Here is a 57,671-nt window from a genome sequence, read left to right on the forward strand (position 1 = left end):
GCAGACGAGTTTTCGCGATTAAGCGCCTGATTTCTATAGGGAAACCGACCAAACTGACGAATAATCCAACGATGCGCGATGGCGTGGCCCAGATTATCATCGCCTGTTTCAGGCATTGAATGGCGAAAACAATTCACCGATCGATCCTGATCCACGATGTTTTCCGAATGCATCAACGGCAGATAGAAAAATTGCCTATCGGGTTCTTTGGTCTGTTTATCCCAGCCCTGATCGATAGCCAATTTTGCAGTGGCGCGCGCATTTGCATCCATCAAAAACGCATCCGCCTCTCCACGAAACATGTTGCGCGGAAATTGATCGGTCAAAAGGATATAGGCCAACGCGCCACGGGCATCTGTCAACCAATGCCCGAATGCGCCGTCACGCGCCTCCGTCCATGTAGACAGAAACCGATCACGGATCAAAGTATCCAGCGCCTCGCCACCCGAATACCAGTCCTTTGGAGACAATTCGTCAAACCAGAAATCCCAGATACTTTGAATCCGATCTTGGGTCATTCATCACCCTCTTGTGCGTTTTCTTCGGCTTCGATGTAGACCTCTTGGGCGACCTCAAGCGCGACAGGTGTAGCTGATGCCAAAATAGGTGCGTAAGCAACAGTATCTTGGACTGGCGTGTCCGTGCTGCGCTGGGTCATACGATACAAAGCATAAAGCGCCATGCTGATCATCAGAATGGCCATGTACCCCCAATATCCTTGGGGTCCGACGGTATCCATTGAAAAACCAACGATCAATGGGCCCGAAATTGCGCCAACACCGTTAATGAACAAAAAACCACCAGACGCCGCAGCCATATCCTCGCGGTCAAGGTAATCATTGGCATAAGCCAGCAGCAGCGCGTACAGCGGGTTAGACGCCGCGCCGATCAATGCTGCCCCCAAAACAAAAGCGGGGAACGTTGTCACGAACGTTGGGATCAAAGCGCCAATCCCGCCCAAAACAGCCAGCCCGAGGATCAGGCGGCGACGATCCATACGGTCGGACAGCCAGCCGATTGGGAACTGCGCCAACAAAGCCGCTGTATAAATCGCCGATACCATGAATGAAATTTGCGGAACGGTAAGACCTGCACGAATGCCAAATACAGCGGACATGCCGAATTGGGCTGCAAAAATACCGCCCAGCAAAAACATCCCCATACACGCAAGCGGCGATACTTCGATCAAACGTTTGATGGACAAAGGCTTTGTCGTTTCAAAAGCTGGCGTCGGACGGATCGACAGCAAAATCGGTGCGAACGACATCGAAACCAAAACGGACGGGATGATAAACAGAACAAACCCGCTCACATCGCCCAGCACAACGATATATTGCGCCAATACTATGCCGGCCATTTGCGTGATCATATAAAGCGATAGAGCTTTACCGCGGTTCGCGTTGTCCGTGCTATCGTTCAGCCAGCTTTCTGCGGTGACGTAAACACCACAGAAACAAAACCCAATGCACAAACGGCCCAATGTCCACGCCCACGGCTCGGTCAGCGCGGGATACAGGATTAGGATTGCCGAAATCGTCGACCCTAAGGCCGCAAAGACGCGAACATGCCCCACGCGGCGGATCAGTTCAGGAACGGCACGGGACGCAAACAGGAACCCGACGAAATACGCGGACATGACAATGGACATCGATAGGGTGGAAAACCCTTCCAGCTCGCCGCGCAAACCTAACAGCGTGCCCTGCAAACCGTTGCCAATCATCAACATGAACACCCCGATCAAGAGTGCCCAAGAGCTGCCTAGTACCTGTATCAATTTTGGCTCCTTTGCGTTGCGTGCCACTCAACACTAGGTGGAAAAACAACAGCGTCCAATGGTCATGGGAAAAGATAGCGCATACGCTACAATTAGATGGCAGTTGTATGAAACTTATACGACTGCGCGCCCGCGTTTTACGGCATTAAAGCAATCATTTACGCCACAACAGGGATGCGTCACCGTAAGAAAAGAAACGGTAGCCTTGCAAAATTGCATGGGCATAGATGTCTTTGATTTCCTGAACGCCAGCTAGGGCGGACACCAACATCATCAATGTCGATTTGGGCAAATGGAAATTTGTCATCAAACCATCTGCAATCTGGAATTCAAAACCAGGGGTGATGAAAATATCCGTTGGCGCCGACCAAGGCGCGATCGCGCCGTCTTTAGCAGCGCTTTCAATTAGACGCAGCGCCGTTGTGCCAACCGGAACAACGCGTTTGCCAGCCGCCTTGGTTGCATTAATTTCAGCGGCAGCCTTTTCGCTCACATGGCCCCATTCTGAATGCATTTTATGATCGCTAATGTCGTCCACCTTTACTGGTAGAAACGTCCCCGCGCCCACGTGCAGCGTCACATAGGTAAACTCTACACCTTTGTCGCGCAGTGCCGCCAGCAGCGTATCATCGAAATGCAGCGATGCCGTAGGGGCCGCCACAGCGCCAGTGTTGCGGGCCCAAATGGTCTGGTAGTCCTCTTTATCCTGATCATCAGGTGCCCGCAGTGCGGCAATATACGGCGGCAATGGCATCGCACCCGCAGCTGCCAACGCTGCGTCAAAATCATCACCAGTCAGGTTAAATCGGATGTGGGCCTGACCTTCATCACGCCCTTCGACTTTTGCTGACAAATCATCAGAAAATACAATATCTTCGCCGTCTTTGACTTTCTTCAACGGCTTGATCAGCGCAGCCCATGTTCCATCCGCACGCGGCTCTAGCAGTGTCACTTCGATCTTTGCTGATACATCGCCCTGTGCGCTGACCCGATGGCGCAAACCTGTCAGCCGCGCGGGGATCACACGGGTATCGTTCAGAACCAACCGATCCCCCGCGCCTAGCTGGTCGACCAAATCCATGACCGTCAAATCAGAAATCTGTCCGCCCTGAGCCACCAACAAACGGGCAGAAGACCGCGGTTTTGCTGGGCGCGTCGCAATCAGGTTTTCGGGTAGATCAAAATCAAAATCGCTCAGTTTCACGGTCAGTCCTATTCGCTCAAATCAGGCGGTGGTCGGCGGAAAATTTCGCGGAACATGCCCGGTGTCAGCGCCGACAACGGATTCACGCCAACCTGCAATGCGTCTTTGGTCCCACTCAGCGTAAAATTAAACCCGATGAGCCCTTCGCCCTTTCGCGTTAACACCGAACCGATCCCGTTTAGCAAATACAGTGGCGACAGCACGCCTTGAAAATCCATCTCTTTGGTTGCCAGCGTGTAAATGCCGTCCAAAGAAATGCCAAGCCCCGGCCCTGCCGCACTGGACTGCGCCACGATGATTTGATCGGGCGTTAAACGAAATTCGGCCAAGACATCGACAAACATCAGCCCCTGCCCGCTAAGTTGTTGCAGCAATCCAACGACGCTGACGGCGTTTAATAGTTCGGCCAGCGCCGGCGCTTCGCGAACCTGTAGATTCTTAACCGTCAACGTGCCGTCATAGACACCCGCCTCACCCACCGGAGTCAGCGTCAGCTCGAAATCCTCGCCCGATGCGTTCGGCAGCAATCCCGCCGCCATGGCAACCGCGCCGCCATCGGATCCAATCAAACGTAGGCGGCTGCCGCCATTGTGGGGGTCCACGCGCCCGCGCACCGCGGCCTGCCCATTCAGGTAGCCGCTAAAATCGCCTGAAAATCCGCCTCGGCTATCAAATTCACCGTCAAACTGGGTCAGCTCGATACCTTGCGCGATAATGACCCGATCCAATGAAACGGACAAAGGCGCGCCGCCATCATTAGAACCTGACAAATCAATTTGCCGCAAATCAATTGTTCCGCTCGCAACCTCTATCGCGGCGGGCCTTCCTACACCGCGTCCCGTCAATGCAACTGAACCGTCCAGCCAACGGCCTGATTGCAACCGATCGAACGACGCCCGTTCTAACACGCCGCCCTCGCCGAGCGCGATAGACCCCGACAGGTTTAACCCAGGCGCAAGGAGTGAGATACGATCAATTTGCGGGATAGGCCCCAGACTGCCCGAAATTTCGAAATCTCCAGCGGTCTGCGGCGATTTTGACCAATTGAGTGCATCTATACGGATGCCGGCGCCTTGCAAATCAGAGGTCGCAATGAATTCTGGCGCTTCGCCGTTTTCTAAACGCAGCGAAATTTGCGCTTCGGTTTCCCCCGAAATCGAACCTGGCGGCAGGCCTATGTTAAATTCATCCAAAAACAACTCTGACACAACAGCAGTTCCGTTTAGGAAACTAACCGTTGGTGCATCAGGCCCGATAGCGCGCGACCATTGGACCGTCATAGGCACGGCGCCCAATTTGACAGGCCCGCTAATCGCGAGGGTTTCACGATCAAATTCCACGCTCACCTGCGCGGCTGTGATCGTTTTATTGGGTACAATCTGATCTGACCGCAAATCGCGCACAACAGCGCTGCCTTGGTATTCGACCGCTGACGGTTGCATCCCTTTCATAAACGGCATCGCAATCTGAAAATCACCAACAGCGCGACCGTCCGCCAATGTGACAGGCCGCCCCGCTTTGGTCAGGAATTGCCATTGCGGCAAATCTAGATAAGCCAAAGCAGCGGTTAATGTGCTTTGCGTTTTCAAACCGAATTCCGCACGTGGTTCGTGCATGGTGATATCCGGCATCACCATTGTTGACCCCGCTATGTCGATCACACCGCCCTGTGGTGATGCGGATTGCCCTTGATCCAGTTCAATTCCCAAACGGTTATTAAGTAAGCTCACGAAACCAGACACCTTATCGATGTAAGGCATTTGGGGGTTTGGCCGAAACTGAGAGTATTCGACCCAGGTCGATCCGCCAATGCGCATATCCTCGGCCCCACCCATCCGTAGCCCAAGCGTTAGATCCCGCACATCAAGCGCAGTCATATTGTCTGCAAACCAATTGCGTGCGGGCGTTTTCAAGGTTTCCGGCCAGAACGGCATCAGCGTCATCGCGTCAAACGCGTCCGAGGTCACATCCAGCGCAACACCCCAACCGTCTTGGTCAGCGGTAATGGTGCCATCCCCATTCAACACCTGTTCACCAGCCGCGATATTGAATTGGCCAATATCGATCTGGAACGGGGACAGGCGCAGACGCATATCAGCGGCTGCGCTGTCGATCACGCGCGGGGCATCATAAACGTCTTCGATCGCGATACCGATGTCGCGTGCTTCGAATTGCCCTTCAAAACTCTGTGGCCACCCCGCATCATTCCAATCACGCAGATAAGCCCGCCCTGTCGCCGTAAATCCGCCCCACGATGTATCCGCCGTGACGCGATCAAACCGAACTGTGCTGCTTTGTGGATCATATGACAAATAGCTACGGGCATTGCGGATCGGGATCGGACGGCTTTCGGGCGTTGGCTGAATAACACCATCCTGAATTTCAAAAGACGCAAACATCGGCCCTAGCTGCGCATCATCTTGGACGCTTGCACGGATCGACGCGTTGATCGGTGCGTCTACCACCGACATCCAACCCAATACTGGCACTTGCGCCGCCAAATCTGCTGCAATCCCGTTCGCAACGGTTAGACCTAACGTAGCCGCGCGGCGCCCTTTGGGGCTGTCATAGGACATGTCCACGGTCGTTACGAACGGACGACCAGACAATAACGCGAACTCCCCCCGCAGCGACACGACACCGCCACGTAGATCGAGGCTGATTGTTCCACCGTCAACGGTATAGCTGCGGGCCGATCGCAAATCAGAATAATTCACGATGACGCCTTCGGCGCGGACCGTCTCTAACGCTTCTAGTGCGGGTTCTTCTAGCAGCTGATCGACCATATCCAGTAAATCAACCCAGCTATCAGCGGCACCTGCGCGCGGCCCGTTCGACTGGAATGATACCTCGACCGAACCGTCCGCAGACCGCAACAAACCGATTTGAGCGCCGCGCAGCACAACCTCTTGAACCAAAACTTCTTGCTTCAACACCAATCCGCGCGGAGAAATAAGCGTTTCGGCAACGGGCAAAACAGCGATTGTCTGATGATCGCCATCCCTAATCTGGGCATTTTCAACTCGCGCCCGCAGATGCAAATCACGGCCTAACGTTAGCCAGACTTGACCGATTTCCACTGATCCGCCTGACATCATTTGACTGCCGGACTGCTCTAACCGTTGTTCAATCCAATGTGGCGCACTGATTTCACGATCTAAAATGGCAAGGACGGCAACAACAGCAACAATCAGCGGAGCTACGATTAGCGCAATCGACACGCGCAGCAGCCACCCTCTACCGATCCGGCGCCGACCTGATGTTTGGTCGGTATCACCTTGCCCCTGATCCATTTTCGCCCGATGGTCCCTTTATTCTTAGTGTGGCTGCCCTAAAACGGAACTGTGCCGCGTGCCAACCCATTTTTCAATTCGATAGAGGATAGAATGACAACCGCCCTACCCGAAGTTGGACAAACCGCCCCTGCCGTCAGCCTGCCACGCGATGGCGGAGAAATCGTTAACCTTGCTGATTATGCAGGCCAGCCCGTGGTTCTATATTTCTACCCAAAGGACGCAACACCTGGCTGTACCAAACAGGCAATTGGGTTCACCGATCTTGCGCACGAATTCGAAGAAGCAGGTGTTGCAATTCTGGGCGTGTCAAAGGACTCGGTTGCGAAGCATGAAAAGTTCATTGCCAAAAACAACCTGTCTTTCGCGCTGCTATCTGATGAAGACAACGATGTTTGCGAGCGCTATGGCGTTTGGAAAGAAAAATCCATGTACGGCAAAAAATTCATGGGGATCGAACGCACAACGTTCCTAATTGGTGCGGATGGTAAAATCGCGCAGATCTGGCCAAAGGTTAAAGTCCCCGGTCATGTCGAAGCCGTATTGGAAGCAGCAAAAAGCCTGTAGTCGGTTGACCCCTGCCGCATCACGCGGCAGGACACCGCGCAAAGACAGATGGGGATGCGCGATGAAAACGCTGGCAAAAATGGCATGCGAAGTTCTGGAAACGGCGGATGGCCGCGGCAAAGCTGCGCTATCGCGAAAATACGCCGCTGAATGGGTCGCATCGCGTCAGTCGGATACCCCAATTGAAATCGGAACAGCAAATCCGCCGATGCAACCATCGCGCCCCGACAAACCCGAATTGCTAGACCCGCGCGACGTGCCGCACCGCAAACCAGGCACGATCGAAGGCCGCATCGCGATCTTACACGCGGTTGCCCACATCGAATTGAATGCGGTCGATCTGCATTGGGATATTATCGCACGTTTTTCAGATACCCCTATGCCAATCGGTTTCTTTGATGACTGGGTGAAATCCGCAGACGAAGAATCCAAACATTTCAATCTGATATGTGACCGCCTCGAAGCATTGGGCAGCCACTACGGCGCTTTGCCGGCCCATGCGGGCATGTGGCGCGCCGCAGAAGACACCGCCGATGACCTGATGGGCCGTTTGGCAGTGGTGCCCATGGTCCTAGAGGCACGCGGATTGGACGTAACCCCTGGCATGATCAACATCTTTAAACAGGCAAAAGACAAAGAAACCGTCGAAGCGTTAAAGGTCATTTACGCCGAGGAAGTCCACCACGTGTCTTACGGATCGAAATGGTTCCATTTCCTTTGCGGTCGCCACGACATGGACCCAAAGGTCGCATTTCACGATCTGGTCAAACGCTATTTCTTTAGCCAACTGCGTCCGCCCTTTAACGAAGAAAAACGGGCCGAGGCTGGCATCCCGCCAGATTTCTATTGGCCCCTTGCAGAAGAAGCAGGCGCAAAACGCTAAAACTTTGCCTAGATGCCAAGTCGTTAGGCATAAATCCGCGCAGAAACCCGCCTAAATCCAGTGCATTGCAGCAAATTTGCGCAAAACTGTTGCGACCCTTCTATCAGGTAGTTAACACTTCGCGGCAAGAGTGGATGGGAACACTCGCAAGATTGGGACGGGACGAAGGAAAACGCACGTGCGAACACGGGTTATGGCTCGACTGCACGCCGTATTGGAACGATATTTTCCAGAAAAACGGCTGTATCTACGTTCAGACACCGAAACACGCTTTGTGCGACTTCGGTCAGAAACTCAAATGTTTGTTTGGGTCACGGGGTCCATTGTTGTTGCGTGGACCATTATCGCGACCGCTATTGTCCTGATGGATTCCATCGGCGCTGGAAATTTCCGCGCACAAGCGCAGCGCGAACAGATTGAATACGAAAGCCGACTGCAGGCACTGGCGACCGAACGCGATCGCCGCGCGGAAGAAGCCGCAGCAGCATCTGCGCGCTTTGGTTCGGCGTTGGAACAGATTTCTATGATGCAGTCTGAACTGCTGCATTCCGAAGACCGCCGCCGCGAATTAGAAACCGGCATCGAAGTCATCCAATCCACTCTGCGCCGCACCATGCAAGAACGCGAAGCACTGTCCGAACGCATGGACACCCTGCAAGCCGCGATCGCATCGGGCGAAGGCACAGCAGGCGTTGGCGCGGGTAGCTCGGACGAAACGCTGGATCTGTTGGCTGCCGCTTTGGCAGATACCGCCGCAGAACGCGACATTATCGAAGCTAACGCGCAAGACGCGATTGAGCGCGCTGAAGAACTAGAACTTGAACTGCGCCTGATGGAAGACAAGAACGACGAAATCTTTCGCCAGCTAGAAGAGGCGATGATGGTTTCGGTCGAACCACTGGACAATATGTTCCGCGCGGCAGGTCTGGATACTGACCGCCTGCTGGATCAGGTTCGTCAGGGTTATTCTGGCATGGGCGGCCCAATGATGCCGCTCCAAATGTCGACCCGTGGCAGCACCGAAATCGATCCAGACGCCGCCCGTGCGAACGGCATCCTGTCTGAAATGGACCGCATCAACCTGTACCGTATCGCCGCTGAACGCACGCCATTTGCGATGCCTGTGTTCGAAAACTTCCGCTTTACTTCGGGCTATGGAATGCGCTGGGGCCGAATGCACTATGGTACCGACTTTGCCGGCCCTATCGGCACACCTATCCATGCGACCGCAGATGGCGTTGTGACGCATGCAGGATGGTCGACGGGCTATGGTCGATTGATTAAAATCCAACACGAAGCTGGAATCGAAACGCGTTACGCACATTTGAACGCAATTCGCGTCGAAGTCGGCCAAAGAGTCTCGCGCGGGGACCGTATTGGTGATATGGGGAATTCCGGACGTTCCACGGGCCCTCATCTCCATTACGAGGTCCGCGTGGGCGGTGAAGCTGTGAACCCGATGATCTATATAAGAGCTGGACAAGATGTTTTCTAAGAGCAAAATCAACGAGCCGAGCGCAAAGCCAACCGAAGCAAAAGCGCCAGTGCCCGCCCCTGCCCCTGCACCGACCCCTGCTCCGGCAGATTTGAAAGTGTCTGCGCCCAAAGCAAAACCACCGGCGTCGATCCTGTCGTCTGACCTGCATATCAAGGGCAACCTGAAAACCACTGGCGATATCCAGATCGAAGGCGAAGTAGACGGCGACATCCGCGCCCACCTGCTGACCATCGGCGAATCCGCAACCGTACGCGGTGAAGTGGTCGCAGACGACGTTGTCATCAACGGCCGCATCATTGGCCGCGTACGTGGCCTAAAGGTCCGCCTGACATCGACCGCTCGCGTCGAAGGTGACATCATTCACAAAACCATCGCCATCGAATCCGGCGCACATTTCGAAGGTTCGGTTCAGCGTCAGGACGACCCACTGTCCGCCTCGGGTGCTGCGAAACCTAAAATGCCTGCGGCAAAAGAAGAATAATCATTTCAGAATTGGAATGACGAAAGGCGCTGAGTTTTCAGCGCCTTTTTTGTTGCCTAAACGGGATCGTATAAAACTCGCCGATACAAGTGCCAGGTTGCATGGCCCAAGATCGGCAAAACGATAAACAGACCCAGAAAAACAGGCACCAACGCCACGATGGACAAAACCGCAATAATCACGGCCCAGACCAACATTGTCGTCAGGTTTTCAAACACAGCGCGTAGCGACACCAACATCGCAGTCACAAAGTCGATTTCTTTTTCCAAAAGCAGGGGCAAGCTGACAACGGTCAGGCCAAACAGCAAAAACGCCAATATCGCACCAACGACCAATTCCACAGCAACCATCGTCATGCCTTGGGGGGTTAAAAAAATATCGAAACTGGTCGTCACGTTTTTCATGACACTTAGCCCCATAAACAAGGCGAAAATCATATGCGCCAAAAACGTCCAGAACAGCACATAGATAACGATGATCGCACCGATCCACGGCACCTGACGTGTGCGTTCCTTCCACACAACGCCTAATACCTCGGACCATTTCAGCGGCGTTCCATTTTCCAAACGGCGGCTGACTTCGTACAGACCGACCGCTGCAAATGGTGCGGCCAATGGAAAGGCCAATGAAATGGTCAAAACCCAGCTAACATGCCCTGCCCCGACCATGACCAACCCAAACCCAATCACGACGTAAACCGCGGAAAAAAACAGACCGAATTGCGGGGCTTGTCGAAAATCGTACCACCCCGCCGTCAATGAGACGAAAATATCGGCCAGCGTCAATTGGCCAACCAACGGTATTTGTGACGGCTGTGGATCAGTTAATTGTGTCATGCGCGGCCTTCTCCCCTTGACCATGATCAAAGGCTAGGCCGCTGTGTCCAAAACACAAAATAGTATTTTAGATATGGGATTTGCGAATGGCCGCAAAAGCAAAGGCCCCAACTATGGGGCCTTGGATCAGTCTTCGGCGTTCGCGTCTGCGCGAGATTTGCCCGATGCGCCATGCGCCAACGTCGCGGCCATCAGACCATCCAGATCACCGTCCAACACGCCTTGGGTGTCCGATGTTTCAAACCCTGTCCGCAGGTCTTTGACCATCTGATAGGGCTGTAGAACATAAGAACGGATCTGGTTGCCCCAACCTGCGTCGCCTTTCGCTTCGTGCGCGGCGTTGATGTCGGCGTTACGGCGATCCAGCTCCATCTGGTACAGGCGAGATTTCAGGGCCTTCATCGCGATATCGCGGTTCTGGTGCTGCGATTTTTCCGAACTGGTGGTCACGATACCCGTCGGGATGTGCGTAATCCGCACGGCCGAGTCGGTCGTGTTCACGTGCTGACCGCCAGCACCGGACGAACGGAACGTATCAATGCGGATGTCATTTGGTTGAACATCAATTTCGATGTTGTCATCAACCACGGGGTAAACCCAAACCGACGAAAACGACGTGTGACGGCGTGCAGCGGAATCATATGGTGAAATACGCACCAGACGGTGCACGCCCGACTCCGATTTCAGCCAGCCATAGGCGTTTGGACCGCTGATTTTGTAAGACGCGGATTTGATGCCCGCCTCTTCGCCCGCGCTTTCGGACTGAAGTTCGACTTTGTAACCCTTTTTCTCGGCCCAGCGGACGTACATACGCGCAAGGATCGACGCCCAGTCACAGCTTTCGGTGCCGCCCGCGCCAGAGTTAATCTCAAGGAAGGTGTCATTACCGTCCGCTTCGCCATCCAGCAGGGCTTCGATTTCTTTTTTGGCGGCGGTTTCTCTCAACGCTTTCAATGCGGCCTCGGCCTCTTTGATGACGTCGTCGTCGCCTTCCATTTCGCCCAGCTCGATCAACTCAATGTTGTCATCCAGCTCTTGTTTCAGCGATTTGTATCCGTCGATCGCATCCACAAGCATCTGGCGTTCGCGCATCAGTTTCTGTGCGCCTTCGGCATCGTTCCACAGATCAGGGTCTTCAACGCGGGCGTTGAATTCCTCTAGACGGTATTCCGCCGTTTCCCAATCCATACGCTGAGCCAGCAGCTCTAGCGATTTTTCGATGGCATTTACAACGTTCTGCGTTTCGGCGCGCATGTGACTACTCGCTTATTTCCTGCGGCAGAGAGCCGCGAATTTCATGGGGTCATACCGCTTGCCCGCCGTGCGAGCAAGCCGAGAGTACGCGCGTTAGTACAGACCGCCCGACGACAGCGTGCCAAAGGACGCATTCGGGCCAACAGTCGCAGTGTTACCATCAGATGTGGTGACGCTGCGGGTTTCTTGTTGAACCTCATCAAACAGCGGCAGGTCAGCCGACATAGCAAAGCCACCGTCGAACATGATGCCAAAAATTGGCTCCTCGCCAACGCGGAAACATTCCGAAATCACGTTCGGACCAGTCGATCCGTCAGGCATACGCGCGCCAGTAAAACGATCGATGTTAATGAACTGACAATCATCAGGCACGTTAAATGGGCCACCACCGTATTCGTTGATCGCTTCGGCCATGAAACGTTGGAACACAGGGCCACAGGTCGTGCCGCCATAAATGCCGCGTCCCAGCGGGTTTGGCGTATCATAACCGATGTAACAACCCGCCGCGATGTTGGACGAAAAACCAACGAACCACACGTCTTTGGCGTCGTTGGTCGTACCGGTTTTGCCTGCGATCGGAACAGGAAGGTTGATGACGCTGCTTGCTGTGCCGCGTTGAACCACACCTTCCATCATCGACGTCAGCTGATAAGCAGTTACCGCATTCATGATACGTTCGCGGTTCGACTGAATTGTCGGTGCGTCGCCCGCTGGTAGTGACGGGATCGAACAGTCTACGCAGGTACGCGTATCGTGTTGATACACAGTTTCGCCAAAGCGGTTCTGAACGCGGTCTACCAATGTTGGCTCTACAACCTCACCGCCGTTTGCGAACATTGAATAAGCCGCGACCAGACGGAACAAAGTGGTTTCTTCGGACCCCAATGAGTTCGACAGGAATTCGCCCATTTCACCGTCGCCGTAGACGCCAAACCGTTCGGCGTAATCCGCGATAACGTCCATACCGACCTCTTGGGCCAGACGGATGGTCATCAAGTTTCGGGACTGTTCGATACCAGTACGCAGAGGTGTCGGGCCGTAGAATTGGTTGGACGAGTTTTGCGGACGCCACAAACCTTGTGGTGTGTTGATTTCAATCGGCGCGTCAACGACGATGGTTGCGGGCGAATACCCACTGTCCAACGCCGCTGCATAAACGAAGGGTTTGAACGACGAGCCCGGTTGGCGGAAAGCCTGCGTCGCACGGTTCAGTTCGGTTGCCTGATAGCTGAAACCGCCCTGCATCGCGATGACGCGGCCGGTGTTCACATCCATCGCCATGAACGCACCCTGCACGGCAGGGACTTGACGCAATGACCAACGCACGAAAGCGTCGCCTTCGGTCAGGCGGCGTACATGCACGACATCGCCGATTTTAAAATTGTCAAAGAAATCGCCAACCAGCCAACGGATATCTTCACGCGGCACGGTTTGCGTGCCATCGACACCCTCAATACCGACGGTAAGTTGTTGATCTTCGACGTTCAGGACAACGGCAGGCAGCCAATCACCGTCAAGCGTAACATCGCGCGGGACCGACGTGGAAGACAACGCAGCCCGCCACAACTCTTCGGTTTCCAGCTGGTCGGTTTCGATCGTTTTGCCCGTTCCGCGCCATTGGCCCAGATTGCGGTCATACTCTTCTAGCGCTTGTTGCAGCGCATGTTCCGCAACAATCTGCATATCCGCGTCAATCGTTGCACGGATCGATAGGCCGCCTGTGAAAAACTCTTCTTCGCCAAAGTTGCGCGATAGCTGACGGCGGATTTCATCGGTGAAATAGTTGCGAGGCGGCAATTGCGAGCGGAAACTGTCATAGTCGCCCGATTGAACGGTTCGCAGTGGCATCGCTTTTTCCGCTTCGGCGACCTCTTCGGTGATGTAACCGTCGTCTGCCAAACGGCCCAACACATAGTTACGGCGCGCTACGGAATCTTCGTACTGGCGAACGGGATGCAGGTTACCGGGACGCTGCGCAAGAGCCGCGAGATATGCAGCCTCGCCCGGGGTTAGGCGTGACAGCGGTTTGTTAAAGTAAGACTGCGCCGCGGCCGTCACACCAGACGAGTTTTGTCCCAGAAAAATTTCGTTCAGATATAGTTCCAAAATCTGGCTTTTATCCATAACGCGTTCGATACGGACCGCCAAAATCAGTTCGCGGATTTTACGTTCAGCCGTACGTTCGGACGACAGAAGGAAATTCTTCATAACCTGCTGAGTAATCGTAGACGCACCGCGCACATCTTCGCCACGGGACATGATGGCCTCTAACGCAGCGGCTGCAATACCGCGGATGTCATAGCCAGGGTGAGTAAAGAAATTCTGATCCTCGGCCGACACAAAGGCGTATTGAACAATCTCGGGGATTTCTTCGATCGGTGTAAACAAACGGCGTTCGCGAGCGAATTCGTCGATAATTGCGCCTTCGCCGGAATACACGCGGCTGATCGTGGCAGGCTGGTAACGGGACAAGGTTTCCGTCGATGGCAAATCCTTTCCGTAGAACGAAAAGATGCCCCCGATGCCCAGCGCCACCATAACAAGACCAAGAGTGACCATCGTAAAGATAGCCCCGAAGAAGGACATGATAAAACGCAGCACTGGCGGATAACCCCTTTGGATAGTTGGGTTGCTTATACGGTTACTATTTGGGCAGGTCAAAACACCAAACAGCGATTTCGGCAAGGAAATGCCGCTTTGACCGCAGTGAACCGCAATCGTGTTGCCCTGCCTTCAAATCCCGATCAAATGCGCGTCATGAGCACGCCAGAAAATATCCTAGCTACCTACGACCGAGTCGGCCCCGCATGGGCCCAACGTCGGGATCGCCGCCTGCAAGAACGCAAATGGCTGGACAAAATGATTTCGGCTGCCCCGCATCATCAGGGCCGCCGTCGAGTGTTGGATTTAGGCTGTGGCGCAGGCCGCCCGATTGCTGAATATCTAGCGGATCGCGGCATCGCAGTGACCGGCGTTGATGGCGCACAAAGCATGATCGCGCTGTTCCGCAGCGTGTTGCCCCAGCAGACCGCCATCCACCGCGACATGCGCGGGTTGTCATTGGGTCAAACCTATGACGCGATTTTAGCGTGGGACAGTTTTTTCCACCTATCGCCAGCCGATCAGCGCGCCATGTTTCCAGTGTTTGCGGCCCACGCTGCCGACAATGCGGCCTTGATGTTCACCTCTGGCCCCTATGAAGGCGTCGAGATAGGTGAAGTCGAAGGCGAAGCCGTCTATCACGCATCCCTTTCGCCGGACGAATACCGCGCGCTTCTGTCTGAAAACGGGTTTACCGAATTGGCATTCGCCCCCGAAGACGCAGACTGTGGCGGACGCACGATCTGGTTAGCCCGCTACAAATCCACAGATCATTGACGCCTTAATTCGTCGCGGGCCGCAGCATCAGCGGCCCACCTTTGCAGGCCCAACACTATCCCCGCAACGACCCGTGCGCGGCGCTCTGGGTCTTGCAATGCTTCGCGATCCGCAGGGTTGGACAAAAAGCCCACCTCAACCAATACCGACGGAAAATCAGCCGCATTCAGCACGGCCAATAATGCCTCGCGTTCCGGAGAGGAATTTACACGCGCTTTGGTATCCATCAGCGCCGTAACCAATTCTTGCGCCAGTTTCTTGCTTTCCGGTGCGGTGTCCAAACGTGCAAGGTCCATCAAAATCGTCGCAACCGTATCGTCCTGCCCTGACAGATCTATACCTGCCAACAGGTCCCCACGTTCATGCCGTTCTGCCATCCGCTGTGATGCTATTTCCTGTGCGCCCTGCGATAGGGTGTAGACCGAAGCGCCTGACGTCACCTCGTCCCCCTCTAACGCATCCGCGTGCAGGGACAAAAACACATCTGCCCCTGCCGCCCGCGCGATGGTCATCCGTTCCTCTAGCGGTACGAAAATATCGCTCGTGCGGGTTAATACAGCGCGCATGCCGCCAATACGGTTGATCGTTTCTGCAACTTCGGACGATAGGCGTAGCATCAGATCAGCTTCTTTCACATCGCCGCGCACTGCACCGGGGTCGATGCCGCCATGGCCAGGGTCCAGAACGACGGTAAACACCCCATCATCATTGGCGGGAATATTCGCCGTCGTGGTTGGGTCAACCGCAGCCATCATATCCCACCCTGGATCAACAGGGGCACCCGATTTTTGCACGTATTCATCCAAACTGGCCCTGCGCAGGCGCACCAATAAATGCGCCGTCCCGTCTGTGGTATTCACCGACATTCCCGCCTCTTCGACGGTCATGGGTTCGGCCAAATCCAACACCATACGTGACCACCCAGGCCGCAAAGCACCGAACCGCAGATCATCCACACGATCCGATTGAAGCAGAACATCGCGCTCGGCGCCGCGCCAGTCAATTTCGCGAAAATCCATGATCAACCGCATCGGATCGGCCAGCGTATACACGCGATACGGCACCGGCTGCGATAAAAACAAATCCACCTCTGCCCCGCGACGAAGATCGCGAATTTCCGAATTCGTCACATCCAGTCGCGCAAGACCTGTGAAATCCTGTGCGGCTGAAAAAGTTGCGCACAAGGCAAAGACAATGGGTAGCAGTAATTTCATGTCGTCCTCTGCGCCATAAATTCGGTCAGCCGACGCAGACCTTCCAAAATGTCTTCGTGGGCCCGAGCATAAGAGAACCGTATCCATTTATGCCCATCCGCCCCATCGAAATCCAATCCAGGGGTTACAGCAACGCCAGCCTGATCCAAAATTTCGGCAGCAAAACTCAGGCTGTCATCAGTGTAGGCAGACACATCAGCATACACATAAAACGCTCCATCAGGCGGCGCAAAAACGGAAAACCCTGCCTTTGGCAACCCCTCGATCATCGCTTTGCGGTTGGCCGCGTAAACATCCACATTGGATTGTAATTCCTCACGACAGTCCATAGAATACAGCGCCAAACGCTGCGCCGCATGGCTGGGGCAGATAAACTGGTTCTGTGCAATCCGTTCAACGACGCGAACGTGATCCTCGGGAACAACCATCCAGCCGACCCGCCATCCCGTCATGCTGAAATATTTAGAAAACGAATTCACCACATAGACGTCGTCCGTCACCGACACCGCTGTCACGGCTGGCGTTCCATAATCCAGCCCGTGGTAAATTTCGTCGGAAATCAATGATGTGTCGTGCGCATTGCAAGCGTCAGACAGCGACTTTAGTTCGGATCTACCCAACATTGTGCCAGTGGGGTTTGCCGGTGACGCGACGATCAAACCCTTTAGATCGTATTGGGCTACATCTGCGGGAACGGGCTGAAACTTTGCATCATAAATCGTTGGAATATCGACCGCGTTTATATCAAACGATCGCAAGATTTGACGATACGATGGATAACAAGGTGCGCCCAAACCAACCCGATCGCCAGTATCAAACAACGCCGTGAATGCCAGCAAAAACGCCCCCGACGCGCCAGCCGTCACAACAACTCGGTCTGGGTTCAGATCCACATCATACCATTCGCCATAGTGTTGCGCGATCCGGCTGCGCAATTCCGGCATGCCCAGCGCCACGGTATACCCCAACGGCCCCTCGGCCATATCCCGTGCCAATCGGTCCAAAGCTGCCTGCGGTGCGCCTGTAGACGGCTGCCCGACCTCCATATGGATGATATGACGCCCCGCCGCTTCGGCCTTGCGAGCGGATTCCATGACATCCATCACGATAAAGGGATCGACCGCACTTCGTCTTGATACCCGCATGGCATGCCTCGTATTGTCTTATTACTGGGTACGTGTTTGCCGCCCCAAACGCCCCGCGTCAATCAGACCCTTGGCAACCGCGCCATGATATGCAGAACTCTGCCGGACGAAAAATCGGAGACCAATATGAAACGCCTCGCCTTCGCCCTCGCTCTTGGCCTCGCCTCGCCCGCGCTTTCAACCGATCTGACGGCTATGTCAGATACCGAACGCGATGCGTTTCGCGCTGAAATCCGCGCCTACCTGCTGGACAATCCCGAAGTCCTAATGGAAGCTATTGGCGTTCTAGAAAATCGCCAAGCTGCAGCCGAAGCCGCAGCAGATCAACAGATGGCGATTAATAATCTGGACCTGATCCAGAATGACCCAGGCTCTTGGGTTGGCGGCAACCCTGACGGCGATATTACTGTCGTTGAATTTCTGGATTATCGCTGCGGCTACTGCAAACGGGCCTTTGACGAGGTTGAACAACTGATCTCAACAGATGGTAACATCCGCCTCGTGATCAAAGAGTTTCCTATCTTGGGCGAACAATCGACATTAGCATCTCAGTTTGCAGTCTCGGTCCTGCAACTCCATGGCGACGATACGTATAAATTTGTGCACGACACGCTCATGACCATGCGCAGCGACATCACCCCCGATGTCTTGTCACAAATCGCTTCTACCGTCGGATTGGACCCCGCCCCGATTTTTGAACATATGTCGTCTGACGAGGTCACAAATGTCCTGCGCACGAATATGGAGCTTGCCCAGCGACTAAATATCTCGGGCACCCCAACCTTTGTTATCGAAGATGAATTGGTACGTGGCTACGTACCGCTAGATACCATGATCGCTATGGTCGACGCCCAACGCGCCGACTAAGCGCCCACCGACCGCGCAGCGGTCATGAAACAACGCGGGGCCCGAAAGGCCCCGCACATTTTAACAACCGTTATTCTGCCGCTTCGGATTGCGCATCAATCTGGGCGGCTTTCTTTTCGACCTCTTCAACGATGTGGTCAATCATCTGGTCGTTGCTCATCTTGTGGCTTTGCTTGCCAGCCAAATAAACCATTCCAGCGCCATTGCCTCCGCCTGTGAAACCGACATCGGTCAACAATGCCTCACCGGGGCCATTCACAACGCACCCAATAATAGACAGGCTCATCGGCGTTTTAATATGCGCCAACCGATCCTCTAATATTTCAACGGTTTTGATTACATCGAACCCTTGGCGGGCACAGCTGGGGCACGAAATGATATTCACACCGCGATGGCGTAATCCCAATGATTTTAGGATTTCATACCCAACCTTTACCTCTTCGACTGGATCAGCGGACAAGCTGACGCGGATCGTGTCGCCGATCCCTGCCCACAAAAGGTTGCCCAGACCAATCGCCGATTTGATCGTGCCCGCCATCAAACCGCCCGCTTCGGTAATGCCCAAATGGATCGGCGCATCCGTGGCATCCGCCAACATTTGATAGGCTGCGGTCGCCATAAACACGTCAGATGCTTTGCAGCTGATTTTGAATTCGTGAAAATCATTATCCTGCAGGATTTTGATGTGCTCTAGCCCCGATTCAACCATCGCATCAGGGGTCGGTTCGCCATATTTTTCCAGCAGGTGTTTTTCCAGCGAACCCGCGTTCACACCAATACGGATCGAACAATTGTTGTCGCGTGCAGCTTTGATGACTTCTTTGACTCGGGACTCATCACCAATATTACCGGGATTGATCCGCAAACAGGCCGCACCCGCCTCAGCCGCTTCGATACCGCGTTTGTAGTGGAAATGAATGTCAGCAACGATCGGCACAGGGCTTTCGCGGCAAATCTCTTTCATCGCGGCGCTGGATTCAACATCAGGAACCGAAACGCGAACGATATCTGCCCCCGCCTCTGCCGCTGCAATAATCTGACCGAGCGTCCCTTTGACGTCATGGGTCAAAGTATTCGTCATCGTCTGAACGGTGATCGGCGCGTCGCCACCAACCGGAACGTTACCCACCATGATCTGGCGGGATTTACGGCGTTCAATGTTTCGCCATGGACGGATCGGATTATGTGACATCAGACACCTATCATTGCAGTCTGCCCCTTACCTAATTCGCTACAGGCAAACAGGCAACGGCTGACAACACAAAGAAAGGTTACTGCTGAACCTCGGCCACGTTTACAACGCGGGCCAAATCTTCGTCATAGGATAGATCGGCAACCGAATAGGCTTCGGACAAGGTATCAGCCGACAGTGCCAGATTCGAGGTCACAACGCCGCGTTCACCAACCGGACCGTATGGTGTGCCGTTGATCTGGAAATACACCGCACCAGATTCGCCAACACGCAAGGTGGGCGGTTCTTCGGTCGATGGCACGGTCCATGTGTCGCCTGCGTTCATGATACCTTCGAACAGAACCGAACCATCAGACGCACGCACCCGCACCCATGCGGGGCGTACAGCCACCATGGCTAGCTCTGGTGCAGGGCCTTCAGTAACCTGAACAGTTCCCTGAAGTGGGGTTTCGATCGCAGCGCCTGCGTCCGCGACCACTGTTTCTTCAACGATTTCAGGTGCCAAAACACCAATCGAGGACGGGTTCAGCGACGAAATCGGGCCATCGCGGGCGATCATCACAGGCACATCCAACGCTTGCGGACGATACAGACGGTCCAACCCGTCAACGGCGGGCGCTTCGAACACGGCGGTCGTTGCACCGGCATCGTCACCAATAACGCCAACACCCGCCAATGGATCCAGATCCGCGGTCACAATTGGTGTGTTTTCAACAGGTGCGAAACGGACCTTTTGAACTTCTTGCAGAACGGTCCAACCGCCAAAACCCAATCCGCAGATCAGCGCAGCCAAAACCATAACCGACCCAACAGCGCCTGGTTCGATATTAGCAAACATGCTTTCGCCAGCCGGCACGAAAGGTGTGCGCGGCGATGCGAAAATGTCTTTGGTTGGCTGTTTATCTTCGAACACTGGTTTCGCTGCTTTGGGCGACGAAGCAGCGGCAGACATGCCATGCGCGGTGGTAAAACCGCTTTCTTTGCAGAACGTTTCATAGGCCCAGTCGCCATCCATATTCAGATAGCGCGCATAGGACCGAACGTAACCTGCGATAAAACCGGGGGTTTCGAATGCCGAAGGGTCAGCATTTTCAATGGCGGCGATATAGGCAGCTTTAATCTTCAGTTCACGCTGAACGTCCAACAGGCTTTTGCCCATTGTCGCCCGTTCGCCGCGCATCAGATCCCCAAGACGAAGATCATAGGCGTCAAAGCCTTTGGCTTCTTCGCCTTCTGGCGCAGATTTGCGTCTGAAGTTCAAACCAATCATGTGGCTGTCCCGCTGCCCTCAATGCCTTGGCGCTTTATACGATTCGTCCCCTCGTCAGCGCCTTGCTAAGCGTTAGCATACACGAAACAACCATGCATGTGCATAAATTAGTTAACCTGCCATTTCGGCGCGATTCAGCGCACAGTGGCTCCATAGGTTATCCATAGCATGGACCAATTTATCGATTTCCTTTGGCCCATGTACAGGCGACGGCGTGAACCGCAGGCGTTCTGTACCACGAGGAACAGTTGGGAAATTGATCGGCTGCACATAGATTCCGAAATCTTCTAACAGGTGATCAGACAGAATTTTGGTGTGTACTGGATTGCCGACGACCACTGGAACAATGTGCGATCCGTGATCGATGATCGGAAGGCCCAGCCCTTTTAGGCGCAATTTCAGCGCAGCCGCGCGTTCCTGATGCAGATCGCGCAGCGCCTGATCCGTTTTCAGATGGGCCACCGATGCAGCCGCACCCGCAGCCACAACAGGCGGCAGCGACGTGGTAAAGATAAAGCCAGGCGCATAAGACCGAACAGCATCACACATTTTCGCGGATGCCGCGATGTAACCGCCGTGAACACCGAATGCTTTACCCAATGTGCCGTTGATGATGTCGATGCGATCCAGCAGACCGTCACGTTCTGCAACGCCGCCACCGCGTGGGCCGTACATGCCAACTGCGTGGACTTCGTCCAGATAGGTCAGCGCACCAAATTCGTCCGCCAGATCACAGATTTCTTTGATCGGACCAAAATCGCCGTCCATCGAATAAACGGATTCGAATGCGATCAGTTTTGGCGCGGCAGGATCGTCAGCGGCCAGTTTCGCGCGCAAATCGTCCAGATCGTTGTGTTTGAACACACGCTTTGCACCACCGTTACGGCGAATACCTTCGATCATCGACGCGTGGTTCAGTTCATCCGAATAAATGATCAGACCAGGGAATAGCTTTGGCAGAGTCGATAGCGTCGCGTCGTTCGCAATATACGCGCTTGTGAACAGCAGCGAAGCCTCTTTCTGGTGCAGGTCTGCCAGTTCCGCCTCTAGGCGTTTGTGGTAAACCGTGGTGCCGGAAATATTTCGCGTACCGCCCGAACCCGCACCAGTTGCATCCAGCGCTTCTTTCATCGCAGCCAAAACAACAGGGTGCTGACCCATACCTAGATAGTCGTTGCCGCACCAGACAGTGATCGATTGTTCCGATCCATCATCTTTGCGCCAAACGGCATGAGGGTAATGGCCTTTGCGGCGTTCGATATCGATAAAGGTCCGATAACGGCCTTCGTCGTGTAGTTTACCGATCGCTGCATCAAGATGGGCGTTATAATCCACGTCGTCTTCCTTATCGTCTGGCAAGCGTAGGTCGCTAACGGCTCGTTCGAACGGTCTTATAGCCTTAGAACGCTTCTAACAATACGCTACCTTTTGACACGGGTCACGTTTGTTCGATCAAACCCGCCTCTGGACACCCAAAACCACAGGCCTAAGGTCATCCGCAATAGCGATAGGATATATAATGACTCTTTCTCAGGTTTTGAACCGTATCGACGGCGATCTGGATGCAGCGACGGACCGTTTGTTCGACCTGCTGCGCATTCCATCGATCAGCACCGATCCTGCATACAATGACGACTGCGTAAAAACCGCCGAATGGATCGCCAAAGACCTCACCGGCATTGGGTTTGACGCCTCTGTCCGCACAACGCCTGGTCACCCCATGGTTGTCGCGCATGGCGGCTCTGACGGCCCGCATGTTCTGTTTTACGGCCATTACGATGTGCAACCAGTCGACCCACTAAACCTTTGGAACCGTGATCCCTTTGATCCAGTGATCGAGGATACCCCAAACGGCAAGGTCATCCGCGCACGAGGATCATCCGATGACAAAGGCCAGTTAATGACCTTCATCGAAGCCTGCCGCGCCATTGTCGCCGAAACCGGCGCCCTACCCTGCAAAATTACGATCTTTTTGGAAGGCGAAGAAGAATCAGGCTCACCATCACTGGTGCCATTCCTGCAAGAAAACGCGAAAGAGTTGTCCGCGGATATCGCCCTGATATGTGACACGGGCCTTTTCGATTACGACACACCTGCGATCACCACCATGCTGCGCGGTATGACCGGGCAAGAGGTTACAATCCACGGACCAGATATGGACCTTCATTCGGGCCGCTATGGTGGCCCCGCAATCAACCCGATCCGTGTCTTGTCTAAAATCTTGGGCAATTTGCACGATGACAATGGCCGCATTACCGTGCCCGACTTTTATGATGGTGTTCCAGAGCTTACCGACGAACTGCGCGCGCAGTGGGACGGCTTGGGTTTTGATGGCGACGCATTCTTAGCCAGCGTTGGCCTGTCCGTGCCCGCAGGTGAACAGGATCGCACGATTCTGGAACAGGCATGGTCCCGCCCCACAGCCGAAGTAAACGGCATTACTGGCGGCTACACAGGCGATGGTTTCAAAACAGTGCTACCCGCCCAAGCTACTGCCAAAGTCAGCTTCCGTTTGGTTGGCGAACAGGACCCTCATAAAATTCAGGAAAATTTCCAAAATTGGGTGCGCGCGCAAATCCCAGCCGATTGCCGCGTCGAATTCCACGATCACGGCGCTGGCCCTGCCAGCGTCATGGCCACCACCAACCCAGCCTTTGAACAGGCGCGACTGGCTCTTTCTGACGAATGGCCCAACCCCGCCGCCTTTATCGGTGCCGGCGGATCGATTCCCGTCGCAGGCTATTTCAAAACGATTCTGGATATGGATTCGATGCTGGTCGGCTTTGCTCTGGACGATGATGCGATCCATTCGCCGAATGAAAAATACGATCTGCGCAGCTTCCACAAAGGGATTCGCAGCTGGGCCCGTATTTTGGACGCCATGACCTGACCTTGGGGTGAATGGCCCGACAGGGCCAGAGGGGCGCATGCCCCCTGCCCGCCGCAGGCGCCACCGAAAGCGCGCCGCGATCTTCGCGGCGCTTTTTGCATCAGCGCTTTAGAACAAATTCCCGCACTAGCTTTGCCGCCAACAGAACCCATGGCGTACCGTGCAGAACCAGATCGAAGATATCGATCGGCTTTACCAACTCCCCAGCCACCAGCATCTTCAGCTTTTCCCAGATATGCGGCTCTGGCGCGAACGGCGCGAGTCCAAGCGTCAGCGATGCGATCACCAAAATCTGCAAAGGAATAGAATCAAGAAAAGCCATCACGCCACCTTAAATATTACAAAAATGAGATATATTAGATAAAAAAGAAAGACGCCAGCGAACTGACGTCTTTTCTTTTTACCCATCGGGTAAAAGTGGCGCGGTTGACGGGGCTCGAACCCGCGACCCCCGGCGTGACAGGCCGGTACTCTAACCAACTGAGCTACAACCGCACTCTGGCATCCTGTGTCGTTCGAAAAGAAGTGGCGCGGTTGACGGGGCTCGAACCCGCGACCCCCGGCGTGACAGGCCGGTACTCTAACCAACTGAGCTACAACCGCACTCTGGCATCCTGTGTCGTTCGAAAAGAAGTGGCGCGGTTGACGGGGCTCGAACCCGCGACCCCCGGCGTGACAGGCCGGTACTCTAACCAACTGAGCTACAACCGCGTATCTTCTTTTCGGCGTTTCACCGAACGTGTTGGGGCTTCTAAGGCCAGTGCCCGACGGCGTCAAGCGCCCTCTGGCAAAAAAATGAAAGACTTTGAAAAAACCTGTGCAAAAAACAAAACGGGGCGGAAAAACCGCCCCGTTTCCAAACACTTATGGGATGAAAAATTACATACCCAATGCGGATTTGATTTGATCGATCACGCTTTGGATCGCTTCTGGATTGTCGCCAGCCATCTCTACGGCTTTGGTCAGCTGTTCTTTGATCGCATCCGATACCGGCGCGTTCTCCAGCATTGCGGTTACTTTCTCTGCGTCAAAGTTTTCAACAGACAATAGCGATGCCGGATCCATATCGCCCAGCATGCCCGATGCTGCGCCAACCAGGCCGGTCATCGCACTGCCAGCAGCGTCAGCAGCGCTATCTGCAGCTTCGGCAGCGTCAGTTGCAGCTGCACCAGCAGCCTCTACTGCGGTGTCTGCCGCGTCCATAGCTGTGTCAGCTACGTCCGTCGCAGCGTCGGTGCCTGCTTCGATTGCAGCTTCGGTTGCGTCGGCGGCGGCTTCACCTGCTTCAATCGCGGCATCGGTTGCTGCGTCTGCGGCTTCGGCTGCGGTGTCTGCGGCTTCAGCGGCAACTTCTGCTGCTGCATCTGCTGCGTCGGTTGCCATATCGGTTGCTGCGTCAGCGGCTTCAGTCGCTGCATCTGCTGCTGCGTCAGCGGCTTCAGCTGCGGTTTCAGCAGCTTCGGCTGCAACGTCTGCCGCTGCTTCTGCTGCGTCGGTTGCAGCTTCGGTTGCTGCGTCAACTGCGTCAGTTGCAGCTTCAGCCGCTGTATCAACCGCGTCAGTAGCGGCGTCAGTTGCCGCATCAACAGCGTCGGTTGCGGCTTCAGTTGCTGCATCAACAGCATCACCAGCTGCATCTGCCGCTGCCTCAACAGCTTCGCCAGCTGCATCAACAGCTTCATCAGCTGCTTCGGTGACTGCGTCCATCGCATCGGTCGATGCTTCAGCAGCAGCATCAACGGCATCGCCAGCCGCAGCAACAGCATCATCAGCAACGGTTGTTGCAGTGTCGGTCGCTTCGCCAATCGCCTCTAGCGGGTTACGGTCTTTGGCAACAAACTGGTAGCCGAAAAAACCCAGAATCGCTGCAATAACTAGAATAATAGTCGCTCTCATAACCTGTCCTTCCACTCATACAGGGGCCCAAAATAGGGCGAATGACCGGTTAATGGCATGACTGCGCACAACTTAAAAGTCACAAGCAACGGGGAATTATGCGTAAAATTGTCCAGTGCTTTTGCCGCTTGCAGAAAGTCGCCTAGATGCTTAGGTTGCACGCGAAATTCTAATAGACAAAGGACCAAGGCCATAGCCCGCAGACCGCATAACGCACCACCCGTGCGTGAAACAGGACCCCGGACAAACGAACGCATCCGGGCACCAGAAATCCGCTTGATCGGCGCCGAAGGTGAAAACATCGGTGTCGTGACCCCTCAACGCGCAATGGCTCTTGCCGACGAAGCCGGGCTCGACCTAGTCGAGATTTCGCCCAACGCGAACCCGCCCGTTTGTAAGATTATGGACTTTGGCAAGTTCAAATACGAACAGCAAAAGAAAGAAGCCGAAGCACGGAAGAAACAAAAGGTCATTGAGATCAAAGAAGTTAAATTCCGTCCCGGCACCGACAAACACGACTATGACGTGAAAATGCGTTCGGTCCTGAAATTCCTGGACAACGGCGACAAGGTCAAAGTGACCCTGCGTTTCCGTGGCCGCGAAATGGCACACCAGGATTTGGGCCGTCAATTGCTGGAACAGATCGCCGAGGACGTGAAAGAACACGGTAAGATCGAGAACATGCCAAAGATGGAAGGCCGCCAAATGATCATGATGATCGGGCCGCAGCCTAAATAATTTCGCCATCAGCGACAAATTCAGGGCCGCCCGTTTGGGTGGCCCTATTCATTTATCGGCTTGCGCATCTATTTTAAAACAATCGCTCCACAAACCTCTACGATTATCGTTGTTCTTCAATAAAATTAGCCCCTTAGGCATTCACGAACAATTAATCATCTGGGCACTAAGCCCCCACATTTCCGCAAAACGGGCCATCGTTGCGCATATTTTTGCCTTAAACCATGGGTATACCACCCCAAAGGTGGGAAGAGGTTCTACACTGCGAAAGGCAGGATATGCAGGATTTACCGAGTGACTTTGAAACCAACCTCGAGGATCTCGAGGGTGATGAATGGTTCGATGCGTTAGACGAGTTTGCCGAAACATACGGAACTTTCGAACCATTGGGGAACGACCATGTGGCTGCATTTTTGGATGCGGGCAAAAAACTCGTTGTCACATTTGAATCGTTTTCAGACATCGAGGCCCATTCCGAACGGAACGAGCCGCGCGGCTTTGACTTTGTTCGCGCCTTTGGCTGGTCGCACCTATCGATCATCTCTCGCAACGATAGCTGGTTCCGCGACAAATCGATCTACGGATATATTGACCGCCTCATCGACGACGGCTTTTTCGAAGATTTTGACGAAGTTCTGTTCTACGGCGTGCATCGTGGCGGCTACGCGGCTGCAGCCTATTCCGTCGCCGCGCCAGGTGCGCGGGTATTGGCCATTCGCCCTGTTGCTACGCTAGACCCGCAAATTGCATCTTGGGATCGTCGGTATCTGACAGATCGTCGCCTAAATTTCACCGACCGGTTTGGGTATGCCCCAGACATGATCGAAGCTGCGGATCACTGCTACGTCCTGTTCGACCCACGTGAAGACGCAGACGCAATGCACACCGCCCTATTTACGCGTCGCAATACAACCAAACTCCGGTTACGCGGCTTTGCTGATCGAATTGATATATCGCTAGACGACATTAAGGTACTAAATCAGATTGTCGGTCACGCTATGGCCGGAACACTGACCCAAGGCATCTTTTCCCAAGTTTATCGTGCCCGCCGACACTATATCCCGTACCTGCGATCTTTGGTCATGCTGTTGGAATCGCGCGGTGAAATCGAACGCGCCTCTCGCGTATGTCGTCATGTGCTGCAGGAACGCCAACGCCCGTTCTTTGTTCGAAAACTGGCAGCATTCGACGAAATGTTGTCAACAGACGAACCTGTCGAATAATCACGCTATGGCGCCCCGTCACACAAATGTGTAAACGGGGCCCATGACAGATACAGCCCCCACCCGCCTGACCATCCGCCGCCCTGATGATTGGCACCTTCACCTGCGTGATGGTGACATGCTGGCTGGCGTTCTGCCCCATACCGCCGCGCATTTCGGCCGTGCGATCATCATGCCGAACCTTGTGCCGCCTGTGACCACGGGCGCGATGGCAGCCGCCTACCGCGAACGCATCATGGCCGCCCTGCCCGAAGGTATGAAATTTGAACCGCTCATGGTTCTGTATCTGACCGAAGACACCGACCCAGAGGACGTCGCAGCCGCACACAAAGCGGGCATTGCGACTTCCGTCAAACTGTACCCTGCGGGCGCGACCACCAATTCGTCGTCCGGCGTGCGTGATTTCGATAAAGTCCGCCCAGTGTTGGAAAAAATGGCTGAAATCGGGATGCCATTGTGCGTTCACGGCGAAGTCACCGACAGCGACATCGACATTTTCGACCGCGAAGCCGTGTTCATCGACCGCGTCCTGCACCCGATCCGCAAAAAGGTGCCAGATCTGCGCGTTGTGATGGAACACGTAACGACCCAAGACGCTGTTGATTACGTCCGCGACAATCACAAAAATCTGGGCGCGACGATCACTACGCACCACCTGATTATCAACCGCAACCACATCCTTGCGGGCGGGATCAAACCGCATTTCTACTGCCTTCCCGTTGCGAAACGCGAAAAACACCGCATCGCATTGGTCGAGGCCGCGACATCGGGCGATCCGCGGTTCTTCCTTGGCACCGACTCGGCCCCGCATTCGGACCCGAACAAACTGCAGGCGTGCGGCTGCGCAGGTATCTTTACCGCGCCAAACACCATGTCCTGTCTAGCCGAAGTGTTCGAAGCCGCAGGCAAACTGAAAAAGCTAGAGGCATTCGCATCGCTGAACGGCCCTGCGTTCTACAAACTGCCGGCATCCGAACAGACCATCACTCTGGTCAAAGGCGATCCGGTCCAGTACCCCGAAAAAATCCACACGGGCGCAGGCGATGTGACCGTCTTTGACCCAGGTTTCCCGCTGCACTGGCGCGTTGAATAAACGAAGGAACAGATAATGATCCCATCCTCTTACCCGACCAAGGCCGAAATGGCCAAACTGACCGCTGGCATGCTGCTGGAAATCGGTGCCATCCATTTTAACGCAGACGAACCGTTTACCCATGCTTCGGGCAAAAAGGCTCCGACCTATATCGATTGCCGCAAACTGATTTCGTTCCCGCGCATCCGTTCGACCCTGATGGATTTCCTAACCGTATCCATCATGCGCGAAGCTGGCTTCGAAGCGTTCGACAACATCGCAGGCGGCGAAACCGCAGGTATCCCATTCGCAGCACTGGTTGCTGAACGTATGGCCCTGCCAATGACCTACGTCCGCAAAAAGCCCAAAGGCTACGGCCGCAACGCCCGCATCGAAGGCGCAATGACCGAAGGCCAACGCGCCCTGCTGGTCGAAGACTTGACCACTGATGGCGGTTCGAAACTGTCGTTCGTTGATGCGATCCGCGAAACTGGCGCAACCTGTTCGGCGACAGCTGTGATTTTCTATTACGGCATTTTCGAAGGCGTCGAAAAAACGCTGGCCGACCACGGCGTGCAGCTGATTCACCTGTGCACATGGTGGGACGTACTAGAGGTCGCCAAAGAACGCGGGACCTTTGACACCAACACATTGAACGAGGTTGAATCCTATCTGCGGGATCCCGCCGGTTGGGCAGAAGCCCGCGCATAAGCGCACCCATATATTTTGAGTTCGATTATTTGCCGTCTACCATCTATGGTGGGCGGCAAATGACTCACAGGTTATCCACAGAGTTATACATTTTGCCCTGACCAATCGGGATCGTTACAACGTCCAAATCGGGGAAAAATCAAAGCAGGCGGAAGTCAGATGAACGAGATCGCAGGGTTCAATCCAAACGGCGTCGAAGAAGCAAACACCGACCCGATCCCCCATTCGATCGAAGCGGAACAGCAGCTGCTGGGCGCGATCCTGACGAACAACGACATCTTTGACAAAGTGGCCGAGGTGATCACCGCCGACCATTTTTATGACCCTGTCCACCAACGCATTTACGACATCGCCCGCGCCCGTATCACCGCGAACGCGCTCGCATCCCCAGTGACGCTAAAGGCGTATATGAAAGACGACGCTGGCCTACAGGAATTGGGCGGCCCGTCGTATCTGGTGAAACTGGCAGGCTCTGCGATTTCGTCCTTTGCGGCCCGCGATTATGCGCAGATCATCTATGATTTCGCCGTCCGCCGCGAATTGATCAAGGTCGGCAAAAACATCACCGACCGCGCGTCCAAGGTAGAGGTCGGCGCCGAAGCTGGCGTTTTGATCACCGAAGCCGAACAAGACCTGTTCAAACTGGCCGAAAAAGGCAAAAGCGAAACAGGGTTTACATCCTTCGTCAAAGCCGTGACCGAAGCGGTGTCGACCGCCAACGCCGCCTATCAACGCGGCGGCGGTTTGTCGGGGATTTCGACTGGCCTGATCGATCTGGATAAAAAACTGGGCGGTTTGCATCCCTCTGACCTTTTGATCCTCGCGGGTCGTCCGTCGATGGGTAAAACATCGCTTGCCACCAACGTGGCGTTCAACATCGCCAAAGCCTACAAAAAAGGCCGCAAACCTGACGGCACCGAAGGCACCGTCGAAGGCGGCATTGTCGGGTTCTTCAGCCTCGAGATGAGCGCCGAACAGCTGGCCGCGCGTATTCTGTCCGAAGCGTCCGAAGTTCCATCCGAACAGATCCGCCGCGGTGACATGACCGAATCCGAATTCCGCCGGTTCGTGGACGCCGCGACACAGCTGGAATCCTGCCCTTTGTTCATTGACGACACGCCTGCCCTGCCGATTTCGCAGGTCGCCGCGCGTTCCCGCCGCCTGAAACGTCAGCACGGTTTGGATGTGTTGATGGTCGACTACCTTCAGCTGCTGCGCGGCACGGGCAAAGGCGACAACCGCGTTCAAGAAATTGCGGAAATTTCGATGGGCCTAAAGGCAATCGCCAAGGAACTGAACATCCCCGTTATCGCCCTGTCCCAGCTATCGCGTACGGTAGAAAGCCGTGACGATAAACGCCCGCAGCTGTCGGACTTGCGTGAATCGGGTTCGATCGAGCAGGACGCCGACGTTGTTATGTTCGTGTTCCGCGAAGAATATTACGTCGAACGTGAAAAACCGTCCGAGGACAGCCCGAACTATGCTGATTGGCAGGAACGTATGTCGCGCCTGCACGGCAAGGCCGAAGTCATCATCGGCAAGCAGCGTCACGGTCCGATTGGTTCCGTAGACCTGTCGTTCGAAGGCAAATTCACCCGTTTCGGCAACCTTGCGAAACAATGGCAACAGGACGCCGCCGAAGAGTACTGATTTTTCCCTTGCTCAGAACGGCTCTGCATATCACAAGACGCCTATGGCTACTGGATTTCTGAATATTGACCTTGGTGCGCTCGTCTCGAATTGGCAGGCGCTGAATGCAAAATGTGATGGCAAGGCAGGCGCCGTTGTCAAAGCAAACGGTTACGGCCTAGGCGCAGGCCGCGTATCGGGTGCATTGGCTGCTGCTGGCGCCACCAAATTTTTTGTCGCTGCCGCCGAAGAAGGCGCAAAGGTCCGTCAGGCCGTTGGGCAAGATGCAGAAATCTACGTGTTTTCAGGCCACGGGCCAACCGACACAGGTATCATCGCTGAACAAAACCTGATCCCGCTGATCAATTCGCTGGACCAGATGACTCGCCACTTTGAAACGCTTGCTGGTCATCCGTTCGGCATTCAGCTGGACACCGGCATGAATCGTCTGGGCATGGAAATGTCAGAATGGCAGGCTGTCGCCCCTATTGCGTTGGAACAGGGCCCAAAATTGGTGATGTCCCACCTTGCCTGTGCCGATGAACCAGATCACCCGATGAACGCCTATCAGCTGGACGTATTCAAAAAAATGACTGACGGCATCACCGTTCCGCGGTCATTGGCGGCGACGGGCGGTATTTTGTTGGGCAAAGAATACCATTTCGACGTAACCCGTCCGGGCATTGGCATTTACGGCGCCGCACCTTTCGGTGACGCTACCCCAGTTGTGAAACTGGACCTGCCCATCATCCAGACGCGCGATTTGGCCGAAGGCGAAGTTGTCGGTTACGGCAATAGCTGGCAAGCATCGCGCCCATCGATCATTGCTACCGTCGCAGGTGGTTATGCCGATGGTATCTTGCGCGCCATTTCAAATCGCGGCGCGTTATGGTCTGGTTCAACCCGCTGCCCAATCGTTGGTCGCGTGTCTATGGACCTGATCACCGTTGACGTGACCGATCTGGAACACGTCCCCGATGCATTGACCCTGATCGGGCCGCATCAAAGCGCCGATGATTTGGCGGATGTCGCTGGCACCATCGGCTATGAAATCCTGACCTCGCTAGCGGCGCGGTACAAACGTAAATACGTGCAACCGTGAATCCAGTCGCGCATCTAGGCCGCGCTGTCATCGCGGCCCTTGCCTTTGTCGGGCGATTGTCAATTTTTGCGGGCACAACGGTTCTAAACCTTGTCCGTCCGCCATTTTATCTGCGCGAATTCTGGATCGCCGTTCTGCACATCGGTTATTTTTCCCTACCTGTTGTCGGCCTGACGGCGATTTTCACGGGCGGTGCGCTGGCATTACAAATTTACGCTGGCGGCGCACGTTTCAGCGCCGAGGCTGTCGTTCCGCAAATCGTGGCCATCGGCATGGTGCGCGAATTGGGCCCTGTTCTGGTGGGCCTCATGATCGCAGCGCGTGTGACGTCTTCGGTCGCGGCAGAAATCGCGACAATGCGGGTGACCGAACAGATCGACGCACTGGTGACATTATCCACTGACCCAATGAAATACCTAACCCTGCCTCGCGTTTTGGCGGCGACGCTGGTCATGCCTATTCTGGTCGGCGTTGGTGATATCGTAGGTATCTTTGGTGGTTTTGTCGTTGGCACCGAAACGTTGGGGTTTAATGCCGCGACCTACGTCAAAAATACGGTCGATTTCCTGGAACCGTTCGACATCATTTCGTCCCTGACCAAAGGCGCGGTGTTTGGCTTTATCGCCGCATTGATGGGCTGTTTTTACGGCATGAATTCGGGCCGCGGCGCCCAAGGCGTGGGCCAAGCGACCAAAACGTCCGTAGTTGCAGCGGCCGTGCTGATCTTAGCGGCGAACTTTATCCTAACTCAGGCGTTCTTTGCGATATGATCGAACTAGCGGACTTATATAAATCCTTTGGTTCCAATGACGTATTGCGCGGCGTTGACCTATTCGTGCCCAAAGGCCAGTCGATGGTTGTCATCGGCGGATCAGGCACGGGTAAATCGGTTTTGCTGAAATCCGTGCTTGGTTTGGTCACGCCAGATGCTGGCACAATCAAGGTTGATGGCACGAATATCCTCGAACAGCCCCGCGATGCGTTCCTTGCCCGTTTCGGAATGCTGTTTCAGGGCGGCGCGCTGTTTGACAGTATGCCCGTCTGGCAAAACGTCGCCTTCCGTCTGATGCGCGGCGAACTAAAACGCCCCAAGGCTGAGGCCCGCGAAATCGCCATCGAAAAACTGCGCCGCGTGGGTTTGGGCCCTGATGTGGCGGACCGCCTGCCCGCCGAATTGTCGGGCGGCATGCAGAAACGCGTGTCGCTGGCCCGTGCGATTGCGGCGAACCCCGAAATCATTTTCTTTGACGAACCGACCACGGGTCTGGACCCGATCATGTCTGGCGTGATCAACGATCTGATCCGCGAAATCGTCACCGAAATGGGCGCGACCGCGATCACCATCACCCACGATATGACCAGCGTTCGCGCCATTGCCGACCGCGTCGCGATGCTCCACCGTGGCAAAGTCCGCTGGGAAGGCGCCATTGGCGAACTGGACGACTGCGGCGACCCGTATGTCGATCAATTCATTCACGGCCGCCCTACTGGCCCGATCGAAACGCTGCGCTAATGACCAATTCAACTGGGCAAACCGTTCTAAAATTCCTGAACCTGTCCCTGTTGGTTTTGTTCCCCATCGGGTGGTTTGCGCCGCTCATGCGGGCCGCATTCCTGCCGCTGTTCGGAATGTCGGAAATTTCGGTCATGACGGGCCTTCAATCCCTATGGGGCGAAGACATCCTGCTGGCCCTATTGGTCACCATTCTAGCGGTTTTTGCGCCCTATTTGAAAACCATCGGACTGGCGCTGTACCAATTCGGACTACTGGATCGCAAAGTAAAACCAGCGCTCCAATTCCTCGCGCGATTGGCGATGGCTGATATTTTCCTGCTGTCGCTATATATCGTCGTGATCAAAGGCATCGGAGTGGGCCGCATTGAAACCGCCTGGGGCCTGTATTTGTTCACGTTTTGCGTTCTGGCATCAATCGGCCTATCCATCGCACCGAAACGGGATGCGCAGTAATCACCGCTTGCCGCACAGGGCCTGATCGGGCAAAACACCGTCATGGCAAAAGATCAGAATTTCGTTTGTTCCGAATGCAATGCGGCCTTTTCTAAATGGTCGGGCAAATGCGACGCCTGCGGCGCGTGGAACAGCATCACAGAACGCAAACCACTGGCGGCAAGCCACGGCAGCAAAAGCCTGTCGGGTCGCCGCGGCCAAACAATCGAACTGACCGATCTGGCCACGCAAGAGGCCGAACCGCCCCGCACCGAAGCAGGCGTTGCCGAACTGGACCGCGTGCTGGGCGGCGGTTTGGTCAAAGCGTCGGCGCTATTGGTCGGCGGCGACCCGGGTATCGGCAAATCAACCCTATTGCTACAGGCCGCCGCGCGTTTTGCCCGCAACGGGCTAAAGGTCATCTATATCTCTGGCGAAGAATCCGCCGCCCAAGTCCAAATGCGCGCCCGCCGTCTGGGTCTGGAACAAAGCCCTGTACAGTTGGCATCAGAATCCAACCTACGCGACATCCTGACAACGCTAGAGGCCGAAAAACCCGATCTGGTCATTATCGATTCCATCCAAACCATGTGGGCAGATACGGTCGATAGCGCACCGGGGTCGGTATCGCAGGTACGTGCATCGGCGCATGAGCTGACCAATTTCGCGAAAAAGAACGGCATCGCCGTGATCATGGTCGGCCACGTCACCAAAGAAGGCGCTTTGGCCGGTCCCCGCGTTGTCGAACACATGGTTGACACCGTTCTGTATTTCGAAGGCGAACGCGGCCACCAATTCCGCCTGCTGCGCGCGGTGAAAAACCGTTTCGGCCCCGCGTCCGAAATCGGCGTTTTCGAAATGACGGGCAAAGGCTTAATCGAGGTAAAAAACCCATCGGCCCTATTCCTGTCCGAACGCGGAAAACCGACCCCCGGGTCGGTCGTATTCGCAGGCATCGAAGGGTCGCGCCCTGTCTTGTGCGAAATTCAGGCCTTGGTCGCGCCATCGCCAACAGCCCAGCCGCGCCGTTCGGTTGTCGGCTGGGACGGCAGCCGTTTAGCAATGATCTTGGCCGTTCTGGAATCGCGCTGCGGTATCGCATTTGCGGGATTGGACGTCTATTTGAACGTCGCTGGCGGCATGCGGATCAACGAACCCGCCGCAGATCTGGCCGTTGCCGCCGCGCTGATTTCCGCCCGCGAAGACGCGGCAATGGGCGCTGACTGTGTCTTCTTTGGCGAAATCAGCCTAAATGGCACCATTCGTCAGGTGGTTCAGGCCGAAAATCGGTTGAAAGAAGCCCAAAAACTTGGTTTCACGACGGCAATCATGCCGGAGTTATCCAAAAGAGCCTCGGCCCCCGCGATGGAGCTGAAGCAAATGCAGGACCTTGCGGGATTTGTGAACGACATTTTCGGGCCGCGCGATCAGGCGGGATAAGGACAGATTGATGGATAGCTTTACCATTATCGACGGCGTCGTTGCCGGTATTATCGTTATTTCGGCGCTGCTGGCCTACAGTCGCGGTATCGTTCGCGAAACACTGGCCATTGTCGGCTGGATCGTTGCGGCAATTTTGTCTTTCATGTTCGCAGCCCCCGCTGGCGAATTGATCAGCACTTTTCCTGTGATTGGCGGCATCATCGACGGAACATGTGAATTGTCGATCATCGTCGGTTTTGCGGCTGTTTTCGCAGTCGCATTGGCCGTTGTGTCGATCTTTACCCCGCTGCTGTCGTCGATGGTGCGCAAAACCGCGCTGGACCCAATTGATCAGGCATTGGGTTTCCTATTCGGCGTTGGTCGCGGCATCCTGTTGGTTGCTGTAGGTTTCTTCTTGTACAACACCATTCTGGCCAGCCAGAATTTCGAAATTGTTGACGATAGCCGTTCGGCGAAGATCTTTAACGGAATGACCACCACGATCGAAGAACAGAACCCAGACGAAGCGCTGGGTTGGCTTACTAACCGTTACAATGATCTTTTGGGTAGCTGCAGCGCGTAACGCGCCCTTCTCAAAAAATTGTATGATAGTTTCGTGACAGTTGGCCCCCGACACAGTATCAGGGGGCCGCATCCTCCCTTTACTGGATTCGGAGCCAGAACGCGTGTCCAAACAGCTGCCCCCTGCACACCCTTTCGATGATGACAAACTGAAAGAGGAGTGCGGCATTTTCGGCGTCGTTGGCGTTGCCGATGCTGCCAATTTCCTGGCCCTAGGCCTTCATGCCCTGCAACACCGTGGCCAAGAGGCTGGTGGGATCGTGGTTCACGACCCAGAGCAAGGCTTTAACTCGGCCCGTCGTATGGGCTATGTCCGTGATAATTTTACCAGTGCAGAGGTTATCAAAACCCTGCCAGGCAACGTCGGTATCGGACACGTCCGTTATTCGACCGCCGGTAACAAAGGTCAAACCGCGATCCGCGACGTTCAGCCGTTCTTTGGCGAATTTTCGATGGGCGGTGCGGCGATTGCCCACAACGGTAACCTGACGAATGCTGCTGCGCTGCGCCGTGATCTGATTGATCGAGGCGCTATTTTTCAATCCAGTTCGGATTCGGAATGCATCATTCACCTGATGGCCCGTTCAATGGGCCGCACCATTCCCGACCGCATGGAAGAAGCGCTACGCAAAGCCGAAGGCGCGTTTTCCGTTGTCGCGATGACTCGCACCAAACTGATCGGTGTGCGTGATCCGCGCGGCGTTCGTCCGCTGGTTCTGGGTAAATTGGGTGACGGTTACGCGCTGGCATCTGAAACCTGTGCGCTGGATATCGTTGGCGCAGATTTCATCCGTGAAATCGAACCCGGTGAAATGGTGGTCATCTCGGCGGAAAAAGGCGTGCAAAGCCATTTCCCATTCCGCCCACAGCCGTCCAGCTTCTGCATCTTTGAACAGGTCTATTTCTCGCGTCCTGATTCCATCTATGGCGGCCGTTCGGTCTACGAAACCCGCCGACAGATCGGTGTTGAGCTGGCCAAAGAAAGCCCTGTTGAGGCTGATCTGGTTTGCCCTGTTCCCGATTCCGGCACCCCAGCTGCGATTGGTTATAGCCACGAAAGCGGCATTCCTTACGGCATGGGCATCATCCGTAACCAATACATGGGCCGTACGTTCATTGAACCGACCGACGCGATCCGCAACATGGGTGTGCGTCTGAAATTGAACGTGAACCGTGCTCTGATCGCGGGCAAACGGATCATTCTGGTTGACGACTCGGTCGTGCGCGGCACTACCACCCGCAAAATCAAAGACATGCTGCTGGACGCAGGCGCAGCCGAGGTGCATTTCCGCATCGCATCTCCGCCTACCGCGTGGCCATGTTTCTACGGTGTGGACACCCCTCAGCGTGAAAAACTGCTGGCCGCCCAAATGAACGAAGAAGAAATGTGCGCCCACCTAGGCGTCGACAGTCTGAAATTCATTTCGCTGGATGGTCTGTACCGCGCGAACGGTATTGAACAGGGTCGCGACAACAGCTGCCCACAATATTGCGATGCGTGTTTCTCGGGTGAATATCCGATCACACCAACCGACATGGTGGCAAAAGGGTTCGAGTTGAAGACCGCTGGCTAACAGCCGCTTTGCACGAAAGAATACAAGGGTCGCCTATCAGGCGGCCCTTATTTTATTGGGATTATTGGCAATTTTCCGCGCAAGCAAATTCCCGCGCAATCACAATATCCTGAAGGTCAGCCCCCGTTACATCCCCCTATTGGTCATGGCATCTACGGCGCACCACTCACGCCCGAAAAGAGGCATCCATGACCCAAGACACGAATACCGTTGTCGCATCCGCGGCAACGCAAAATGACGTTTTGCCCACCGATCAACTGTCGGTTCTGGGCACATTGATGACCCCAACTGGCCCGCGCGCCATCCTGCGCACCAGCAATGGCCATGTACGCACGGTGTCGGTCGGCGACCGCACATTTAACGGTCAGGTCGTCGCCATCGGTGAAACCCGCGTGATCCTGAACGGGTTGGTAGGGCAAACAGTGCTGGATATGCCTAGCTGACGCCGACGCGCCCTTGCGCGGCGGCGCGCAAACTGCCAAAGGGATGGCATGACGACAGACACACGCCCCACCGCCCTGATCACTGGCGCTTCGCGCGGCCTTGGCTCTGCTTTGGCTGAACGACTGGCCGAAACGCATCACATCATCGCCGTAGGCAAAACCACCGGCGCGCTAGAGGAACTGGATGATCGCATTCAGGCCAAAGGTGGACAATCCACGTTGGCCCCGATGGACATCACGGTCGAGGCTGCAATGCAGCAGCTGTGCCGTTCGATTTTCGACCGTTGGGGTAAACTGGACCTGTGGATCCACGCGGCTGTGTTTTCACCGCCCCTGTCGCCCGCGCCCGATATGCCTGAAAAGGATTTCGACAAGGCGTTCAACACAAACGTCAAAGCAACGCAGCGCCTGATCGGCTATATCGCGCCCCTGCTGGGCACCGAAGGCCGCGCCGTATTCTTTGAGGACCCACGTGCTGGCGAGGCGTTCTTTGGCAGCTACGGCGCATCCAAAGCCGCACAAATCGCGATGGCGCGCAGCTGGCAAACCGAAACCGCGAAAATCGGCCCTTTGGTCAAGGTATTGGAACCAAACCCAATGCCGACCGCCGTACGCGCCCGTTTCTTCCCAGGTGAAAGCCGCGAAGGTCTGGCCGACATCCGCGACGAGGCGGATCGCCTGCTGCCCGAAATTTTGGGCTAAGGCGAACAAACAATCCAAAAAATGGGCGGTCCACTGGGCCGCCTTTTTCTTTGCATAGTTTTGACGCCACAGATCGGGAATTACGGCGGGATATGCTTGCCGCGTGTCCGTCGTTTCCGTAGGAAAGATGCGAAAGGACCAAACATGCGCATTCTTATTACGAACGACGATGGCATCAACGCACCGGGCCTAAAGGTGCTAGAGGCGATTGCCGCAGAAATCGCTGGTCCAACGGGCGAAGTTTGGGTTGTTGCGCCCGCCTTTGAACAGTCGGGCGTTGGGCATTGCATCAGCTACACCCACCCCACGATGATCGCGAAATTGGGCGAACGCCGTTTCGCTGCCGAAGGATCGCCCGCCGACTGCGTTCTGGCTGGTCTGTTTGATGTGCTGGCAGACAACCGCCCCGATCTGGTTCTGTCGGGCGTGAACCGCGGCAACAATGCGGGCGAAAACGTCATGTATTCGGGCACTATCGGCGCCACGATCGAGGCATCCCTGCAAGGCGTTCCCGCAATCGCCATGTCGCAGTTTTTCGGGCCTGAAAACAACGCGCTGGATGACCCGTTTGAAACGGCTGTTCAGCATGGCGCGGCCACCGTTCGCAAATTGCTGGACCACGGCATCTGGGACGACGGCGATTTCCGCCTGTTCTATAACGTGAATTTCCCGCCCGTCGCCGCCACCAACGTCAAAGGCCTGCGCGTCGGCCCCCAAGGGTTCCGCCGTGGCACGTCGTTCAGTGTTGAGCCGCACCAGTCGCCTTCGGGCCGTCGGTTCCTGTGGGTTAAGGGCGGCAATCAGCACGTCCCCACCCTGCCCGGCTCGGACGTGGCGCTGAATTTAGACGGCTACATCAGCGTGACCCCCATGCGCGCCGAACTGACCGACCATACCGTTCTGGATAAACTACGGGACGCGCTGGAGTGACATTCGACGCCGAGGCAAAGATGCAATTCCTATACGCCCTAAGATCCAAGGGCGTTACGGATGCACGCGTTCTGACCGCGATGGAACGTATCGACCGCGCGGATTTTCTGCGCGGTATTTTTGCCGAACGCGCCTACGAAGATATGCCCCTGCCGATTTCTTGTGGTCAAACGATCAGCCAGCCGTCTGTGGTTGGCCTGATGACGCAAGCGTTGCAGGTCACCAGCCGTGACAAGGTGTTAGAGGTCGGCACAGGTTCTGGCTATCAGGCCGCGATCCTGAGCCAACTGTCCCGCCGCGTTTACACAATCGACCGTTTCCGCCGACTGGTTTCCGATGCCAAATCTGTCTTTGATCGGCTAGACCTGACCAATGTCATCAGCTTTGCCGGCGACGGCAGCTTTGGCCTGCCGGATCACGCGCCGTTCGATCGCATCCTATGTACTGCCGCCGCCGAAGATCCCCCCGGCCCCCTATTGGCGCAATTGCGTGTTGGCGGTATTATGGTCCTACCTGTTGGCCAATCCGACACCGTTCAAAGCCTGATCCGCGTGACCCGCACCGAAGATGGTTTTGATTATGATGAATTACGTTCAGTCCGCTTTGTTCCCTTGGTCGAGGGAATGGGCGACTGACCCGCTAAAAGCTCTGACAAACAGGGCAGTAAACGAGGTTTGAGTATGATGAACAGTTTCACAGGCCTGCGTGCCGTTTTCTTGGCTGGCACCGCTGCGACTCTGATGTCGGGCTGTATGGAAGGTGGGTTCGATTTTGACCTGCGCGATTTAGGTGGCAGTGCGCTAGATACAACATCTGCTGCGCAAAATCTGCCCTCGCGCCCAACACCCGATGATCGCGGCGTCATTTCATACCCCAATTATCAGGTCGCCATCGCCACGCGCGGCGACACGGTCACCACGATTGCCCAACGCCTGTCGATCAACCCAGGCGAATTGGCGCGTGCGAACGCGCTGTCGGTCAACACCGCACTCAACCAAGGTGCTGTTTTAGTCCTGCCTGGACGGGTCGCTGAACCCACCATAGCGACCGGCGCCACAATCGCGCCTGGCGCATCGTTGGCAACCGGTGAAATTGACGTGACCACTTTGGCCGCGGCTGCCATCGACCGCGCAGGTCCACAATCCGCAAGCACGACAGCCGCCCCAGTCGTCACATCCACCCCTATCGTGCAAGGCGGCGTTGAGCCGCTGCGCCACACCGTACAAAGCGGCGAAACGGCCTACACCATCGCGCGTCTGTACAACCTGCCTGTGCGCACCGTTGCAGAATGGAACGGCCTAGGCGCGGACCTGTCTGTCCGCGAAGGCCAATCGCTGTTGATCCCGCAGTCTGGGGTGGCGACCGCCTCTGACATCGAAACATCCGCACCGGGCCAAGGCACCCAAACCCCGACGCCACCATCGGCAGCAACACCGTTGCCGACAGAAACCCCAGCCGCTGCTGCAACGGTCGCCGTCGCACCGATTGAGGCGCCCGTGTTGGAAACAACCGCCCCAGCTATCGCATCGGATGCCCCCCTGATTTACCCTGTACGGGGTACCATCGTGCGCGCTTATTCGGCGGGTTCTAACGATGGTATTGATATCTCAACGACGGCAGGGTCCGATGTTGTCGCCGCTGCTGCAGGGTCGGTTGCTGCGATTACCAAAGACACCAACAACGTCGCGATCGTCGTTATCCGTCACGCCACAGATCTGCTGACCGTTTACACCAACGTCGACAACGTGACGATCAGCGAAGGCGCGACCGTCAGCCAAGGCCAAAAAATTGGTGTTGTGAAATCCGGTGATCCTGCGGTCGTCCATTTCGAGGTTAGACTATCAGGTATGAAATCGGCGGATCCCGAAGATTACCTCCCCTAATGCAAAAGGCGGGCCGCTGGGCCCGCCTTTTTCAATTCAGGGTGACGCCAACGCGCCCTGCAAGATCCGTAAAATATTGCCATGCCACGCGGCCCGATCGGCTGCCGCGTGTTGCCTGCCATTCGATGGCTTCGGCGCGCATTTGGTCTTCGTCGATCAGAACACCATAGGCCCGACAATATCCGCGGATCATGTCCAGATAATCGTCTTGGCTGCACGGGTGGAATCCCAACCACAATCCAAACCGATCCGACAAAGATACCTTTTCCTCGACCGCCTCGGCTGGATTAATCGCAGAGGCGCGTTCGTTTTCGATCATATCGCGCGGCATCAGATGACGCCGATTGGACGTCGCATAAAGCACAACGTTATCTGGCCGGCCTTCGATCCCGCCGTCCAAAACCGCCTTGAGCGATTTGTAATGCGCGTCATCATGGCTGAACGATAGGTCATCGCAGAACAGAATGAAACGTTCTGGCCGCCCGCGTAGTAGGTTAAGGCAGCGGGTGATGCTGGGCAGATCCTCACGCTGGATTTCGATGATCTTTAACGCTGAAAAATCAGCAGAAACTTTGGCATGTATCGCCTTGACCAAGCTGGATTTTCCCATGCCCCGCGCACCCCAAAGAAGCGCGTTATTCGCTGGCATCCCCCGCGCGAATTGAACCGTATTCGCCATCAGTGTATCGCGGGACCTGTTGACGCCGACCAGCAAATCCACATCCACCTTTGACACGGTTTTTACAGGGGCCAGATGATCGGGGTCGGTTTTCCACACAAACCCCGGCGCAGATGCAAAATCCGGAGCGGCCAAAGGCGCCGGAGCGATCCGCTCCAGCGCCTCTGCAATGCGTTTCAATGTGTCGTCATTCACGACTTTTCTTCCTCGTCTTCGTCCTCTTCAAACCACAGACCTTCGGCCTTTAGTTTGGCGATACGTTTCTTTTCGACGCGGCCAACCAACTGAATGGAAACTTCGTACAGGCCGTACACCACGGTGAACAAAATGACCTGACTGATGACATCAGGCGGCGTTGCCAAGGCTGCAAGCACCAGAATGGCCACCACCGCGTACTTGCGCACAGCCTTTAGGCCTTTGGCCGAAACCAGTCCAGCTTTGCCCATCAGCGTCAACAGCACAGGCAACTGGAAACATAGGCCAAACGCGATGATGAATTTGATGGTAAGCGAAAGGTATTCTTTGGCCGAACCTAAGAAAGCGATACCTGCCGATGCGTCCGTCGTCGTCGTTGCCTCACCCGCTTGTTGGAAGTTCAAGAAAAAGGTGAAAGCCATTGGCGTAATTACATAATACGCAAATGCGGCACCCAGCAGAAACATGATCGGCGACGCCAGAAGGAACGGCAGGAACGCGTTCTTTTCGTTCTTGTACAAACCCGGTGCCACAAACCGCCACAGCTGATAGCTGATCACTGGGAACGACAAAACCAAACCGCCCAGCATCGAAATGGATACTGCAACAAAGAAACCTTCTTGCAGGGCGATCATGACCAATCCGCAATCGGCCTGTCCCTGCTCTGCCAGTGCCGAACACAGCGGTTGGGTCAGGAAATCAAAGATCGGGTTCCATATGGTAAAACATATCACCATGGCCACGATGAACGCCAGCAAAGACCGGATCAGGCGATTGCGCAATTCGGTCAGGTGTTCGATCAACGGGGCCGAGCTGTCCTCTAGTTCGTCAGCGGTGCTCATTTACTGGCCTCCGTTTTTTCTGCTGGGCCGTGACCCATTTCTTTTTCCAGTTCGGCCCATTCCGCGTCTGCCTCGGCTTCGGTCGCGGTTTGCTCTGCGGCGGCTTCGGCCTCTTGGCGTTTGATTGCGGCCTGCGCCATCGCGTCGCTTAGCTTTTCTTTGGTGGCTTGACGTTCAGGCGTCAGGGTTTCGGCATCCCCCATGACCTGTTTCTTCACCGAATCTTTGGCGAATTTGGTCGGATTTGATGCCGCGTTCAGGCCCTGTTTGATTTCCTTTACGCCAGCCTGATCCGCAGCCTGATCCATCGCGCGGCTAAATTCCCGCGCCATGCCTTTGGCCTTGCCGACGTATTGCCCAACAGTGCGAAACAGACCGGGCAATTCCTGCGGCCCGACCACGATCAGCGCGACAATGCCGATCACGACCATTTCGCTCCAGCCCATGCCAAACATAGCTGTTTTCCTTATGTTTGGGGATTAGGCTTTGTCTTTGTCGGTTTCTTCCGACTCGGCTTTGGCGTTTTCGATCTCTTCGTTCATACCTTTTTTGAACGATGTGATGCCTTTGCCGACTTCGCCCATGACCGAGCTGATTTTGCCACGACCGAATAGAACCAGTACGACGACTGCGATCAGGATAAGACCCATAGGACCGATGTTGTTTAGCATTGTGTATCTCCCAACGTTGCGCGAGTGGCGCGTGTAACTGTTAACCCGACGCTATGAATGCTGTTGCCTGCGCGAAAGCCGGAAAAACGCAAAAACATTCAAAATGAGCAATGGATCGACAAAGTTTGTGACAGAAAACTGTCAGGAGGGTATAATCAGCCCATGAAACGCTCTGACCGATTGCTATCTATTATCACTTTGCTACGCCAAACGGGCCCTCATCTGGCCGAAGATATCGCCGCAGAATTGGGGGTGACGGTCCGTACGATTTACCGCGATATGGATACATTGCGGCAATCAGGGGTCCCTGTCGTGGGCGAACGCGGCACGGGGTATTCCATCACCGCCCCTGTTACCCTGCCCCCGATCAACCTCACCATGACAGAGCTGGAAGCCCTGCACATTGGCCTGATGGCGGTCGCACAAAGTGGCGAGGATGATTTGCAAGACGCCGCCCAATCGCTGGCGGATAAGTTGGACGCGATATTGTCCGAAGACGTCCAAACGTCAGTGCAAGGTTTGGCCCTACGGCCATACGCAGAAACAGGCCGCGCGTTGCGTCACCTTCCGGCCTTGCGTCAATCAATTCGCGCCCGCCAAAAGGTGGATATCACGCTAGGCGACAGGCAATTTACCCTGCGCCCACTGTCCGTAGACTATTGGGGCCGCGTTTGGACCTGTGCGGGTTGGAACGAAACCGACCGCGGCTTTGCCGAATTTCGCGTGGATCAGATCGACGCCCTGCGCAAACTGCCGTCCCTATTCGTTCAAGAGGCAGGAAAAACGCTAGACGATTTCAAACGTCAGAGGGAAACACGAAACACCGGTCACGGCGGATCATAAGCCACAGCGCCGTTCCCACCTGCGGCAAGAACACGTTTGGCACCTGCGCTTTTAGGATGGACCCATCGTAATCCATACGGAATTCGACCAGACTTTCTGATCCCATAAAACGCGCACGTGTGACTACGCCGCGCGCGGGAACGCCGTCTTGAGGTGTGGGGTTTGGGCCGCGCCCATCCCGATCAAAATCAATCCGCAGATGCTGAGGACGAATCACAATATCGACCATGCGGCCATTCTGCTGCCCCGGGCACAAGAACCGCCCGAACGGCGTTTCAGCCTGCGCATTATGAACCTGACTGCGGATCACATTCACATCGCTGAAAAACGCTGCCGCAGCACGATCCACGGGGGCGTTGTAGACGTTATAGGGCGCGCCCTGCTGCACGATTTTACCGCGACGCATTAGAGCGATTTCATCGGCCATACGCATTGCTTCGGCAGGTTCATGAGTGACCAATAGAACGGCGGCGCCTTCGTCCTTTAGTACCTCTAGCGTTTGATCGCGGATGCCATCGCGCAGGCGGTTGTCCAACCCCGAAAACGGTTCGTCCATCAGCATAATCCGTGGACGCGGCGCCAAAGCCCGCGCAAGTGCAACGCGCTGCTGTTCACCGCCCGATAATTCATGAGGATAGCTGTCGACGTGGCGCAGCATATCGACCTTGTCTAACAGTTGGTCGACACGCGCTTTGTTCGTGGAATATCCACCTTTTAGGCCAAACGCGACGTTCTGCGCGACTGGCAAATGGGGGAAAAGCGCAAAGTCCTGAAACATCAGACCAATCGAACGCCCCTCTGGCGGAACACGGAATACCGTGTCGCACACCAGATTTCCGTCGACGAAAATCTTGCCGCTATCTTGCATATCAACGCCCGCAATAATGCGCAGCGTCGTGGATTTACCGCAGCCCGACGGCCCCAATAAACAGGTCACCTGACCTGGCTGTACCTGCAGTGATACATCATCAACGACATTCAGCCCGTCAAATTGACGTTTGATGTTCTGGATTTCTAGTCGGGGAGTATTGGGCAACGGTCTACTTCTCTATTCCGACAGGATTGATCGGATTTACAAAGGCATTATCAATCTGACGGCTGTGGGGCAAGGGTGCGCAAAGTCCCACTGCGGGCGTTTACGTTTTCTTTGGTTCGCCGTATACATATGGGAATAGGAATGAGTGATTTTGACGAAATACGAATTCGTTGTGTTTTGTCGTTAGTATAACTGCTGGTTGCTTTCTGACTGGCCGCAAAAAAGAAACCAGAATGCCCCATACCAAACGTCAAAGCTCTGCTCAGGTCCTTAGTGTCTATAGCGCTGATGATGTATTTGTATCGAATGGCGTAGCCGAAGGCGACGGTTTGTCTTTTGCTGATGAGTTGGTTTTTGATGATGTTTATCAGGTCAAACCTTCTGCAACGCGCCACCGTTTGGCTTTGCATATTGACGGATCAATTTCCAAAATGGCCGTGGGCGCAGGCTCTGACATGGGCAAAGCAGGAAACGCTTTGTATCTGGACTGCATCATCACGTTCATGGCGTCCGACGGTTCCACACACGAAGGTATTGTGATTGTCGAAGTCGAAGATGGCGGCGTTGAAGACATCTTTTTTATGCCAATGACGCAAATGTCGACGCATGCAGATTACCGTTTGGTTGGCGTCAACCGCGACGGTGCCCTAACCCGTTTTGCAGAAATGAGCTGTGTATCCTTTGCAAAGGGCACGCATATTACGCTGGGATCAGGTGAACAGCGCAAGATCGAGGATCTGAAGGTCGGGGACAAAGTTTTAACCCGCGACGATGGCCAACAGGAAATCCGCTGGATCGGTCAGAACACATTTCGCGCGACCGGAGAATTTGCGCCAGTCCTGATTAAAGAGGGCACGCTGCATAACACAAACGACCTGATCCTATCCCCTGACCATCGAATTTTCGTTTACCAACGCGAAGACCGGTTAGGTGCAGGTCGTTCGGAATTATTGGTACGGGCACGTCATTTGATTAATGGCGACACAGTGCAACAGGTAGACGGCGGATATATCGACTATTTCCAACTGCTGTTTGATGATCACCAGATTATCTATGCCGAAGGTATCGCAGCAGAATCTTTGCTACTGGATGAACGCACGCGAAATGCGCTGCCTGAAACAGCCGAAGCCTATCGTCACGCGCACCGTCACCACATGGATTACGAAGTGCAGGAAAAACTGCTAAAATCAGGTAACGCAGCTGATCTACTGCGGAGTGCGTCAACTAGGTGACACTAAACGTATAGGGCCTCTAACTTTTCCGTTTCGCGATCCGTCTACGGGATCAAACCGATCAATAGTGCGGAAAACCAATGCTCGATTCAGGCCACATCAACAAAGACCTCATCCAGAAACGTTTGGCTATGCATGGCCTGACAGGACAAGAAGTCGCTTTGCTTCGCCGCAATAGCCATAAATTCATCGCGGCCATCCCCAAAGCGATCGAAGCGTTGCTGACGGTTGTCGGGCAGCATGATAAATATGGCGATTACTTCGCCAAAAATCCTGGGGCGTTGGAAAAAACTGGCCAACGTATGACCGAACATTGGACCTATGTTGCGAACTGCGACTTTAACGATGGCTACGTCGCATCGGTAAAACGCATCGCGTCAATCCATACCCGCATCAATTTGGATCCACACCTACAGCTGGCTGGATACACACACATGCGCGCAGCGTTCATCGAACATGCAGCAGATCGTGGGCTTTTGGGGCAGCGCAATCAAAAATTGGCAAATGCGATCAGCCGTGTCGTCACGCTGGACATGGATTTGTCGTTGTCGCTGTATCTAGAATCCAAAACCAACGAAAACGAAGAACTGCGCAGACAACTGTCGAACGACTTTAGCCAGAAATTGGGCGGGATCGTAGATACCCTTGCAGGGTCGGCACAGCAAACGTCTAGCAGCGTACAAGAAGCATCCGAAGCCGCATCGGAATTGTTCGCGTCGATGAACGAAATCCGCGAAAAAATGGGACATGCCGCATCTGTATCTGAAACAGCTGCATCGCTGGCAGACAGCGCCAATAGTCAAGTCACGAGATTGGCTGAACAGGTCGATACCATTTCCGAAGCTGTTCATATGATCAGTGAGATCGCGAATAAAACCAATCTGCTTGCGCTAAACGCATCGATCGAAGCTGCCCGCGCAGGCACCGTCGGACGTGGATTTAACGTAGTCGCTGGCGAGGTGAAAAATTTGGCCGCGCAAACCACCCAAGTGACCGAAAAAATCAACGGTCAGATCGCCTCCATTCGCAAAGAAACAGATCAGGCCGTTAACAACGTGAACTGCATTCTGAGCCAAGTAAATGAAATGACGCATGCATCGGAAACGGTAAAACATGCGCTGACTGAACAAGGCACACGACTGGGCACAATCATCCGCACCAGCGTAGACCAATCGCGCATCGGTAGCCAGAACGTGGCCGAACAAGCCAATTCGCTACGGCAGACAGCTGAACGGTTCCTAAAAGGCATTGTTTCACTGGGCCGCAGCTGACGGATTACCTTGTCAGCGCAAGCAGGGCGGAATATAGCCAGCGTCATGTTGGATACGAACGAAAATCGCCCCGCCCTGCCCGCTGAAATTGCGCGTCGTCGTACGTTTGCGATCATTTCGCACCCGGACGCTGGTAAGACGACATTGACTGAAAAGTTTCTGCTTTTCGGTGGCGCTATCCAAATGGCTGGTCAGGTCCGCGCCAAAGGCGAAGCCCGCCGTACGCGGTCGGACTTTATGCAGATGGAAAAAGACCGCGGGATTTCGGTTTCCGCGTCGGCGATGTCGTTCGATTTCCGCAACTATCGGTTCAACCTTGTTGATACGCCCGGCCACTCGGACTTTTCCGAAGATACCTACCGCACGCTGACTGCTGTGGACGCCGCAGTGATGGTGATCGACGGTGCAAAGGGTGTGGAAAGCCAGACCCAGAAACTGTTCGAGGTCTGCCGCCTGCGCGACCTACCGATCCTTACGTTCTGTAACAAGATGGACCGCGAAAGCCGCGATACATTCGAGATCATCGACGAAATTCAGGAAAACTTGGCGATCGACGTGACCCCAGCCAGCTGGCCTATCGGTGTCGGCAAAGATTTCGTTGGCTGCTACGATCTTCTAAACGACCGTCTGGAATTGATGGATCGCGCCGACCGTAACGTGGTTGCCGACAGCGTCGAAATTAACGGCCTAGATGATCCAAAACTGAAAGAGCTTGTGCCTGCGCACCTGCTGGACCAGTTCATGGAAGAAATCGAAATGGCGCGCGAATTGCTGCCCGTGCTAGACCCGCAAGCTGTGATGGACGGCACGATGACCCCCATCTGGTTCGGCTCGGCCATCAATTCGTTCGGCGTTAAGGAACTGATGGACGGCATCGGTAAATATGGCCCCGAACCACAGCCACAGAACGCCGACCCGCGCGTTGTGAACCCCGATGAAAAAAAGGTGTCGGGTTTCGTGTTCAAGGTTCAAGCGAATATGGACCCTAAACACCGCGACCGCGTGGCCTTTGTCCGTCTGGCCTCGGGGCACTTTAGCCGCGGCATGAAACTAACGCATGTGCGTACGAAAAAGCCGATGGCAATTTCGAACCCTGTGCTGTTCCTTGCTTCGGACCGCGAATTGGCCGAAGAGGCGTGGGCCGGCGACATCATCGGTATTCCGAACCACGGTCAGCTGCGCATCGGCGACACGCTGACCGAAGGTGAAGCGATCAAAGTCACCGGCATCCCATCGTTCGCACCAGAATTGCTGCAAAACTGCCGCGCGGGCGACCCGATGAAGGCCAAGCACCTCGAAAAAGCGTTGATGCAATTCGCCGAAGAAGGCGCAGCAAAGGTGTTCAAACCTGCCTTTGGTTCCGGTTTCATCGTGGGTGTTGTTGGCGCGCTGCAGTTCGAAGTTTTGGCCAGCCGTATCGAATTGGAATACGGCCTGCCCGTGCGCTTTGAACCATCCCAGTTCACCAGTGCCCGCTGGGTACAGGGTGACAAGACGGCGGTCGACAAATTCATCAATGCAAACAAACAACACATCAGCCACGACAACGACGGCGACGTGGTGTTCCTAACGCGATTGCAATGGGACATTGATAGGGTTGCTCGCGATTACCCAGATGTGACGTTGTCGGCGACGAAAGAAATGATGGTCTAAAAAGCAAGCGCCCTTTCCGGGCGCTTGTTTTTTGAATCGTTAATTATTTTTAGAACGTACAAAACAGCGACGTAAATGATCGCTTCTGGCAACGAAAATAGCAGGCTCTCAGGCAGCGTCAGCGCGCTGTAAATCGCCAATAGCTGTGCGAATAGAACAACCAGGACTAGGCAGACCACAAAACGAAACGCATAAAGTGATAGTTTCTGTGTGCACGCCAAATCAAAGGCAACGGATATCGTCACACAGTGGATCAGAATGATGGCACCAGTAGACAGCAGCGACATCTGCGTTTGTGTTTCGTGATCTAAACCGAACAAAAATTCCAAATCAAATTCAGACCCGATAAGACGTAGATAACCATTCATCAGGCAGAGCGTCAGGCTCCAGACAATGGAAACCGAGAAAATAACCAGTTCGGTGATCGTGGTTATCCAGATTGTCAAAAGGCTTGCCGTTATGAAAATACAGCACACCAATATCGTGCCAGCCATAACCGGCAATTGCGGGTGCACAGATAAAAACAGTGTGCTTCCAGTGGTAACTGAATGACCCACCGCTGCTAAAGTATAAACAATCAAAAATAGTCCACAGGCATTCCCAATACGGTTTGCCCTTTGGTGATATGCGAGATCTGACATAAAATCGTCCAAACTAAATGCGCGGACCTTATCAGAAAATCACGATTGAATCAGCAAAAATTAGGAACTTTCATTCGTTCGCTCTGCGCAAAAGGCAAAAATCGCGCAAGCTGCTAAGAACATTAATACAATCGTTGGATACGACATTTGGCTATATAGCGCTTCAATCGACGGGATGGATTTTCCGCCAATTTTTAGCACACCAATGCCCCCTAACATCGCCCAACTGACAATAGTCAAACCAAAGGCAAAATAACGGACCTTTTGTTTGCCCAATGCCGCGCTTAGCAATGCCAACGACAAGACAATAAAACCCATTGCTGTCATGTATGACATGCCGTCTGTAGGCAGAAGGTTGAAACCAAAAATGTTATCCAACTGCCACATCGGGTTGGATAATTTCAGAGCAAGTTCGAACCCGCACAAAGAGACAAGCCATAACAACGAAACCGAAAATGTTATGATGTCAAAGCTGCTTGTTAAACGCGATGTCATCAATCCGATGCCAAGCAGCATAAAACAAAATGACGTTGAGGCGACCATTGCGGGCATTGATGCACGCCAGCGCACCAAGATCTGAATATCCAGCCCCCAACCTGCACAAAGTCCAATGAAACCGTATAGCGCAATCGCTGCGCCAACATATTCTATCAGTACTTTTTTATGGGCATCTATATTCATTACTATAGCCCTATTCCGACCTCACATACTAAAGAACGGCAGTGCGTATATCCATGTTAGTAAAAACTATTCGAAAGTAGCAACATATTCCGAACTAACTCGTTCATTTTATCCGACCCAAACTGTATTAAAGGTGACCGCCAAACCTGACTAATTTAATCAGGCGAAACAGGTTGGTTCGATGTAGCAAATGAGGCCACGCCGATCACCGCAAGCAACAGTAGCGCCAACGTCGGGATAGACATCTGTTCGTACAACCGGACCACAGCAACTAGGTCAGAATCCCAGAATTTAGCGATCACAAACCCCAGCGCATTCAACCCAATAACTGCCATCAACAATACTGCGACTGATTTCGACGCAATGTCGCCAAAGGCTAAAACAGCTAAAGCGGTGGCTAACAAGCTAATCCCGAGGACTGTGCCCCAAGCCATTCCGTCCACAGGGCGAACTTCGAAATTCAGAACATCGACAAAGTTTTGATCTGGTTGGCTGACGTTGTGACCCAAAACAAATCCGAAAAATACGAACATGCTGATCAATGAAATCGAAAAAACCAATGCCTCGATCGCCGATTGATTGCGCACGGTCATCATACAGCTGCCTAGCATTATGAAACACAGGGCGGTCGAGGGCACCATCCCAACACCATCAGAGGCACCGCGCACGATCGGGTCCACCCCCATGCCCCAACCGACCAAAAGAACTAACATCGCGTATCCCGATATTGCGGCCCCCGTGTAATCAATCATTTTGTGCATAATACCCCCCCCACAACCGATGCGCGAAATATAAGACAGCCGCACAAAATTTATACGATATAATGCAAAACCTATACGAAAGAGCTTACTCTAGTGTTATTAGTCGCCTCTTACGCGTCTCCTGCGCAAAGATTGACCGCCGCGCCTTAACAGGGTAAGTAGCGCTCAATCTCGAGACGGGATTGTGACGGGGACGCGTTGGTAAATTTCTGTGTCCCAGAACCCCCGACCCAAGGGTGGGTCGCGAAAATGGACGCAAATGACGAAATTCACCGATCTAAACCTTGATGCCAAGGTCCTTAAAGCGATTGCCGAAGCCGGCTATGAAAGCCCGACCCCGATCCAAGCTGGGGCAATCCCGCCTGCACTAGAGGGTCGCGACGTGCTAGGCATCGCCCAAACCGGCACCGGCAAAACAGCATCCTTTACGCTGCCGATGATCACGCTTCTGAAACGTGGTCGTGCCCGCGCACGTATGCCGCGTTCGTTGGTGTTGTGCCCGACGCGTGAATTGGCTGCTCAGGTGGCAGAAAACTTTGACGTCTACGCGAAACACACCAAACTGACCAAAGCGCTGCTGATCGGCGGTGTGTCGTTCAAAGAGCAAGATGCTGCGATTGACCGCGGCGTTGACGTTCTGATCGCGACGCCGGGTCGTTTGATCGACCACTTTGAACGCGGCAAACTGTTGCTAACAGGCGTTCAGGTCATGGTCGTAGACGAAGCCGACCGCATGCTGGACATGGGTTTCATCCCTGACATCGAACGCATCTTTAACCTAACGCCCTTCACTCGTCAGACGCTGTTCTTTTCGGCGACCATGGCACCGGAAATTGAACGCATCACCAATACGTTCCTACAAGCCCCGGCAAAGGTTGAAATCGCCCGTCAGGCCACCGCGTCCGAACGCATTGAACAACATGCCGTTATGTTTAAAGCATCGCGCAAAGATCGCGCCTCCAGCGAAAAACGCAAAGTGCTGCGCGCGCTGATCGACGCACAGGGCGATACGCTGCAAAACGCCGTGATTTTCTGTAACCGCAAATCCGACGTGGATATCTGTTTCAAAAGCCTATCGAAATACGGCTACGATGCTGCACCGATCCATGGCGATCTGGACCAGTCGCAGCGTAACGCAACGCTGGATAAATTCCGCGCTGGTGAAATCAAACTGCTGGTCGCATCCGATGTGGCCGCGCGTGGTTTGGACGTACCGTCTGTGACCCACGTCTTTAACTATGACGTGCCGGGCCACCCCGAAGACTACGTACACCGCATTGGCCGTACAGGCCGCGCGGGCCGTGATGGTAAGGCCATCATGATTGTAGAACCGCGTGACGAGAAAAACTTTGATGCGGTTGAAAAACTGATCAACAAAGAAATCCCGCGTCTGGACAACCCTGTCAAAGCCCCTGAGCCAAAGCAGAAGCCAGAAGACGCAGACAACGCAGAAAAGCCAAAGCGCACCCGCACCCGTCGTAAAAAGTCCGGCGAACCGGTCGCAGAGGCAACCCAAGAAGCTGCGCCAAAGGTTGAAAAACAGCCCGAACAGAAACCACGTCAATCGCGTGGCCGTTCGCAGCGCCGTGACCGTGACAACGATGTCATCGGCATGGGTGACGATGCCCCAGCTTTCATCCGCCTATCCTTTGCGGAGCGTCGAGCGGCCAGCTAATGACCCGCCTATTGGCATTACTTTTCCTGCTGCTGCCCTTGTCGGCAGCGGCAGACGTTTGCACTGTACGTGTCCACGGAATGGACATCACCATTGATGCCGAACAATTCACTGACGATGATTTAACGGTTTCAACGGGCGAACAGCTAATGACAGCGCCCAAACAAATGTGGGCGAACCTACGTGGCACCCTGCCCCCCTGTTCCTCCAATACCACGCTGACCTTTATGGGCAGTTTGATGGAAACCTACACCCCCAATGGGTATTGTTTGGAATACGGCGATAACGATGCGGGGTATTTGCTATTACCTGGCAGCCGAAACTTTCGCGGACGCTGCGAAAGAACCACCTGTGAACGCGTGAACGCCGCCGCAGACGAAGTGTCGGCCATCAACACACAAATGCGCAGTATCTTTGGTCGCCCACCCAGTTTCGAAGAAATCGCCCGCACCGAAACGCTGGGAGCTATGGCGATCAAAGGCAGTGATAGGTTGCTGCGCGGACAATTAAACAACATCGCGACCACAGCGATTTTTACGGCACTAGGCGCGCCAGAAATTCTGGCGGCATCAACGGTGACCGTTGTGGCGCTGCAGGGCGCTGCATTCCTCTGCCACGATTGAAAAAGGCGGCCAATTGGCCGCCCGTTTCGTTAGCTTAACCGACTGACGATCAGCGTCACTTCGGGCTTTTTGCCAATTTCATTCTGACACGAATTACGGACAACGCGGCGCAGTTCTTTGTCCAATGCGTCATCATCGAGCAGCGTCTTGTCATCAGCGCGGTTGATGTATTGGCTCAAGTCTTCTTCTAGCACGTCGACCAAAGGCGCGTTGTTGCGGCCCATTTCGGCCAAGCCCGTGGTTTCGCACCAAGGATCGCCCAGTGGTTCATCGTGTTCGTCGATGATCATGGTCACAACCACATGACCGTTCAGAGCCATGCGGATACGGTCACGCACGATGCCGTCGAATTGGCCGATCTGAACGCTGCCATCCAAATAGGTACGGCCCGTTTCGACAAATCCGCAAACCTGCGGTTCGTCCCCCGTGATATCAACCATCGTACCGTTTACGGCCACAACGCCCGTGATCCCGTTTTCCGCAGCCAGTTTCACGTGTTCACGTAGGTGACGGTGTTCACCATGCATCGGAACGATCATCTGAGGTTTAATAATCTCGTGCAGCGTTTTCAGGTCTGGACGGTTCGCGTGGCCCGATACGTGATACAGACCGCCTCGGTCATCAATGACGTCCACGCCCTTTTCAGACAGGTTATTCATGATGCGGATCACGCCGCGTTCGTTGCCTGGGATGACTTTGGACGAAAACAGGAACGTATCGCCCTCTTTCAACGACAAGCCCAGATATTTGCCTTGGGATAGCTGCGCGCTGGCGGCGCGGCGTTCGCCTTGGGAACCGGTTACCAGCAGCATCAGGTTTTCGCGTGGCAAGTGCTGCGCGTCCTCTGGGCTGATCACGGATGGGAAGCTGGACAACACGCCCGTTTCTAAACCGGCCTCGACCATGCGGCGCATCGCGCGACCCAGCAGCACGATCGAACGGCCCGCCTTTTCGCCAGCCATCGCCAACGTTTTTACACGCGCAATGTTCGACGCAAAGGTCGTCGCCACGACCATCGCAGGCTGCGCGGCGATCAGTTCAACCAATGGGTCCGTCAATTCGGCCTCTGACCGACCGGCGACTGGCGAAAATACGTTGGTACTGTCGCACATCAGGGCTTTCACACCTGGTTTCGCGATTTCGGCCCACATGTCATCATCGAATGGTTCGCCCACGACTGGCGTGCGGTCGATTTTGAAATCGCCCGAATGCACAACACGGCCCTGCGGCGTATCGATGACCAAACCGCTGCTTTCTGGGATCGAATGCGAAATCGGGGCGAATGATACTTCGAACGGGCCGACCTGCGTGCGTGCAGGATAGGCGCCAACCGTTTTCACGATGCCATCAGGCAGGTGTTTTTCCTGCAATTTGCGCGACGCGATATTGGCGGTAAAAGTCCGCGCATAGATCGGCGCGCCCAGACGTTCCCACAGCAGGCCCACAGCGCCAACGTGGTCTTCGTGGGCGTGAGTGATAAAGATGCCTTCGATCTGTTCCTTGCGCGCCTCTAGCCACGCAATGTCAGGCATGATCAGATCAACACCCGGCGTGGTATCCATGTCAGGGAACGTCACGCCCAGATCAACGACGATCAGCCGTTCTTTGTCTGGCGCGCCATAGCCGTAGACATAGGCGTTCATGCCGATTTCGCCAGCACCGCCCAAAGGCATATAGATCAATCGTTCTTTGGTCATTTCAGATCCTTATTAAAGTCGTTGATCACGGTTAACCCGTGCATTGTCAGATCATCCTCGATTACGTCGAATAGCTGATCTACCTGTTCAAATAGACGGGCTAGCCCGCCTGTCCCGATGACTTTCATCGGCGCATCATATTCGTCGCGGATGCGCGCGCAGATTTCTTTCACTAGGCCGACATAGCCCCAAAACACGCCCGATTGCATACAGGCCACAGTGTTGGTTCCGATCACCTTTTCTGGGTGGCTGATATCGACATGAGGCAACGCCGCAGCTGCATGGTGTAGCGCCTCTAGGCTAAGGTTCACACCGGGGGCAATAACACCGCCGACATAGGCGCCGTCAGATGCCACCACGTCGAACGTGGTCGCCGTGCCAAAATCGACCACAATCAAATTGCCGCCGTGACGCGCAAATGCACCGGCAGAGTTCACCAAACGGTCTGGGCCAACGGTCGTGCCTGCATCAACGCGCGGAGCGGTGGGCAAAGCGCAGTCAGGTTTACCCACGACCAAGGGGCGGCAATTAAAATAGCGATCGGCCAGAACGCGCAGATTGAACACAACGCGCGGCACTGTGGAACTGATAATCACCTGATTGATGTCCAGTTCCATTTTCTGGTGCGCCATCAGCGTGGACAACCAAACGAAATATTGGTCCGCGGTCCGCTGATGGTCGGTCGCAGTCCGCCACGTGGTGATGAAATCGGACCCATTCCAGATCGAAAACACCGTATTTGTGTTCCCGCAATCAATACAAAGAAGCATCCCCGTCCCCTAAAAATAAACGTCGGCAGCTGGGATCACCTGCGGGCCGCGCCCCGTGATCAAAACCAGATTGCCGTCTAAATCAATGCTGTCAAAGATGCCGGTATACGTTTCGCGCGCCGTTTTGGCCGTGATAACTTCGCCCAAACGTGCCGCGTGCCGCATCCAATCCTCTCTGATCCGTTCAAAACCGAAGTACGTCAGTTTGCTTTCCTGCGTCACGTAGTTTGCGGCCAAAACTGTCAAAAAGTCGCGCCGCCCAATTCGTTTGCCTATTGCGCCAGCAACGCTGACCGGTGGGAACGCCGCGTCAGCCACAGTTTCGGGAACGTTCGCCAGATTGACGCCAATACCGATGGACAGCCAATCGACCTTTTCGCCTTTGGTGCTGCTTTCCAACAGGATGCCCGCTACTTTGCCGCCGTCCAGCAAAACATCGTTCGGCCATTTCAGCGCAAGACGTGACCGATCGATAAACAGGGCGAGGCTTTCGAACAGAGCAACCGCCGCCAAGAACGAACGCAGCGATGCGTCTTGGGGTGTCAGGTCGGGCCGCAAGATCAGCGTCGATGCTAGATTCCCTGTGGGATCCACCCAGGCTTTGCCACGCCTGCCCCGCCCTGCGGTTTGGCGTTTGGCCATGATCCATGTCGGAACACGGATCGAGGCCGCCCGACGGGCAGCCTCGTTCATGGTGCTGTCGACCTCGTCCAAAACAACAAGGTCGACACCTTCGGGCCAGCGTGGCCCGCTGTTTTCGTTAGTTAACAAGCGCCAGCGCCGCGTCAGCCGCTGCAGGCA

General features: G+C 54.8%; 56 protein-coding genes and 3 tRNA genes (2 of these 59 cut by a window edge). 30 read left to right on the plus strand and 29 right to left on the minus strand.

Features of this window, described 5'->3' with window-relative positions; translation table 11 throughout:
• The 4 genes from BVC71_RS11870 to BVC71_RS11885 form a co-directional block, all read right to left on the minus strand.
• Positions 1 to 518, minus strand: partial view of a DUF924 family protein gene (locus BVC71_RS11870; protein ID WP_086451908.1) — the 5' portion only. The gene continues 61 nt to the left of window position 1, outside the view; only the first 518 of its 579 coding nucleotides appear in the window; its start codon is at positions 516 to 518; its stop codon lies off the left edge, out of view.
• Positions 515 to 1,774, minus strand: coding sequence for an MFS transporter (locus BVC71_RS11875; RefSeq protein ID WP_086452052.1), 1,260 nt, complete (start codon positions 1,772 to 1,774; stop codon positions 515 to 517). The genes BVC71_RS11870 and BVC71_RS11875 overlap by 4 nt, the downstream gene beginning before the upstream one ends.
• A 154-nt stretch (positions 1,775 to 1,928) precedes the next feature.
• Positions 1,929 to 2,978 (minus strand): tRNA preQ1(34) S-adenosylmethionine ribosyltransferase-isomerase QueA, encoded by a 1,050-nt coding sequence (gene queA, locus BVC71_RS11880; protein WP_086451909.1) that lies wholly within the window; start codon positions 2,976 to 2,978, stop codon positions 1,929 to 1,931.
• An 8-nt stretch (positions 2,979 to 2,986) separates the two neighbouring features.
• Entirely contained in the window at positions 2,987 to 6,271 is a 3,285-nt protein-coding gene (locus tag BVC71_RS11885; RefSeq protein ID WP_086451910.1) for a hypothetical protein, read from the minus strand.
• A gap of 93 nt (positions 6,272 to 6,364) precedes the next feature.
• On the opposite strand from BVC71_RS11885, the gene bcp reads away from it, so the two are divergent.
• The 4 genes from bcp to BVC71_RS11905 all read left to right on the plus strand — a co-directional run bounded on the left by bcp (position 6,365) and on the right by BVC71_RS11905 (position 9,700).
• Entirely contained in the window at positions 6,365 to 6,838 is a 474-nt protein-coding gene (bcp, locus tag BVC71_RS11890; protein ID WP_086451911.1) for a thioredoxin-dependent thiol peroxidase, read from the plus strand.
• 61 nt (positions 6,839 to 6,899) lie between these two features.
• A complete protein-coding gene (locus BVC71_RS11895) occupies positions 6,900 to 7,721 on the plus strand; it encodes a ferritin-like domain-containing protein (protein ID WP_086451912.1) in 822 nt (273 codons plus the stop codon).
• A gap of 193 nt (positions 7,722 to 7,914) precedes the next feature.
• Positions 7,915 to 9,216: a DUF5930 domain-containing protein gene (locus BVC71_RS11900; protein WP_420845606.1), complete on the plus strand. Its 1,302-nt coding sequence runs from the start codon at positions 7,915 to 7,917 to the stop codon at positions 9,214 to 9,216.
• A complete protein-coding gene (locus BVC71_RS11905) occupies positions 9,206 to 9,700 on the plus strand; it encodes a bactofilin family protein (RefSeq protein WP_086451914.1) in 495 nt (164 codons plus the stop codon). The genes BVC71_RS11900 and BVC71_RS11905 overlap by 11 nt, the downstream gene beginning before the upstream one ends.
• A 56-nt stretch (positions 9,701 to 9,756) precedes the next feature.
• Here the strand turns inward: BVC71_RS11905 and BVC71_RS11910 are convergent, their stop codons facing one another.
• From BVC71_RS11910 to BVC71_RS11920, 3 genes are all read right to left on the minus strand, one after another.
• Complete coding sequence (locus tag BVC71_RS11910; RefSeq protein ID WP_086451915.1) at positions 9,757 to 10,536, minus strand: DUF2189 domain-containing protein; 780 nt, start codon at positions 10,534 to 10,536, stop codon at positions 9,757 to 9,759.
• 126 nt (positions 10,537 to 10,662) lie between these two features.
• Positions 10,663 to 11,790 (minus strand): peptide chain release factor 2, encoded by a 1,128-nt coding sequence (prfB, locus tag BVC71_RS11915; RefSeq protein ID WP_086451916.1) that lies wholly within the window; start codon positions 11,788 to 11,790, stop codon positions 10,663 to 10,665.
• A gap of 93 nt (positions 11,791 to 11,883) precedes the next feature.
• Positions 11,884 to 14,391: a penicillin-binding protein 1A gene (locus BVC71_RS11920; protein WP_086451917.1), complete on the minus strand. Its 2,508-nt coding sequence runs from the start codon at positions 14,389 to 14,391 to the stop codon at positions 11,884 to 11,886.
• Positions 14,392 to 14,496: 105 nt separating this feature from the next.
• Here BVC71_RS11920 and BVC71_RS11925 point away from each other — a divergent pair, with 105 nt between their 5' ends.
• Entirely contained in the window at positions 14,497 to 15,168 is a 672-nt protein-coding gene (locus BVC71_RS11925) for a class I SAM-dependent DNA methyltransferase (RefSeq protein WP_338036486.1), read from the plus strand.
• Here BVC71_RS11925 and BVC71_RS11930 read toward each other — a convergent pair.
• Together BVC71_RS11930 and BVC71_RS11935 are read right to left on the minus strand one after the other, a co-directional pair.
• On the minus strand, positions 15,162 to 16,382 hold the full coding sequence (locus BVC71_RS11930; RefSeq protein WP_086451918.1) for an N-acetylmuramoyl-L-alanine amidase: 1,221 nt from the start codon (positions 16,380 to 16,382) through the stop codon (positions 15,162 to 15,164). The genes BVC71_RS11925 and BVC71_RS11930 overlap by 7 nt on opposite strands.
• Entirely contained in the window at positions 16,379 to 17,527 is a 1,149-nt protein-coding gene (locus BVC71_RS11935) for a pyridoxal phosphate-dependent aminotransferase (RefSeq protein ID WP_086451919.1), read from the minus strand. The genes BVC71_RS11930 and BVC71_RS11935 overlap by 4 nt, the downstream gene beginning before the upstream one ends.
• A gap of 126 nt (positions 17,528 to 17,653) precedes the next feature.
• Here BVC71_RS11935 and BVC71_RS11940 point away from each other — a divergent pair, with 126 nt between their 5' ends.
• Positions 17,654 to 18,394, plus strand: coding sequence for a DsbA family protein (locus BVC71_RS11940; protein ID WP_086451920.1), 741 nt, complete (start codon positions 17,654 to 17,656; stop codon positions 18,392 to 18,394).
• Between the two features lie 70 nt (positions 18,395 to 18,464).
• Here the strand turns inward: BVC71_RS11940 and ispG are convergent, their stop codons facing one another.
• The 3 genes from ispG to hemA form a co-directional block, all read right to left on the minus strand.
• Positions 18,465 to 19,586, minus strand: coding sequence for a flavodoxin-dependent (E)-4-hydroxy-3-methylbut-2-enyl-diphosphate synthase (gene ispG / locus BVC71_RS11945; protein WP_086451921.1), 1,122 nt, complete (start codon positions 19,584 to 19,586; stop codon positions 18,465 to 18,467).
• Positions 19,587 to 19,665: 79 nt separating this feature from the next.
• Entirely contained in the window at positions 19,666 to 20,856 is a 1,191-nt protein-coding gene (locus BVC71_RS11950) for a helix-turn-helix domain-containing protein (RefSeq protein WP_086451922.1), read from the minus strand.
• 111 nt (positions 20,857 to 20,967) lie between these two features.
• A complete protein-coding gene (hemA, locus tag BVC71_RS11955; RefSeq protein ID WP_086452054.1) occupies positions 20,968 to 22,191 on the minus strand; it encodes a 5-aminolevulinate synthase in 1,224 nt (407 codons plus the stop codon).
• Positions 22,192 to 22,375: 184 nt separating this feature from the next.
• On the opposite strand from hemA, the gene BVC71_RS11960 reads away from it, so the two are divergent.
• The gene (locus BVC71_RS11960; protein WP_086451923.1) at positions 22,376 to 23,746 is read left to right on the plus strand and encodes a M20/M25/M40 family metallo-hydrolase; all 1,371 of its coding nucleotides are present in this window, start codon (positions 22,376 to 22,378) and stop codon (positions 23,744 to 23,746) included.
• A gap of 100 nt (positions 23,747 to 23,846) precedes the next feature.
• Here the strand turns inward: BVC71_RS11960 and BVC71_RS11965 are convergent, their stop codons facing one another.
• The 5 genes from BVC71_RS11965 to BVC71_RS11985 form a co-directional block, all read right to left on the minus strand.
• On the minus strand, positions 23,847 to 24,068 hold the full coding sequence (locus BVC71_RS11965) for an RND transporter (protein WP_086451924.1): 222 nt from the start codon (positions 24,066 to 24,068) through the stop codon (positions 23,847 to 23,849).
• A gap of 96 nt (positions 24,069 to 24,164) precedes the next feature.
• A tRNA-Asp gene (locus BVC71_RS11970) sits at positions 24,165 to 24,241 on the minus strand.
• Between the two features lie 31 nt (positions 24,242 to 24,272).
• Positions 24,273 to 24,349 (minus strand) — tRNA-Asp (locus tag BVC71_RS11975).
• Between the two features lie 31 nt (positions 24,350 to 24,380).
• Positions 24,381 to 24,457 (minus strand) — tRNA-Asp (locus tag BVC71_RS11980).
• Between the two features lie 168 nt (positions 24,458 to 24,625).
• Positions 24,626 to 25,642, minus strand: coding sequence for a hypothetical protein (locus BVC71_RS11985; RefSeq protein ID WP_086451925.1), 1,017 nt, complete (start codon positions 25,640 to 25,642; stop codon positions 24,626 to 24,628).
• 222 nt (positions 25,643 to 25,864) lie between these two features.
• Between BVC71_RS11985 and infC the strand changes: the two genes are divergently transcribed.
• From infC to BVC71_RS12070, 17 genes are all read left to right on the plus strand, one after another.
• Positions 25,865 to 26,380, plus strand: a complete 516-nt coding sequence (gene infC, locus BVC71_RS11990) for a translation initiation factor IF-3 (protein WP_276268236.1) — start codon at positions 25,865 to 25,867, stop codon at positions 26,378 to 26,380.
• A gap of 278 nt (positions 26,381 to 26,658) precedes the next feature.
• Positions 26,659 to 27,603 (plus strand): hypothetical protein, encoded by a 945-nt coding sequence (locus BVC71_RS11995; RefSeq protein WP_086451927.1) that lies wholly within the window; start codon positions 26,659 to 26,661, stop codon positions 27,601 to 27,603.
• Between the two features lie 43 nt (positions 27,604 to 27,646).
• Positions 27,647 to 28,696 carry a dihydroorotase gene (pyrC, locus tag BVC71_RS12000; protein WP_086451928.1) on the plus strand — a complete coding sequence of 350 codons (1,050 nt, stop codon included), beginning with the start codon at positions 27,647 to 27,649 and terminating at the stop codon, positions 28,694 to 28,696.
• Between the two features lie 15 nt (positions 28,697 to 28,711).
• A complete protein-coding gene (locus tag BVC71_RS12005; protein ID WP_086451929.1) occupies positions 28,712 to 29,386 on the plus strand; it encodes an orotate phosphoribosyltransferase in 675 nt (224 codons plus the stop codon).
• A 159-nt stretch (positions 29,387 to 29,545) separates the two neighbouring features.
• Positions 29,546 to 31,036 (plus strand): replicative DNA helicase, encoded by a 1,491-nt coding sequence (locus BVC71_RS12010; RefSeq protein ID WP_086451930.1) that lies wholly within the window; start codon positions 29,546 to 29,548, stop codon positions 31,034 to 31,036.
• A gap of 43 nt (positions 31,037 to 31,079) precedes the next feature.
• Positions 31,080 to 32,117 carry an alanine racemase gene (gene alr, locus BVC71_RS12015; RefSeq protein WP_086451931.1) on the plus strand — a complete coding sequence of 346 codons (1,038 nt, stop codon included), beginning with the start codon at positions 31,080 to 31,082 and terminating at the stop codon, positions 32,115 to 32,117.
• On the plus strand, positions 32,114 to 32,887 hold the full coding sequence (locus tag BVC71_RS12020) for an MlaE family ABC transporter permease (protein ID WP_086451932.1): 774 nt from the start codon (positions 32,114 to 32,116) through the stop codon (positions 32,885 to 32,887). The genes alr and BVC71_RS12020 overlap by 4 nt, the downstream gene beginning before the upstream one ends.
• Complete coding sequence (locus BVC71_RS12025; protein WP_086451933.1) at positions 32,884 to 33,630, plus strand: ABC transporter ATP-binding protein; 747 nt, start codon at positions 32,884 to 32,886, stop codon at positions 33,628 to 33,630. The genes BVC71_RS12020 and BVC71_RS12025 overlap by 4 nt, the downstream gene beginning before the upstream one ends.
• A complete protein-coding gene (locus BVC71_RS12030; RefSeq protein WP_086451934.1) occupies positions 33,630 to 34,085 on the plus strand; it encodes a paraquat-inducible protein A in 456 nt (151 codons plus the stop codon). Before BVC71_RS12025 ends, BVC71_RS12030 begins: the two co-directional genes overlap by 1 nt.
• A gap of 42 nt (positions 34,086 to 34,127) precedes the next feature.
• Positions 34,128 to 35,504, plus strand: a complete 1,377-nt coding sequence (radA, locus tag BVC71_RS12035; protein WP_086451935.1) for a DNA repair protein RadA — start codon at positions 34,128 to 34,130, stop codon at positions 35,502 to 35,504.
• Positions 35,505 to 35,514: 10 nt separating this feature from the next.
• Positions 35,515 to 36,069 carry a CvpA family protein gene (locus BVC71_RS12040; protein WP_086451936.1) on the plus strand — a complete coding sequence of 185 codons (555 nt, stop codon included), beginning with the start codon at positions 35,515 to 35,517 and terminating at the stop codon, positions 36,067 to 36,069.
• A 103-nt stretch (positions 36,070 to 36,172) separates the two neighbouring features.
• The gene (purF, locus tag BVC71_RS12045) at positions 36,173 to 37,642 is read left to right on the plus strand and encodes an amidophosphoribosyltransferase (RefSeq protein ID WP_086451937.1); all 1,470 of its coding nucleotides are present in this window, start codon (positions 36,173 to 36,175) and stop codon (positions 37,640 to 37,642) included.
• Between the two features lie 188 nt (positions 37,643 to 37,830).
• Entirely contained in the window at positions 37,831 to 38,085 is a 255-nt protein-coding gene (locus BVC71_RS12050) for a hypothetical protein (RefSeq protein WP_086451938.1), read from the plus strand.
• A 48-nt stretch (positions 38,086 to 38,133) separates the two neighbouring features.
• Entirely contained in the window at positions 38,134 to 38,787 is a 654-nt protein-coding gene (locus BVC71_RS12055) for an SDR family NAD(P)-dependent oxidoreductase (protein WP_086451939.1), read from the plus strand.
• A 144-nt stretch (positions 38,788 to 38,931) separates the two neighbouring features.
• Positions 38,932 to 39,717: a 5'/3'-nucleotidase SurE gene (gene surE / locus BVC71_RS12060; protein ID WP_086451940.1), complete on the plus strand. Its 786-nt coding sequence runs from the start codon at positions 38,932 to 38,934 to the stop codon at positions 39,715 to 39,717.
• Positions 39,714 to 40,352, plus strand: a complete 639-nt coding sequence (locus tag BVC71_RS12065; protein ID WP_205905974.1) for a protein-L-isoaspartate(D-aspartate) O-methyltransferase — start codon at positions 39,714 to 39,716, stop codon at positions 40,350 to 40,352. Before surE ends, BVC71_RS12065 begins: the two co-directional genes overlap by 4 nt.
• A gap of 45 nt (positions 40,353 to 40,397) precedes the next feature.
• Positions 40,398 to 41,600 (plus strand): LysM peptidoglycan-binding domain-containing M23 family metallopeptidase, encoded by a 1,203-nt coding sequence (locus tag BVC71_RS12070; protein ID WP_240516847.1) that lies wholly within the window; start codon positions 40,398 to 40,400, stop codon positions 41,598 to 41,600.
• A 31-nt stretch (positions 41,601 to 41,631) separates the two neighbouring features.
• Here BVC71_RS12070 and BVC71_RS12075 read toward each other — a convergent pair whose 3' ends face one another.
• Genes BVC71_RS12075 through tatA form a run of 4 tightly spaced genes read right to left on the minus strand, consistent with a single transcriptional unit; the run spans position 41,632 to position 43,987 of the window.
• A complete protein-coding gene (locus BVC71_RS12075; protein ID WP_086451942.1) occupies positions 41,632 to 42,474 on the minus strand; it encodes an ATP-binding protein in 843 nt (280 codons plus the stop codon).
• A complete protein-coding gene (gene tatC / locus BVC71_RS12080; protein ID WP_086451943.1) occupies positions 42,471 to 43,316 on the minus strand; it encodes a twin-arginine translocase subunit TatC in 846 nt (281 codons plus the stop codon). The genes BVC71_RS12075 and tatC overlap by 4 nt, the downstream gene beginning before the upstream one ends.
• Positions 43,313 to 43,771, minus strand: coding sequence for a Sec-independent protein translocase protein TatB (gene tatB / locus BVC71_RS12085; protein ID WP_086451944.1), 459 nt, complete (start codon positions 43,769 to 43,771; stop codon positions 43,313 to 43,315). The genes tatC and tatB overlap by 4 nt, the downstream gene beginning before the upstream one ends.
• Positions 43,772 to 43,795: 24 nt before the next feature.
• Positions 43,796 to 43,987, minus strand: coding sequence for a twin-arginine translocase TatA/TatE family subunit (gene tatA, locus BVC71_RS12090; protein ID WP_086451945.1), 192 nt, complete (start codon positions 43,985 to 43,987; stop codon positions 43,796 to 43,798).
• 162 nt (positions 43,988 to 44,149) lie between these two features.
• Here tatA and BVC71_RS12095 point away from each other — a divergent pair, with 162 nt between their 5' ends.
• A complete protein-coding gene (locus tag BVC71_RS12095; protein ID WP_086452056.1) occupies positions 44,150 to 44,830 on the plus strand; it encodes a helix-turn-helix transcriptional regulator in 681 nt (226 codons plus the stop codon).
• On the opposite strand, the gene BVC71_RS12100 is transcribed toward BVC71_RS12095, so the two are convergent.
• Positions 44,784 to 45,866 (minus strand): ABC transporter ATP-binding protein, encoded by a 1,083-nt coding sequence (locus BVC71_RS12100; protein WP_086451946.1) that lies wholly within the window; start codon positions 45,864 to 45,866, stop codon positions 44,784 to 44,786. The two genes, BVC71_RS12095 and BVC71_RS12100, sit on opposite strands and share 47 nt — an antisense overlap.
• 233 nt (positions 45,867 to 46,099) lie before the next feature.
• Here BVC71_RS12100 and BVC71_RS12105 point away from each other — a divergent pair, with 233 nt between their 5' ends.
• The 3 genes from BVC71_RS12105 (at position 46,100) to BVC71_RS12115 (ending at position 50,022) form a co-directional block, all read left to right on the plus strand.
• Positions 46,100 to 47,098: a Hint domain-containing protein gene (locus tag BVC71_RS12105; protein ID WP_086451947.1), complete on the plus strand. Its 999-nt coding sequence runs from the start codon at positions 46,100 to 46,102 to the stop codon at positions 47,096 to 47,098.
• Positions 47,099 to 47,178: 80 nt separating this feature from the next.
• Entirely contained in the window at positions 47,179 to 48,369 is a 1,191-nt protein-coding gene (locus BVC71_RS12110; protein WP_086451948.1) for a globin-coupled sensor protein, read from the plus strand.
• 45 nt (positions 48,370 to 48,414) lie between these two features.
• Positions 48,415 to 50,022, plus strand: a complete 1,608-nt coding sequence (locus BVC71_RS12115) for a peptide chain release factor 3 (protein WP_086451949.1) — start codon at positions 48,415 to 48,417, stop codon at positions 50,020 to 50,022.
• Here BVC71_RS12115 and BVC71_RS12120 read toward each other — a convergent pair.
• The 3 genes from BVC71_RS12120 to BVC71_RS12130 form a co-directional block, all read right to left on the minus strand.
• Positions 50,019 to 50,663, minus strand: a complete 645-nt coding sequence (locus tag BVC71_RS12120; RefSeq protein WP_133064529.1) for a hypothetical protein — start codon at positions 50,661 to 50,663, stop codon at positions 50,019 to 50,021. The genes BVC71_RS12115 and BVC71_RS12120 overlap by 4 nt on opposite strands.
• A 60-nt stretch (positions 50,664 to 50,723) precedes the next feature.
• Complete coding sequence (locus tag BVC71_RS12125) at positions 50,724 to 51,344, minus strand: hypothetical protein (protein ID WP_086451951.1); 621 nt, start codon at positions 51,342 to 51,344, stop codon at positions 50,724 to 50,726.
• Between the two features lie 155 nt (positions 51,345 to 51,499).
• Positions 51,500 to 52,105: a hypothetical protein gene (locus BVC71_RS12130; RefSeq protein ID WP_086451952.1), complete on the minus strand. Its 606-nt coding sequence runs from the start codon at positions 52,103 to 52,105 to the stop codon at positions 51,500 to 51,502.
• Positions 52,106 to 52,364: 259 nt separating this feature from the next.
• On the opposite strand from BVC71_RS12130, the gene BVC71_RS12135 reads away from it, so the two are divergent.
• Together BVC71_RS12135 and BVC71_RS12140 are read left to right on the plus strand one after the other, a co-directional pair.
• Complete coding sequence (locus BVC71_RS12135; RefSeq protein ID WP_086451953.1) at positions 52,365 to 53,780, plus strand: DEAD/DEAH box helicase; 1,416 nt, start codon at positions 52,365 to 52,367, stop codon at positions 53,778 to 53,780.
• Complete coding sequence (locus BVC71_RS12140; protein ID WP_086451954.1) at positions 53,780 to 54,403, plus strand: hypothetical protein; 624 nt, start codon at positions 53,780 to 53,782, stop codon at positions 54,401 to 54,403. The genes BVC71_RS12135 and BVC71_RS12140 overlap by 1 nt, the downstream gene beginning before the upstream one ends.
• A gap of 29 nt (positions 54,404 to 54,432) precedes the next feature.
• On the opposite strand, the gene BVC71_RS12145 is transcribed toward BVC71_RS12140, so the two are convergent.
• The 4 genes in view from BVC71_RS12145 to nuoN are tightly spaced (at most 9 nt apart) and all read right to left on the minus strand, a layout consistent with a single transcriptional unit that may run on beyond the window.
• Entirely contained in the window at positions 54,433 to 56,100 is a 1,668-nt protein-coding gene (locus BVC71_RS12145) for a ribonuclease J (RefSeq protein ID WP_086451955.1), read from the minus strand.
• Complete coding sequence (locus tag BVC71_RS12150) at positions 56,097 to 56,870, minus strand: type III pantothenate kinase (protein ID WP_086451956.1); 774 nt, start codon at positions 56,868 to 56,870, stop codon at positions 56,097 to 56,099. Before BVC71_RS12150 ends, BVC71_RS12145 begins: the two co-directional genes overlap by 4 nt.
• 9 nt (positions 56,871 to 56,879) lie before the next feature.
• Positions 56,880 to 57,641, minus strand: a complete 762-nt coding sequence (locus tag BVC71_RS12155; RefSeq protein ID WP_276268256.1) for a biotin--[acetyl-CoA-carboxylase] ligase — start codon at positions 57,639 to 57,641, stop codon at positions 56,880 to 56,882.
• On the minus strand, positions 57,631 to 57,671 hold the final stretch of the coding sequence (nuoN, locus tag BVC71_RS12160) for an NADH-quinone oxidoreductase subunit NuoN (RefSeq protein ID WP_086451957.1). Its footprint extends 1,393 nt past the window's final position; the window shows 41 of its 1,434 coding nt (coding positions 1,394-1,434); its start codon lies beyond the right edge, outside the window; it ends in the stop codon at positions 57,631 to 57,633. The genes BVC71_RS12155 and nuoN overlap by 11 nt, the downstream gene beginning before the upstream one ends.

Origin of the sequence: Marivivens niveibacter (assembly GCF_002150005.2) — a bacterium.
In the GTDB taxonomy this organism is placed as follows: Bacteria; Pseudomonadota; Alphaproteobacteria; order Rhodobacterales; family Rhodobacteraceae; genus Marivivens; species Marivivens niveibacter.

Excerpts from the sequence above, each read along its gene's own strand:
- BVC71_RS11885 (WP_086451910.1), bottom strand. The coding sequence starts at position 6,271 with ATGGATCAGGGGCAAGGTGATACCGACCAAACATCAGGTCGGCGCCGG.
- bcp (WP_086451911.1), top strand. The coding sequence starts at position 6,365 with ATGACAACCGCCCTACCCGAAGTTGGACAAACCGCCCCTGCCGTCAGC.
- BVC71_RS11895 (WP_086451912.1), top strand. The coding sequence starts at position 6,900 with ATGAAAACGCTGGCAAAAATGGCATGCGAAGTTCTGGAAACGGCGGAT.
- BVC71_RS11900 (WP_420845606.1), top strand. The coding sequence starts at position 7,915 with ATGGCTCGACTGCACGCCGTATTGGAACGATATTTTCCAGAAAAACGG.
- BVC71_RS11905 (WP_086451914.1), top strand. The coding sequence starts at position 9,206 with ATGTTTTCTAAGAGCAAAATCAACGAGCCGAGCGCAAAGCCAACCGAA.
- BVC71_RS11910 (WP_086451915.1), bottom strand. The coding sequence starts at position 10,536 with ATGACACAATTAACTGATCCACAGCCGTCACAAATACCGTTGGTTGGC.
- prfB (WP_086451916.1), bottom strand. The coding sequence starts at position 11,790 with ATGCGCGCCGAAACGCAGAACGTTGTAAATGCCATCGAAAAATCGCTA.
- BVC71_RS11930 (WP_086451918.1), bottom strand. The coding sequence starts at position 16,382 with ATGAAATTACTGCTACCCATTGTCTTTGCCTTGTGCGCAACTTTTTCA.
- BVC71_RS11935 (WP_086451919.1), bottom strand. The coding sequence starts at position 17,527 with ATGCGGGTATCAAGACGAAGTGCGGTCGATCCCTTTATCGTGATGGAT.
- BVC71_RS11940 (WP_086451920.1), top strand. The coding sequence starts at position 17,654 with ATGAAACGCCTCGCCTTCGCCCTCGCTCTTGGCCTCGCCTCGCCCGCG.
- ispG (WP_086451921.1), bottom strand. The coding sequence starts at position 19,586 with ATGTCACATAATCCGATCCGTCCATGGCGAAACATTGAACGCCGTAAA.
- BVC71_RS11950 (WP_086451922.1), bottom strand. The coding sequence starts at position 20,856 with ATGATTGGTTTGAACTTCAGACGCAAATCTGCGCCAGAAGGCGAAGAA.
- BVC71_RS11960 (WP_086451923.1), top strand. The coding sequence starts at position 22,376 with ATGACTCTTTCTCAGGTTTTGAACCGTATCGACGGCGATCTGGATGCA.
- BVC71_RS11965 (WP_086451924.1), bottom strand. The coding sequence starts at position 24,068 with ATGGCTTTTCTTGATTCTATTCCTTTGCAGATTTTGGTGATCGCATCG.
- BVC71_RS11985 (WP_086451925.1), bottom strand. The coding sequence starts at position 25,642 with ATGAGAGCGACTATTATTCTAGTTATTGCAGCGATTCTGGGTTTTTTC.
- BVC71_RS11995 (WP_086451927.1), top strand. The coding sequence starts at position 26,659 with ATGCAGGATTTACCGAGTGACTTTGAAACCAACCTCGAGGATCTCGAG.
- pyrC (WP_086451928.1), top strand. The coding sequence starts at position 27,647 with ATGACAGATACAGCCCCCACCCGCCTGACCATCCGCCGCCCTGATGAT.
- BVC71_RS12005 (WP_086451929.1), top strand. The coding sequence starts at position 28,712 with ATGATCCCATCCTCTTACCCGACCAAGGCCGAAATGGCCAAACTGACC.
- BVC71_RS12010 (WP_086451930.1), top strand. The coding sequence starts at position 29,546 with ATGAACGAGATCGCAGGGTTCAATCCAAACGGCGTCGAAGAAGCAAAC.
- alr (WP_086451931.1), top strand. The coding sequence starts at position 31,080 with ATGGCTACTGGATTTCTGAATATTGACCTTGGTGCGCTCGTCTCGAAT.
- BVC71_RS12025 (WP_086451933.1), top strand. The coding sequence starts at position 32,884 with ATGATCGAACTAGCGGACTTATATAAATCCTTTGGTTCCAATGACGTA.
- BVC71_RS12030 (WP_086451934.1), top strand. The coding sequence starts at position 33,630 with ATGACCAATTCAACTGGGCAAACCGTTCTAAAATTCCTGAACCTGTCC.
- radA (WP_086451935.1), top strand. The coding sequence starts at position 34,128 with ATGGCAAAAGATCAGAATTTCGTTTGTTCCGAATGCAATGCGGCCTTT.
- BVC71_RS12040 (WP_086451936.1), top strand. The coding sequence starts at position 35,515 with ATGGATAGCTTTACCATTATCGACGGCGTCGTTGCCGGTATTATCGTT.
- BVC71_RS12050 (WP_086451938.1), top strand. The coding sequence starts at position 37,831 with ATGACCCAAGACACGAATACCGTTGTCGCATCCGCGGCAACGCAAAAT.
- BVC71_RS12055 (WP_086451939.1), top strand. The coding sequence starts at position 38,134 with ATGACGACAGACACACGCCCCACCGCCCTGATCACTGGCGCTTCGCGC.
- surE (WP_086451940.1), top strand. The coding sequence starts at position 38,932 with ATGCGCATTCTTATTACGAACGACGATGGCATCAACGCACCGGGCCTA.
- BVC71_RS12070 (WP_240516847.1), top strand. The coding sequence starts at position 40,398 with ATGATGAACAGTTTCACAGGCCTGCGTGCCGTTTTCTTGGCTGGCACC.
- tatC (WP_086451943.1), bottom strand. The coding sequence starts at position 43,316 with ATGAGCACCGCTGACGAACTAGAGGACAGCTCGGCCCCGTTGATCGAA.
- tatB (WP_086451944.1), bottom strand. The coding sequence starts at position 43,771 with ATGTTTGGCATGGGCTGGAGCGAAATGGTCGTGATCGGCATTGTCGCG.
- tatA (WP_086451945.1), bottom strand. The coding sequence starts at position 43,987 with ATGCTAAACAACATCGGTCCTATGGGTCTTATCCTGATCGCAGTCGTC.
- BVC71_RS12095 (WP_086452056.1), top strand. The coding sequence starts at position 44,150 with ATGAAACGCTCTGACCGATTGCTATCTATTATCACTTTGCTACGCCAA.
- BVC71_RS12105 (WP_086451947.1), top strand. The coding sequence starts at position 46,100 with ATGCCCCATACCAAACGTCAAAGCTCTGCTCAGGTCCTTAGTGTCTAT.
- BVC71_RS12110 (WP_086451948.1), top strand. The coding sequence starts at position 47,179 with ATGCTCGATTCAGGCCACATCAACAAAGACCTCATCCAGAAACGTTTG.
- BVC71_RS12115 (WP_086451949.1), top strand. The coding sequence starts at position 48,415 with ATGTTGGATACGAACGAAAATCGCCCCGCCCTGCCCGCTGAAATTGCG.
- BVC71_RS12120 (WP_133064529.1), bottom strand. The coding sequence starts at position 50,663 with ATGTCAGATCTCGCATATCACCAAAGGGCAAACCGTATTGGGAATGCC.
- BVC71_RS12125 (WP_086451951.1), bottom strand. The coding sequence starts at position 51,344 with ATGAATATAGATGCCCATAAAAAAGTACTGATAGAATATGTTGGCGCA.
- BVC71_RS12130 (WP_086451952.1), bottom strand. The coding sequence starts at position 52,105 with ATGCACAAAATGATTGATTACACGGGGGCCGCAATATCGGGATACGCG.
- BVC71_RS12135 (WP_086451953.1), top strand. The coding sequence starts at position 52,365 with ATGACGAAATTCACCGATCTAAACCTTGATGCCAAGGTCCTTAAAGCG.
- BVC71_RS12140 (WP_086451954.1), top strand. The coding sequence starts at position 53,780 with ATGACCCGCCTATTGGCATTACTTTTCCTGCTGCTGCCCTTGTCGGCA.
- BVC71_RS12145 (WP_086451955.1), bottom strand. The coding sequence starts at position 56,100 with ATGACCAAAGAACGATTGATCTATATGCCTTTGGGCGGTGCTGGCGAA.
- BVC71_RS12150 (WP_086451956.1), bottom strand. The coding sequence starts at position 56,870 with ATGCTTCTTTGTATTGATTGCGGGAACACAAATACGGTGTTTTCGATC.